This is a genomic window from Bacillus sp. AM1(2019) (assembly GCF_009906915.1).
GTDB classification, from domain to species: domain Bacteria; phylum Bacillota; class Bacilli; order Bacillales; family Bacillaceae; genus Bacillus; species Bacillus velezensis.
In genome coordinates this window covers 858,616-916,286 of record NZ_CP047644.1, presented here as the reverse complement: position 1 = coordinate 916,286, position 57,671 = coordinate 858,616, and the positions used below count along the sequence as shown (strand labels likewise).

The window sequence follows — 57,671 nt, the reverse complement described above, 5'->3', positions numbered from 1 at the left end:
GCAGAGAACGTCCGCCGTCAATAATGATGGTCTGGCCGCGGATCATATCCGCTTTTGAAGAAACTAAAAACTCCACCGTATCGATCATATCTTTAATTTCGACCATTCTGCCGGCCGGCGTATTTTGGCGGGCATCTTCCAGCAGTTCATCTCTGTTAGGGAAATGCTTCAGCGCGTCCGTATCAATCGCTCCGCCTGACACCGCGTTTACGATGATATTATTCGGAGACAGCTCAACCGCCAGATAACGGGTTAACGATTCTAAAGCGGCTTTTGAGACACCGACCGTCGTATAGTTTTCAAGATAGCGGATGCTGCCGAGCGAGCTGATGCTGACGATGTGGCCGCCTCCGTTTTTCTCCATCATCTTTGCTGCTTCCTGGGCGCAGAAAAGCAATGCTTTCGCATTGATATTCATCGTCCAGTCCCAGTGTGTTTCTTCGAGTTCCATGACCGGTCTCAGCACGCCTGAAGCCGCATTATTGACGAACACGTCCAGTCTGCCGAATGTTTCGTCAATCTGGCGGAACATGTCTTTGATTTTTGCCGGCTGGCCGACATTGGCTTTAATGACGAGCGTTTTAACGCCGAGTTTTTCAATTTCTTCGGCGGTTTCTAATGCCGCTTTTTTACTGCGGGCGTAATTGATGACGATGTTGTATCCTTTTTCCGCGAGTCTGATGGCGGCTGCTTTCCCGACGCCGCGGCTGCTTCCCGTGATCAGTGCGCATTTATTTTGTTCCATTTTTCCTCAGCTCCTTGCTGTGTATAGTTCTTTTCATTCAACAAACAATAAAAGCAATATGTGTTGAAAGGGGTCTTTTATATGTATGTCGGACGTGATATGGGCGAATTGGCCATGATGCCCAAAAAAGATTGGAGAGATTCAGAGCTCGCCTATTTCCATCATGCCTTCCAGCAAATTATGCCGTATTTAAACGAAGAAGGCCAGTCCAAATACCGGGAACTGATTCAGGAAATCGAAGCCCGCGGCGGACTGAAACGGAATGAAGCGGATTACGGCCACGGCACTCGCGTCAGCTATGACTGACGCTTTTTACAGGCGGCCGCTTTCTTCCGCCATTTTCCATATCTTTTGATGGGAAACGGGAAATGCGTATTCCTCGAGCTCCTCTTTTGTAACCCGTATGAATTCCGTTGTATCCGACACTTGTTTTACTTTACCGAAAAAGACCGAAATATTCCAGACGAGATGGGTGAAAACATGTTCTACGATGCCTTCCAGCTCCCCGATTTCAGCGGTTGTTCCCATCTCTTTTTCTAAATAGGCTTCAAGCTGCTCTCTTTCGGTTTTGATTCCTTTCTGGGTTTCGGTATTCGGAAACTCCCACAAGTTGGCGAGCAAGCCTTTTGGCGGCCGTTTATGAATATAGACATCGCCTTGATCGTCTGTCAGCACAACGGCTGCCATTGTTTTTATTCCGGGCTTTTTCTTTTTGCTTTTAACGGGCAGCTCCCGCTCTGTCCCTTCCGCAAATGCCGAACAGTGCTTTTGTACGGGGCAAAGCAGGCAGGACGGCGATTTCGGGGTGCAGATGATCGCGCCGAGCTCCATTAAACCCTGATTGAATTCAGATGGTTTTTCATGAGAAATGAAAGCGGATACCGCCTGTTCGAAAATGGTTCTGGTTTTAGGTTTTGCGATATCGTCCCATATGGAAAGAATTCTCGACATGACACGCATCACATTGCCGTCTACGGCGGGAATCGGTTTGTTGTATGCGATGCTGAGCACGGCGCCTTTTGTATAAGGGCCGACGCCTTTCAGTCCGCCAAATTCCTTTTCCTCGGCAGGGACGACTCCCCCGTACCGCTCATGCACTTCTTTTACGGCGCTTTGCAGATTTCTTACACGGGAGTAATAACCTAGCCCTTCCCAGGCTTTGAGCACTTTTTCCTCATCGGCTTCAGCGAGCGCCGAAACGGTCGGAAATTGCTCAACAAACCGCCGGAAATAAGGAATGACGGTTTCTACGCGCGTCTGCTGCAGCATCACCTCTGATACCCACACCCGATACGGGTCCTGATTTTCTCTCCACGGCAGAATTCTCTGTTCTCTTTCGAACCATGTAATTAAGTCCTCGCGAAATTTGTCTATATCTTTTTGTTTCATTTTTTCTTCAAGTGCGTTCATATCTTCTCCTCAGATGTTTCGGGTTCCGCTTTTCTTGACACCGTATTTTGGTGTAAACTTAGGGCACGTTACGATAATATGTTACATTAAATAGTGATAAAGAAAAAGCGGAAACATATGAGAACGGCGGATAAACGCCATGATTGGGCAAACAGAAAATGGGGAATATCTTATAATGCGAAATATGCGGGCGACTGATTTTTAACGCCTGCTAGGAGGTCAACAATGGATACTGGCACTCACGTTGTCATGGGTATCGCGCTTGGCGGAATCGCAACTCTTGATCCTGCCGTCGGCATGCACACCCCCATGTCTCAGGCAGTTATGATCGCCGCTCTTGCCGGCTCTCAGGCACCTGATATTGATACCATATTGAAGCTGAAAAATAATGCCGTTTATATTCGAAATCATAGAGGGTTCACGCACTCCATTCCCGCCGTTTTATTTTGGTCCGTTCTGATTCCGGGTATTTTGTTTATGTTTTATCCGGAAGCGAACTTTTTGCACCTGTGGCTGTGGACGCTTCTCGCTGTCGTTTTGCATGTGTTTGTTGACATTTTTAACGCGTACGGCACGCAGGCCATCCGCCCGTTTTCTAGAAAATGGATCGCTCTCGGTTTAATCAATACCTTTGATCCGTTTATTTTCGTCAGCCATTTGGCCGCGATTGCCGTGTGGTATATCGGAGGTCATCCGGGTGTGACATTTCTGATGCTTTATATCATCCTCGCAGGATATTACGCCGTCCGGTTTTTGATGCAGCTGCGGATAAAGCGAAGGCTGCGCGAAATGATTGAAGAGGAGATTGAAACCATCATTATTTCGCCGACGATGAAATTCAGGCAGTGGCGTATCGCCGTGACGACGGCGCATGCCTTTTATGTCGGCAGAAGCCTTGACGGCCATGTCGTGATATTGGATACATTCAACCGCGTGCCCGTTCCGGAAACCGATGTGATGAAGGCCGCGAAACAGGACGAAAATATTGCAGCCTTTCTTTCCTTTTCCCCCGTTTACAGGTGGGAGGTCGATACCTTTAAAGATCATTATGAGGTGCGCTTTATTGATTTGCGCTACCGGAGCAAAGGCCACTATCCTTTTGTCGCCATCGTCCACCTCAGTCATGATTTAGAGCTTCTCTCTTCTTACACGGGCTGGATTTTCAGCGAGGAAAAATTGCAGAAAAAATTAAAGCTCGGCTCTATTTAAGAGCCGGGCTTTTTTTGTCTTCTCACATATATAGCCGCAAACACGAGGCTGATCACCGATAGAGCGGCCGCGGGTTTAAAAAACGGCGGGTAATACGTTAATTGAATATCGTTTTTTCCTTTTTGTGCTTTAAATCCGATAAAGGAATAATCCGCTTTTTCAATCTGCTCTTTTCTGCCGTTTATCTTCAGCTCCCAGCCTTTTTCATATGGAATCGGAAGCATGATATACGGCGCGCGGGTTTTGTTATCATACGAGATATGAAGCGTATTTCCGCGCCAGCTGAGATCGGCCCGCGGTTCTTTTTCCGCTTTTCGGTATGCGCTTTTCAGCGTATCGTACCGTTCTTCATAAAGCGCCAGTCTGTCAAGCTGATACGATCCTTTCGGCAGACGGATTTGGATGTTTTTTGTTTTCGGCACTCTCACAGTAAGATCGTTGACACCTGTTTTGTAAATGGATTGATTCGATTTTCTCGTTGTCGTGTAATCGTTCACTTTTAATGTAAAGCCCTGGTCCTTCGCTTTATTCTTCAAATAAAAGCTGACGTAATAATCGCCGCCGTCCATCTTAGCGGCTTGCGGCGTAATGATCAGGCCGCCGCCGTCTTCGTTTACCGTCAGGATGCCGTTATGATAATCGCCCTGTTCGGCCGCTACCTCTGCATGGCAGATCATATTTTTCGCCTCAGGCGCTTTTTTCGTGTTGGTTGTGCTTGATTCCATGACGATCCCGTCAAGCATTGCCCGCTCCCTGGCAAGGGCGGGCGCTTTTTTCAGGCCGCCCTCGTTATATACGCGATCGGCTGTCCGTACGAACGGAAGCATATATTGATTTTGATAAACCGCATAATGGGATGATTCCATGATTTTTTTGAACCCGTACGGCACGCCGACCTCGTTTGTTTTTTCCGTCATATAATATTTTCCGTAAAGCAGGCTGTATAAATTAGCCCTGTTTCCTAATGTCGCATAGCGGCTGACGCTTTCTCTGCCCATGTCAATCTGGAGGTCGTTCCAGTAAAAGGACAGCAGATTGCGGTTCAGTATGCTTGAGTATACGCTGAATCCGTTGAACCCGTATATGATCGGGGTGTTATTGAAAACACCGTTCATCCAATCTAAACGGGCAAACGGATCAGGGTCTTTTTCTTTCAGACGCTGAATGAGCTCTGATTGTTCTTTGCCTTTATAGTGAGCACCCGTCATAAATGTATGCGATACCGTATAAATCTTCCCGCCTTCTGATAAAGCATATTTTTCATATGTATTAGCCGTAAGCACAGCCGTAAGCAAAATGACGGCATAGACGGCGGGCACCGCGCCTTTCAGTCTTGTCTTTGCTGCAAAGAAAGCGGCTATGCTCAGCACCAGAAGAAGGATGACGGGCAGGTTGGCGCGATCAGAAATATCCAGACTGTACCGCCTCACCTGGCTCCAATAGAGCAGAACGACGAGTACGGCGGACATCAGCATACTCTTCATGCTGATGTCTGAAAGCTTAGAAAGCCCGGCTGAAACCGTTCCGGCAATCGTGAAGCACAGGACGTATTCAAACCTGTTCTGCGGAGCTGAAAAACCGTTAAAGGCACTTGCCGCGAACGGACTGAAGTGAAACAGAATATACAGCAGACTGATTCCCGCAAACAGCCGGAACAAGCGGTTTTTGTATAAAGTAAATGTAAATAGAAAAAGCAAAAAAGCCGCCGGCAGGATGATTATCCGGCTAGAAAATAAAATGTTGTCGGAAACATCAAGCCATGCAATATGCTCTGAATACGGCGGCCGCAGATTATGAAGGTATCCGTATACGACAGGAATAAAGGAAACTGCGCTTATGCCGAACCCGAGAAGGCCCGACAGAATAAATATCCGGCATTGAGTGAGCCTTTTCGCCTCATTGCCTTCAAGGGGGATCACCCACCTGAATAAGATATAAACGCCGATGAAAATCAGATTAATATACGCAAAATAAAAGTTGTTGATCAATGTCAGCGCACAGGCGAAGATAAACCACGCCGGCTTTTTTTCCCGGATGATTTTTTCCGCGCCCAACACAAGCAACGGCAGCCACACCATACTGTCAGTGAAAAAGTCCCAATATACCTCATGCCGGAAGTAGATAATCGAGACCCCGTACAACACGGCGCCGGTAAAAGCAGGCACCGTCCGTTTGACGAAATAACGGAACACACACGCCGCCGTGAATATGATCAAACTCTGCTTGGCGATGCTGATAAAAACGGAGGCCTGCGCCCAAAACAGCGCATCAGCCTCACCCGTCAGCTGAATAAGCTGCAAAAAGCGGACAGCGGCGGAGATAAACAGGAATAGAAAAGAAGTAGAGAAATAATAGCCGAGCTGACTGTACACGCCCCCGCCCAGTCCGAACGAATAGCTGTAAAACAGCCTGCCGTTCATATATTGATCAAACAGCAGCTTTTTGAAGACCGCCATTTGGGCGATCCCGTCTCCAGACCCCGTCATATAGCGGCCTTGCGACCACTCTTTTAAGAAAAAAATATGAGCGGCTGCCGCAGCCAGCACACAGGCTGCCGGCAAGATCCATTTATTTTTTTTCATACAACGTCCCCAGACCCTGCGCACAGCGGCGGCTGTTTAATGGTTCCACTTGCGCTTTTTTGTATAATTCGTTTCATTTTGTTCTCCGTACGTTATATTCGCTTCTTTAATTAAATAGTGCGGCCGTTTTTTTGTTTCATAGTAAATCCGGCCGATGTATTCTCCGATGATGCCGAGACTCAAAAGCTGGATGCCCCCTAAAAACAGCACGGCGGAAATAATGGTGAAGTATCCGGGTACGGACACGCCGTGTGTCAGAATATGAACAAAGGTCGTTACAATATAAACCATCGACAGAAGCAATATCAGAATACCGGTGAAAAAGCATACCCTAAGGGGCTTGTTGTTGAAGGAGACGACACCGTCCATTCCGTAGTTGAACAGATTGCTGAATGACCATTTGGACGTGCCGTTCTTCCTTTCGACATTTTCATAAAATACGATTTTCTGGTCAAACCCGATCCAGCAGAACAGCCCTTTCGAGAAACGGTTTCCTTCACTCAGCTTCAAAAGGGCATCAACGGCCTGCCGGCTCAGCAGGCGGAAATCTCCGACCCCGTCACGCAGGTCCACTTCGACGGCTTTGTTGATAAATTTATAATACAGGGAAGAAAGCACGGAACGCACGGGGCTGTCCCCTTTTCGGTTGCGCTGCGCGATGACTTGGTCATACCCTTCTTCATAACCTTGAATGAAGTCTTTCAGCAGATGGGTCGGATGCTGCAGATCGGCGTCCATCACGATTACCGCTTCGCCCTGCACGTGTTCAAATCCTGCCAAAATGGCCGCTTCTTTCCCGAAGTTGCGGGAAAAAGATATGTATTTGACGCGATGGTTTCTGGCGGCCAGTTCTTTAATCTGCTGAAGGGTGTCATCCGCGCTTCCGTCATTGATGTAGAAAATTTCATAGTCATAATGAATCGTCTGAAACTCTTTTTTTAAAGATTCATGAATGAGCTTGACGTTGTTCCCTTCATTGTAAGACGGAATAATAATTGAGATTAACCTTTGTTTCATGAAGGCACCTTCTTTGTATTATTCTTTTTTTAGGACGGCCTTAAAGGAATGTCCGCAAAACTTCAGTAAGGCTTTTCCTTTTTTTAATGACGTTTAAACCATTTTTTTGTTACAGGGAAAGAAAATTTTTTCTGCATATGGTTTATATTTTGTCATGTTTTTCGGCAGATATGAGAAAAAAAAGAAAAAGTCTGTACGCGGGACAGACTTTATTGCTGAAGGTATTCATGAATCAAATGGCTGACGATGCGCGGTTTTTCGTGAATGACCCAATGTGAGGCATCATCTATGAAGATTAAGTCGCCGTTTGGAATCATCCGTTTTGTTTCCTTGGCGAGCTTTTTGCTCAGCGCTCGGTCATTGACGCCCCATATTAATCGGTACGGAACGGGCATTTTAAGCGGAACGGCAGGGACTAAACCGCCGGCTCTGATCGCCCGGTACCAGTTCAGCATCGCCGTGAGCGCTCCTTTTCTGCCCCATGCTTCTTTGTAGCTGCCGATATCTTCCCGTGAAAAAAGCGCCGGGCGTTCGGATAAGCCGATCGCGTGATCCAATACGCGGTAATTGTCTTCAGACAATCTCCGTTCCGGCTTTTCCGGAAGCTGAAAGAACGCGATATAAGAGCTTTTCTTCCACTGCGGCGGGTAGAACGGTGTGACCTTCCGCATAACCGCCGGATGCGGGATATTGACCGTGATCAATTTTTCTACGTATTGCGGCCGCGTGGATGCCAAATGCCAGGCCACGGCTCCTCCCCAATCGTGTCCGATGACGACGGCCTTGTCATCTGTAAAATGAGTGATCAGCCCGATAATGTCGTCTCTGAGCGTATCAATGGTATAGTTTTCAATGCCCTCCGGTTTGTCACTGAGATTATAGCCGCGCTGATCAGGCACGACAACATGGTATCCGGCATCCGCCAGCGGTTTGATCTGACTCTTCCAGCCGTACCAGAATTCCGGAAATCCGTGCAGCAGCACCGCCAAAGGACCGTCTTTCGGACCGGCTGAAGCCGTGTGCAGCGTCACTCCGTTTGTTTCGATCATGTGAAACGTAATGTCATTCATCGATTCTCCTCCCCGTTTGTTTCAATCTTCTTTCTGTTAAGACGATGATCAGTACGCTGATCGCAATCAACAATACGGCCTGAACGATCAGGGCGAACGGCTGAGTCAGCCGGATAAGCAGGCTGCCCGCAAATCCAGCTGCCGCCGAAATAAGGCCGAACAAAATCATGAGGAGCGCACTGAATCGATTTCCTTCTCTCCACTGCGACTCATCCGCCATAGAGCGCTTCGTCCGATATCCGTACAGGCTGTTGATCGACTTCGGCGGAAAAAATGTGACTAAAATGCCGGCCGCAGCCATCAGAAGGCCGCCGATCACCATTATCATATCCCTCACTCTCCTTTTCATCTTTTACGAAAGGAAAGGCGGAAAGTTTCAGAAAAAAAGCAGGCTCATTCGCCTGCCTGAATCTTTATTTTTGAGTTAAGTCGGCCGTTTTCACATAACCTGCTTTCCCGCCGTATGTGACGTACGCCCATTTACGGTCACACCCTCCGTCATGGCTGAACCCCCAGCCGAGCACATTGACGGTTTCACCCGCTTTAACGGACCCTTTTTTGCCGGTTTCCAAAGTCGGCGTATAAAAAGCGGTTTGTTTCGCCGTCACCGCCTTCACCGGCTGCTTCATCAGAAAATGCGTGGAAATATAGGCTTTGTGACCTTTGTAGTCAATCTCAGCCCAATCTGCTCCTTGAAGCCGTTTAACCTTTACGGAATCCTCTGAACGAAGCGTGCCGATAATCGACCCTTGTTTATTTGGTTCTTTGCGGACGTTAAGTTCTCCTGCTTTCACGATATATGTATCTGCTGCGGTGTCTATTTTTGTCTGGTGAACTGCTGCGGCATTCGCTGCCGGATCGAAAAAAACGGTGCCTGCGGCTAAAAATAAGCAAAGTCCTGCGGCCGGAATAAATGCGGTTAACCCCTTTTTCATGTTCATTGTGGTTCCTCCCCGCTATTTTATAAGTTATTACACATTTCCACATTCCGCGGGTCGTCAAACATGATTTTCCCATTTCTTTTATAAAAAGAAAAAACCGCCGGAATATATCCGGCGGGCGCACTGCTATGTTAATGCAGGAGGCCCCTGCTTTGATCCAAATAATGAGAAACGTCTTCCCGAACGCTCTGGAACATATGGAGCTTGCTGCCGTATGATTCGATCCATTCCTTGACGACGCGTTCCGTCATTTGCTCTCCTTGATACGGGCGGCCGGCTTTTGCGTAAGTCGCTTCGAAATCTCCCCATAAAAGCTCAACCCAAGTTCGCGCTTGCAAATAGCTGAGCATGTCATTTTTCTCAAGCAGCAAATTCGTCAGTTTGTCGATATATGTATTCATGTCTCTGTCTCCTTTCCTTGGGAAAACCTGCTGCTTTTACGCAGCTTGTCACAGGCATATACTAACTTTACGTCTTCAGTCCAGAAGGCGCAACCTTTTGATATTGGCCGAGGGGGAAAACAAATGGTCCGGAACAAGGCAAAAGGATTTCCTAATCAGAACAATAATAAGTTTGAAGGCGAACCGCGTGCAAAGGATGACTACGCTTCTAAACGGGCGGACGGTTCAATTAATTCGCACCCGCAAGAGCGCATGAGAGCTTCAGGCAGACGATAACACACACCGTAAGAGACCGGGAATGATCCGGTCTCTTTTTTGCGGAGAAAAACATTCTTTTGAGGTCATAACGCTAAATAAATTCCATAATATGTTAAATGTTCAACCGAAAGCCGGTAGACAAAAAAGGAGGGGTTTTATAAAATGAAGACAGTTTCAAAACGATTGCTGAGCCTTACCGCATTCTTACTGTCAGTTTCATTATTTGCTGTTTCAGCAGAAGCAGAGGGCAGTCCGCAGACATCTGTATCAAACAGCGGTGAGGAGTTTGACGCACATCTGAATCAGCCTGTACAAACAACACAGACATCCCCCGCTTATGAAGGAACGGGCCTCACCAAAAGACAGCTTGCACAAAACAGCAAAGCTGACATCAAGTCATTAAAGCCTTCCAGTATTATTGGGACAGACGAACGAATCAGAATTTCTCCTACAACATCATTTCCATATCGCGCGACAGCACAGCTGACCGTTACATACAGCGGCAGCACAAGCACTTACGGATGCACCGGTTTTTTTGTCAATGCCGACACGATCGTTACGGCGGGACATTGCGTGTATGATCAGAAAAACGGCTGGGCATCGAAAATTACGGCAGCTCCCGGCCGCAACGGGTCATCGTACCCGTACGGCTCTTATTCAGGCAAGACATTCTACAGCGTCAAAGGGTGGACAGAAAACGGTGACACAAACTACGACTACGGCGCAATCAAAGTAAACGGGTCGCCCGGGAATACTGTCGGCTGGTACGGCTACCGGACGACCAACAGTTCCAGTCCGGCCGGGCTTTCCTCAACCGTGACAGGGTATCCGTGCGACAAAGTGTCCGGTTCCATGTGGTCGGACAGCAAGCCGATACGTTCTGCCGAGACATATAAACTCACCTACACGACAGATACGTTCGGCTGCCAGAGCGGATCGCCCGTTTACCGCAATTACAGCGACACCGGCCAGACCGCCATTGCCATTCATACAAACGGCGGGTCGTCTTATAATCTGGGAACAAGGGTGACAAACAGTGTATTCGACAACATTCAATATTGGTCAAATCAATAAAGCTTTTGTTTTCTTGCTCGCCGCGGCCGTTTTATGCGGATGCGGCAAAGCGGATGATTCCGCCGACAAAAAAGCACTGCCCGTTACGCTCCATGTTGAGGATGCAGACGGTTCACCGGCGGCCGGTGTGACGGTCACCGTGATGAAAGCGGCGGAGTCAGATCATCAGCCGAATATAGACCGCGGAGAGATAATAGGCAAGACTGATCACCACGGCGATATTGCATGGAAAAGCGGCGCGAAAGGAACCTATGCCGTCGTTTTTGAAAAAGACGGGGTACCGGAAACCCGGAATATTTCCTTAGCTGAGAGTGATAAACATACGGTGATCAGCATTACATTGAAACACTGAAAAAAGCTTGCAGGCGGAATATCCCCTGCAAGCTTTTTGTTATCCTTTATGCACTTGGTATTCATAGACATCTTTCTTCTCAGACAGATGAGCGAACGTGGAAAGCACAAGGCCGAGAGCCGTCATCAGCGCACCGCCGGCAAACAGCCATGAGTAAGATCCCGTTCCCCCGAGAATCAACCCGCCGATCCAGGCGCCGAGCGCGTTTGCCAGGTTAAAGGCGGAAACGCTCACCGCAGCGGCGATTGTCGTGCCGTTTTCAGAGGAAGAAATAACCTTGGTCTGCAAAAGCGGCGGCGTGCCGAACGCACATGCGCCGAATAAAAATGTCGCTGAAACGGCGGCGGCTGGAAAAACGGCGATATAAGGGAAAATCGCCAAGACGCCGATCAAGCCGATCATCACACCGATCATCGTGCGCGTCAGCAGTTTGAGCGGCACTTTGCCCGCGAAAAAATTCCCCGCCACTCCGCCGAGACCGTAGGCAAATAATGCGCCTGTAATGCCGACTGTGCCGAACCCCGCTGAATCTCTTAAAATCGGCTCAATAAACGTGTAAGCGATAAATACGCCTGAGTAGCCGAGAATGGTGATCGCAAAGGAAAAAATCACTTGTTTATGCTTAAAGACACTCCATTCATTCATCAGCATCGGAATCACTTTCGGTTTCCGGTTCGGCACGACCAGCATCAGTCCGATCAGCCCGATCATGCCTAAAACGGAAATAATGAAAAAGACGGCCCGCCAGTTAAGGGCATCCCCTAAATAAGAGCCGAACGGGACACCTAGCATCAGCGCCACGGTTAATCCGCCGTTCATGGAAGCCGCGGCGGCGGAACGTTTTTCAGGCGGCACCATTTCACTCGCAAACACCATGGCGATCGCAAAAAAAGCTCCGTGGATGGATGCGGATAAAATTCTGGAAATCGCCAGCACGGCGAAGTTTGGCGCAAAGACGCTCATCAGGTTGGCAAGGACGAAGATGCCCATCAACCCTAGCAGCACCGGCTTTCTCGGCAGCTTAACCGCGATAATGGTTACGATCGGGCCCGTCAGGCAGACGCTTGCCGCGTACGCCGTAACAAGCATGCCCGCTGAAGATACATGTATATGAAAGTCATCGGCAATCGACGTCAGAATACCCATGACAGCATATTCCGTATACCCGATGGAAAATGTGCAAATCATTAAAACAAAAATCATTAATTTCACAGATGGCTGTTTCATTTTGATATTCAACGCAAATCGCCTCCTTTTTATTTAAAAAACAACGAATTCCATCTTAAAAGATATCAAAAATGAATTCAATCATTTTTTACTGAAAGGTTGAAACGAATGTGCCGAAAAGAAAAAGAGGCCGGAACCGGCCTCTTTTGTTATTTTTTTTCTTTTAAAACGGAAATCGGCAGTGCTTCTTCCCCGTCAGACGGGGAAGATCTGTGTCCCCAGGCGAATACGCCGTTGATGTAATCAATGCGGAAAGTGTCATCAGAACCTTCTATCTGATACACCCCGCCGGGCCGAAAGTCTTCCGGGTTCAGCATGTAAGCTTTGGCCATCGTAATTTTCCGTTCAAGCACGGCCAGTTCATTTACAATGCCCATCTGTTCCGCTTTTCGCGCTTTTTCCGTCAGTCCCGCAATTTCGGTCTGTAGTTCATGAGGCGTCATTTGACTGTATCGTTTGTCCATTTCAGTTTACTCCTCTTCCTGCAAGAATTGATCAATATCGTCAATCGAGAATCCTTTTCTGAATAAGTACTGTTTGACCTTCATTCCGCTTTCATAACTGCCGTCATAGCGGTATTTCCTGATCGCTTTTTCCGCATGAGCCTTCAGAGCTTCCATCTCGGCTTCATCATCATTTTCATACTCCGTCTGCTCCAGAGCGGCATTGATGACGTCGAAAGGGAAACCTTTTCGCTGAAGCTGCATCTGCGCCCGCTGTCTGATCTCTTTTGTGGACAGCTTTTTGTCTTTTTTCAGGATTTTGCCGATATGTTTCAGCGCTTCTTGTATCTGCTCATCAAATGTAAACGCACTGAGCGTCTCCTTGATGGTATCGTCGTCTATTCCTTTCGCTTTCAGCTCGCGGAACAGGACGTCAGGGCCTTTGCCGTTTGTTTTTTTGTGGGTGCTCGCATAGGCTTCGGCAAATTCTTTGTCATTTAAGTAGCGGTAATCGTACAGTTTATGGATGACTTCAGAAATGACCATGTCCGGTGTTTCTTTTTTCTTCAGATGATCCCGGACTTCTTTTTCAGAGCGCATCCGGTATGATAAAAATTCTACGGCGCGGTTAAAGGCTTTTTTCACGTCATCGCCGTGCTGGATTTCAAGAATGTCAAGCTCGTCCAGTTCTTTCCCTTTTTTCAGGTCAAAACGCACAAGCACGTCGGCGTCGACGCTGAATGCATATTTCTCATCAAGAAAGATGTTGAAGCGCTCGGTATTTTTCTTTTGGGTCGATATTTTTGTAATAAACGGCATCCCGGTCTCCTTTCCCGCCCCGATGTTCAGGCGTTTTTCTTTTTGGCAAATGAGGTACAGTATATGTATCAACGTGTAAGGAGAGATGGATATGAATATCGCGATGACAGGCGGCACCGGTTTTCTGGGCCGGCATCTGACAGATGTGTTGACCCGCCGGGGACATCATGTCTATATTTTATCAAGAAAACAGAGAGAAACCGAACAAAAAAATGTGACATATGTTCAATGGCTGGCCGAAAACGCGGCGCCTGAGCGCGAGCTTCCCCCTATTGATGTATGGGTGAACCTCGCCGGCAAATCCATCTTTGACCGCTGGACGGACACAACGAAGGAACAAATCATCTCAAGCAGAATAGAAGCGACGAGAGAAGTCAGACGGATTATGAAGCAGCAGCCGAAAAAACCCCGGGCTTTGATTCAGGCAAGCGCCGTCGGCATTTACGGCACAAGCACAGAAAAAACGTTCACCGAACAGTCAGATACGTCAAATGAAGATTTTCTCAGTCATACGGCTCATATGTGGGAACGTGAAGGCCAGAAAATTGAAGCGCTCGGCATCCGGACGGTATATGCCAGATTCGGGGTGATGCTCGGTGAAAAAGGCGCCCTGCCGCTCATGGTTCTCCCTTATAAACTGTTAGCCGGCGGCACCATCGGCTCTGGACGGCAGTGGCTGTCATGGGTTCATGTCGATGACGCCGCGGAACTTATCGCTTATGCGGCGGAGCATGATGACTTGTCCGGTCCCATGAATGTAACATCGCCGAACCCCGTAGAAATGAAGCAATTTGGAAAGACGATTGCAGGCGTCCTGCACCGCCCCCATTGGATTCCCGTACCGGAACTTTTTCTGGAGAAGGCCTTGGGAGAAATGAGCCTGTTGATCGTAAAAGGCCAGCGCGCCCTGCCTAAGCAGGCGCTGACATCCGGTTTTCAATTTACGTATGAAGAACTTGATTTGGCTTTAAAGGATCTCTTATCTGCATAAAAACGGAAATAAAAGCCAATCCTATTGGTATTCTGTTTTAAAGGAGGGTCTTCTTTTATGGAAAAGAAGCGCGAAAAACATCAACAGGGAGCCAATCTGAAAAAAATGCAGGAAGTCCTTTATTCCGGTGAATTCAAAAAAGCGGAAAGAGCAGCCAAACGGAAATAAACTGAATAAAGTCCGGAACCGGGCAGATACTATGTTTGTTTGATATCACTTTTTTCAGGGGGCGATTGATATGGGCAGAAATCATACTCACAAAAACCGTGATAAAAACAAACAAAAACTTCCTCAAGTTCCGGATGCTTTGAAACGCGAAACAGACGGCACATATGAGGAATATTCAAGCGAGCTTGCTGATTCCGCTGACCGTGAAGCGCAGGCGCGGATGAAAGCCGCTGACAACAGAGCTAAAAGCAAAACCCGCTAATACGAAATCCCCGCCTCTGTGTAGAGACGGGGATTTTTTTACAGTTCGGTAAACAGGCTTTTTGCCGGCGTCCGTTCTTTCGCCTTAGGCTGTTCATCCGGATAGCCCGTTTGAATGATGGCGGCAAAGCGCTCATTGTCAGCAAGGCCGAAGTCTTGGTGCACCTGTTTGTCATACATAATGCGGCCGCTTTTCCAGACCATGCCGATGCCGTTTTCATGCGCGAGAAGCTGAAGGTTTTGAATCATGCCGCTCAGCGCCGCGAAATCATCGTTTCTCGTAAATTCATTTTCATCTTCTTTTAAGACGACCAGCAAAAATCCCGGAACGGCGCTGAGATTTTTTCTCATGTTCCGCTCTTTTTCCTCGTTGAAATCATCTTTTATCTTTTTGAAAAATGAGACGTAGCTGTCCGCAAGCTTTGCTTTTCCCGCTTCGCTTGCTGCGTAGATAAAACGCCATGGCTCCGTCAGTCTGTGGTTCGGTGCGTAAACGGCCGTTTCAAGCATATCTAATATGACTTCAGAAGGTACGGTTTCCGGTTTAAACGACCGGATGGATCTTCTGTTTCTGATTGTATGTGCAAGACTTTCGTTTTGCTGTAATTGTTCGGTTTTCGGCATGCCGATTCACCTTCCTATCCAAATGAAAATGATTATCATTTATAATATAACGGATACGACCGGCTTTTGTAAACCGTTACGGAAGCTGAAAATTGATTGTTTCGGCATACACGGCCGTTCCCGTCATCTTGATGTTCATCTTTTCGTTATCTTCTGTGATCCTGATTTCCACTTTTCCGTCTTTCCCGATTTCCTGGCCTTGTTCAATCGTGAGGCATTCGGCTTCGGAGCCTCCGTATTGCCGCATATAGGCTGCCATGACGCCTGAAGCGGTTCCCGTGACAGGATCTTCGGTCGTTCCGGAGAAAGGGGAAGAAAAATGGCGTCCGTGCAGATCACTTTCCGGATGAACGGTTTCCAGAGAAAACGGATGAACGCTCGCTTTCGGAAGATCGCGCAAAATAGCGGGGAATTGTGCGTTGTCCGGCACCATATTCCGTGATGCTTTAAGTGATCTCAGCGGAACAATCAGTGTCCAGATCCCCGTTGATCCGTAGACAATCGGCAGCTCGCTGTGAAAATCCTCAGCCGTAATCCCGAGCGAGGCGGCAAGCTTTTCTTTGTCGCCCGTAAACGGCAGAAATTGCGGGGGAGCCTGTTCGAGTGTGATGTATACCCGGCCGTTTCGTTCAGCGGCTTTTGCGGGAAGAATGCCGGCTTTTGTTTCAATTTGATATGTCTGATCAGCCTGAAGCCTTCCCTTTTCAATTAATGCGTAAAGAGAGGCGACGGTAGCATGTCCGCATAAATTCATTTCGTGGCCGGGTGTAAAATAGCGGATGCGCAGATCGGCTTCTCCGCTTTTACAGAGAAATGAGGTTTCATTGTACCCTGCCATTTCGGCGATCATCTGCATCTCTTCATCTGAATAATCATCTCCGTTAAAGACGATTCCCGCGGGATTTCCCAAATCCGGAATATTGGAAAACGCTTCATATTTAAACACGGTTGCCTGTTTCATTCTTCAGCCTTCCTTTCACCTTATGATCATGTTATTCAGTATAACAGAGTGAAATTAGAATTTTTAGTCAATTATTCAAAAAAAAAAAGACGCCTTTTAACGGCGTCTTTTTTTGGTTTTTCCGATCAGGCGGGTGACGAGGATCATCGTGACGGACAGCGATCTGTTTTTGCGGTACGCCAAGTATTTCCCGCGCCACTCCGGTTTGTATTTTTCTTTAAAGGCCCGCAGCCCGCTGAAGCTGTACATATACCGGACGTTGTTGAAGATGACGGCCGCGATTCTTTCCGACCAGAAAGATGTAAAAGCCGTACCTACGTTTGACAAAGGCGCCATGCCCATATTGAAGGTGGTATAGCCTTTTTCCTGCGCCCAGAGAAACAGACGGATGAAAAGCGCGTCCATAATACCGTTCGGCGCGCTTTTCCGATAACGCATCAAGTCGACGGATATCTCGCCTTCCTGATACATCGGCATCAGGTTGGCAAAAGCGATGATCTCCCCTTCCGCGTCTTTCACGTAAGCAATCGGCGCCTGTTCCAAATAATCCCGGTCGAAGAAACCGAGGGAAAAGCCTTTCTCTCTTTTCGGTCCGAGCCATTCGTCCGAAATGTCTTTCAGCTTGGCGATAAACTCGGAGGAAAACGGCGGTTCCCCGACATGGAACGTGTAGCCTTCGCGGTCAAATTTGTTGTTAATCGCCCGCAGCCCCGCTTTTTTCTTACCTGACAGCGTAAATGCCTCCATATCCACGAACGCTTCTTCTCCAAGCTTGAAGAAGTTATAGCCGAAGTCATGGTACAGCGCCAGATCTTCACGTTCGATCTGATAAAACATGACACTCAGCCCCTGCTTATGCGCTTCATTCAGAAATTCCTCAATCACAAGCGGAAAAGAGTCTCTCTGTCCTGACGGATCACCGAGCACGACAAGCCTTCTGGAAATCTGGCTGAACAATAAAAGCGCTTTGCCGTCGCTTGAGAAATAAAACCGCTTATCCCCGAGAAAGCCGAGATGGCTGAGGGCATTTCCTCCTTCTTCCGCCAAAAAGGACTTCAGCCGTTCAGGATCGGCCTCTTCTCCGATCGGCTTCGATCTTTTATGATAAAAGAACGTAAACACAAGGAAAAACAGCGGCACAACAATAATGGCCGTCATCGTGGCATATGTAATGTGCGAATTGTTATGGACGAAATAGTCGTGGCGCAGCAGCCGATTCATTTTATCCCAAATAAAGCCGGCAATGAGATTGTAGTTAAACAAGGCGATAATAAACAGAGCGGCCGCAAAAATCATCTGGCCGAGCGTATACGATGCCTGCTCTCTGATAAACTGCCGCTTTAACAGCACAAGCAATACGATGACGACAGGCAGAATAAAGATCGCGCTGATGTTCATTCCTTTTAAGAAACTGAACACAAAGCCGCCGACCAGCGCGGCAACCGCCATTGAATAAGAACGTTTCGTCCGTTTGTATAATTCAATCGGCAAAATTAATAGAATCAAAGCCGCGCTTAGCGATAACCCGTTAAACGCAAGGAGCGCCGGGCGCGGAATGTGCGGAATGACCGTCTCCCTGTCGATCGGCAGGGCGACGGACGCAAGCACGACGACTCCCGACACGAAAACCAAAAGCGACAGCGAACCGTAAAGCACCCTGATCAAGATAGCGCGCTGGAATACGAGAAGCACGTTCGTCGTTTCCACGGCAGACGCCATCTTCGGATTTGATTCCAGCCGTTTAAGCGTATTTTCCGTTAAGTCCCCGGCCGCAAAGAACAGACCGAACACAAACGGGATAAATGAATACACAATCCGGTAGATGACGATGGATGTCACGACCGCCTCCTGCGGAAAGCCCATATTCTGCATGCCGAGCAGAAACAGAAGGTCAAACGAACCGAATCCTCCCGGCACAAGGCTGATGATTCCCCCGATGGCGGCAATGGCAAATACACCGAATACATGGCGGACATCCGCGTGAATTCCCATGACATACAGAGAATAATACATGACGACAGCCGCCGCAAACCATTCGGCAAACGATGCCCCGATGTAAGAAAAAACCGGATGCCTCGGTTTTGTTTCACCGTCTTCTGTGCCAGCTTTTTTATTGTTGATCCAAGCGGCGATTAAGGCCACCGGCACAATAAGCGCCACGCCGGCGATGACAGCCCACAGCCACGGTTTCTCACCTGTAATCTCTCCAACCGGCAGAACCCGGGCGATGGTCAGGATACTGAACACGGACAGCCCGAGCAGCGCTGAGGACGTAAGCCAGGCGATGCCTGCGACGAGGCGTTTTACGTCATTCGTATGTTCTTTGTAAAGCATCGTCCGCAGCCCGACGCCCGCCAGACCGCCGAATCCAAGGACATTGTTAAAGGAATTGGCGATAAAGGAGACCCTGAATACTTTCCAATTCGGAATGTTGAGGCGAAGCGTCCGTTTCAGCACAAAGTCATAAAAGGACATCGCGCTGACGGCAAGGAGGCCGAGCAGAACGAGAATAAATAAATCGTAACGCTCAATCCCGTTAATAATGTACAGCGTTCGTTTAAAAGAAAGGTCTGTCAATTCCTTTTTGGACTGATAAATGACTAAAAGCAAAACTGCAATAGGAAATAATACTTTTAATATCGATAAGGCATTCTTTTTAGTCAGCAATGTTCTCTCCAATCATCATAAAATAGCTTATTTATTATAATTCCCCCAATAATCTCCAACATATTATACACTACCACCTCACATTCAAACAAAACTCGTCTGCAACTTTCTTTCTCTGATTAAAATCAGTAATATGGTATGCAGGAGTATGAATGAGGAAGTGAGACGATGGATTATAATCTGCATGATACAACAGTATTAGGCGGCGATATTTTTTCTCCTGAGGAACGGGATATTTGGGTGCTGTACATGAAAGTGATGACATCGGCGGGGCTTGGCGATGTGTCGGAGTGGATGAAGCTTGATATGAGCATGCCGCAAATGAAGGTGCTGATGCTTCTGAACAACCACGGGACGCTTAAGGTGAGTGACATAGCGGAGAAAATGGGCGCTTCTCTTTCAAATACGACGGGGCTGCTCGACCGTTTAGAAAAATCATGTTTCATTACACGCGCTCCGTCAGAAGAAGACCGCCGTTCAGTCGTCGTTCAATTAACGGAAAACGCGAAAGATATTTTCCGCAGCCTTTATCAAAAAGGGCATGTAAAATTGAAGCGTTCATTGGAAACACTGACCGCTGAAGAAAAACAAACGGTCAATCAAGGGCTTGTCATTTTGGCAAGAGCGCTTGATTCTTCCAAACAGGGATAGAGATGAAAAAGGCCTGCCGGTATCGGCGGCCTTTTTTTGTTTGACATTTAATTCACTTGAAGTGAATAATATATTCGAAGTGAATTAAAAAACGGAAGGATTGATCAGTATGCCGGAGCCATTGCAAACAGAAAAAAACCAGAGCCGGGCCATCACTCTCTTTACGATCGGTGTGTTCATGGCGGCGCTGGACAACGGAATTATTTCCGCTGCTCTGACGACGATTAACAGCTCTTTTGATGTTTCTCCTTCATGGGGATCGTGGGGAGTGACCCTTTACACATTGGGACTCAGTGTCAGTGTGCCGATTGTCGGCAAGCTGTCGGACCGATACGGGCGGAAAAAGCTGTTTATGATTGAAGTCGGGCTGTTCGGACTCGGCTCTTTGCTTGTCGCACTCAGTCAGAGCTTCCCGATGTTTTTGGCGGCACGGCTCATTCAGGCGCTTGGCGGCGGCGGAATTTTTATAATCGGGAGTTCGCATGTGCTGGCCGTGCTTCCGAAGGAGAAACAGGGGAAAGCTCTCGGGCTTTTAGGGGCGATGAACGGTATGGCGGCCGTCCTCGGACCGAATATCGGGAGCTTTTTGCTTGATGTAACCGGGTCGTGGCATTGGCTGTTCTTAATTAACCTGCCGATTGCCGCCGCTTTGGTTGTGTGCGGCGGTTTGTTTATCGCTGAAACGAAAGAGCCTGGGGCGAAACGGCTTGACCTCGCCGGCACAATGCTGCTGTCTCTTGCGATCTTATCTTGCATGATCGGTATCACGAATCTCAATGGGGCGAAGCTGTCAGAAAGCATAATGGACGTAAAGGTGTACGGGTATCTTTTGGGATCGGCACTTCTCTTTCTGGTGCTGCTTAAGGTCGAAAAGCGGGTTGAAAACCGAGGGGGCGATCCGATTCTCGCCTACTCGCTGCTGCAAAATAAAGTGTTTCAATGGACGCTCGTCATCGGATTTTTATCGGGAGGGCTGCTCGCTGCGGTCATTTTTATTCCTTCTTATGCAGAGCAATATTTGCACGTATCGGCGGAGAAAGCGGGTTATTGGATGACGCCGCTCGCTTTGGCGTCAGGCATCGGAGCGTGGCTCGGCGGGGCGATCACGGATAAAAAAGGGCCGGTCTTCTCCGCGGTTGTATCAGGCGCCATCGCATTTGCAGGCTTCAGCCTGTTTCCGTTATGGGTGACGGATAAATGGGAATTTGTCACAGCGAGTGTCATTGCGGGGATCGGTTTCGGATTTCTGCTCGGGGCTCCGCTGAATGTGCTTGTATCAGAAACGGCGGGCCAAAACAAAGGAACAGCGCTCGGCACGCTGTCACTCGTAAGGCAGGTCGGGCTGACGCTCGCTCCGGCTTTATATGCCGGCTTCATTACAGCGGGCTTTGACCGGATCGGAGATGACATCAAAAACCGTTTAGCGAAAAGCGGCATTCCCGCTGATCAGGCGCAAACGCCCGATATCGGCGGCGGACTTTCTTCGTTGCAGGAGCAAGTGAGCCGAATCCCCGTTCCCGCCGTCAAAAAAGCGGTTTCTGATGCGATTGAAGCGGGCATTGCCAGCGGCTACCACCATCTTTATACGGCAGCCGCCGTCATTTCATTATGCACGATTGTATCTGCGGTTGTTTTGGCGTTTTTCCGAAAGCCGGCACACTCTAAGACAGATGCCAGCCCATCCGCCGGGAAAGCTCAGTAATATGGGCGATGTGATGTTCAGAGTGCCAGACATATAGTCCGAGCGCTTGTTCCAGCGTAATCGACTCTTTAGATACAGGATGGAAGTATGTCCGTTTGAATTGGTCTTCCGTCATGGAGCGCAAAAGAGCGGCCCATCTTCTGTGCAGAAGCGCTAACAGCTCAAGCGCATCCCCGCAAGCGGCGGTTTTGGAATCATGAAGATCGGCCCAGCCTTTTTCATCATAAGGGCGGATTTCCGGTTCATTCTCCGTTAAGCTCAATTTAAACCGGGTATAGCCGTTCATGTGGCTGTCCGCCAGATGGTGAACCACTTGGCGGACAGTCCATCCCCCTTCGCGGTACGGCGTATCAAGCTGACTGTCCGACATCGCTCTGACAGCTTGTTTCAGTTTGGCCGGAGCGTGTTCCAGCGCATTGATCCATTCTTGTTTCTGTCCGGCCGAAATCGATTCGGCCGGCTGATATTCTCCAATCGGATAGCTGAGGGTTTGTTTTTCCATTTTTGTCTCTCTCCCGTTGATCGTATTATGAAAGTATGATGGTGATGTCGCAGCCTTCCGCTTTCGCTTCACGAAAGACCTGAAGCACACTCTCGGCGCCATTTTCTGTAAGCTGCTTGCTTTGTTCAAACTGTCTCCATTCTAAAACGAGGGGGTATTCCACCCATCCGGTCAGACAATCCCATAAAGCGTCAAGGTTTTCACCGTAGTATTCAGGAAGGGCAAGTTCCTTTTTCAATGTCTGGTGCAGGTCGCTCATACTTCTGATTTGCTCCCCGTTAATAACTGCTTTATTCATGCGCGGCTCCTTTCTCATGATTTTATTCTATCAGTTTACCATTTTCCTCTTCAGAAGTAACCGGAGTCTGCCGCGGTTCCAGCTGGACGATGCCTTGCCCGCCGTCAACGGCCACCCTGTCCCCCGTTTTCAGTTTTGACGTTGCATTTCCGCACCCGACAACGGCAGGAATCCCCAGTTCCCGGGCAACGATCGCCGCGTGGGACAAAGGGGCGCCGACGTCCGTTATGATAGCAGCCGCTCTTGGAAAAAGCGGGGTCCAGCCTACATTGGTTGTCGAAGTCACTAAAATTTCCCCCGCCGCAAAAGAATCCCCGTCTTCCGGGACATCAAGGACACGGACAATGCCCTCCACTCTCCCGGCCGCTCCCGCGAAACCTTTTAAAGTATGCGCATCATCAGTTTCCGCAGGCATAAAAGCATCGTAATAATCCGCTCTTCTGTCAGGATCCTCAGCCCATTTAAACGGATTGAATCTTCCGTTAATAACGGATGGGAACGGCGGCAGTTTTTTATAGGTTTCATAGTTTTGCTTTCTCGCTTGAATCGACGCAACCGCCGGCTCTTTCCCCGCGAGCAGATCGGTTATTTCATGCAGATACAAGAAGAAAATATCGTCCTTCATGCCGGTCATTTCCGCCGCTCTGAGCGCGAATGCTCTGGCTGTCCGGTACACCCTGACAAATTCGGATCTGGTTGTTTCTCTAATATTCGCGTATTCTGACGCTTTTTCCATTTTGGCTTTGAGCCATTTGACCTTATGAGGAAACTTTTCTTCAAATCTTCGGAAGGCCTGTTCATGCGCCCGCTGCTGTTTCAAAAGCAGTTGTTCGGCATCAATACCCGACTCCTTGTGTTCTTTGATCTGCTTCGTCAGCCAATCCCGGTTTTCTCCCGGATGCGGTATGGAAAGTTCGTATTCATGCGGGCCACGGTGGCCTTGGTTCCTGAGATATTCTTCCTCGCTCATACGGCCTTTCATGACTTGATCAATGCCGATAATCGGCTCCAGGCTGGCCAGTCCGCCTTTTCCCCTCAGATTGGACAGCAGGAGATTCGCATCTTCTATCCCTGCGAGTTTTGTTAATTGAGAGGTTAACGACGAAGAGGATTGCGCAGAATCACGCCCGCCGGATATTAACGCAAACCACGCGTTGCATAAATACGGATAGATCTCATTGTTCCATATCGCTAATAATGTCCGCTCCGTTTCGGCCCGTTTCAGCTTTTCCTCAATATTCCGGCACCACTCCGGCGATTCGTCCAAGTAGGAGGACATGTTTTTTTTCGCGTACTTCATTTTCGACAGATACGGTTTCAGTTTTTTCGAGATGATCTTCAAAAGTTCATACTTTGAGAACGGATATAAAGGAATTTTCATTTCCGCCGGGATTTCTCCCAATGTATCGCTCATCATTTTTCCTATTTTTCCGCCTTTCGGATTCAGACCGAAAGCGGCGAGAACGGAAAGAGGCTGGCTCATATTGTTATAGGCTCTTCCGCAAATATTGCCGGACCAGACATAATAACCCGGAATGATGCCCGACTCTTCATCCAGATTCCGGAGGAGCGACCATGTCAGCGGCGTCATCACATCGGGAATCGCTTCTCCTATATTTGTGTTTGTCCATAAAAAATCCCCGCTGAAAGAATCATTCCATTCATAGGTTTCCAGATTTCCGGCTTGTAAGGTCGTAATCGGGCGGGATTGTAGAATATACAATGTCCCGCCCGCGGCGGCCCATTCAATATCCTGCGGCCCTCCAAGATCTTTTTCCAGCTTTTTCGCCAGTTTATAGAGCTTTGACGCATATTTGCGAAATTCCCCGGGGCCGTCATATTTTTTCTTGGGCCGTGCCAGTTTAAAAGAATAGGCATCGGCTTCCCCGGAAACGAGCTGCTCCCCGAGACCGTAGACGTAATTGCCTGTCATCTCCCTCCTGCTCCCCGTAATCGGATCTGCGGTAAACAGCACTCCGGATATCTCACACGGTATCATCAGCTGGATGACGATTGCGATTTCATGCTCATCTTCCATTCCCTGAACGGCGCTGTACGCTTTTACCCTTTCTGACTGTGCCGATCGGCGGACTTCATCAATCGCCCTGGACATGTCTTGATCTGTTTTGACATTCAACACCGTATCGAATTCTCCGGCAAAGGAAGCCTGAGCGGAATCCTCTCTCAGCGCGGATGAGCGTACGGCAAACAACGCAGAAGCATGGCGGCTGCGGATGGAATTCACATATTGATCAATAGCCTCTCTCGCCTGATGGCGGAGCTGTCCGTCCTGAAAGGCTGACGGCAAAATCACAAACCCTTCAGGCACAGGATACCCGCTTTGATACATTTTAGAGAGAATGCTTCCTTTTCCTCCCGCAAAGGAATAAAGTTCGTCCGGAAGTTCTCCGAATGTTTTGACACAGTCATTCATAATGTCCCCGCTCCTTTTTAGTCGTTCATCCAAGCTCATAGTTTTTCTCTTTTTCACTTTTTTTGAAAGTATTTCCTATAAGTATACAATATATCGGTCTTCACAAGGGAGAAAATCGATGGCGTTATGTTGTCATAAATGCATCCGTCAAAACGGCCGCAGCGGGGTCTTCAGCCTTACAATGAAAGCGCTATTAAAATTAGAGATAGGCTGCCCGATACTGCTTGCCTGGCATTCGCTTCCGGCTTGCCGCGGGGGGTTTCGTTTGCAGGTTATGTACAACTTCCGTATCAAAAAAGGCGGCTGAAACGCCGCCTTTTTTTCAGACTGTGCGGCCTTGATGCGCCGCCGTATTTCTTTTGGTCTGCTTCGGCTGATACACTTTCCCGACAAACAGGTATCCGTATCTGAAATGGTTGCACACCCAAGATACGAAAATGGGACCGAGCGTGCAGATCAAAAATAAAAGAAGGATGGCAGCCGGCAAAGGCATTGATCGCAAATAGCCTTCCAGAAGATATCCGCTGATTAAAAAGTAGGAGTGCAGCAGATAGATTGAAAACGAATAGTTGCTGATCATCATCACAATCGCGGGCACTTTTTTGAGCTTTGAAAACAGATGAAAACACAGAAAGATCATACTGACCGCGTAAATCATAATATCCGGACGCTTAGAGGAAATGGAGCCGCCGCTGATATATGAAACGGCCACAATCAATATTGCCGATACGGCCGCACTCAAGTAAACCGCATAACGGTACTGATTGATTAGCGATAAAAAACGCGGATATTCCTTTCCGCAATAAAATGCCAGACAGAAATAAAACACCCAGCCCGGAAACGGAACCCAAAAGAACGGAAAAATAGAATCAAGCCCCGATGATGCCGGCGGATGAAAGATCGAAAAGTAAGCCAGATAGACGGCGTTGATGATAAACGACACAGACAGCACCCACATGGGAGATTTGTTGTTCAGCCAGCGGTGCAGCAGCATATGGAGAATGTAAAATTGAAAGATCACAAGAATGAAGTAGCCGATGAAGTTTCCTAAAAACACATTTTCTAAAAATTTACCGATCACTGAAACGAAGCCGGCTCCTTCTTCCGCCACGCTTTTCATTAAAATGGCATCCACCGCGGCAATAAACAGAAACGGCACGAAAATGACTTTGCCCCTTTTCTTTAAAAAACCAGCGGGAACGCCTCCCGGGTATGACCTGGCAAGCAGAAATTCCGAAATAAAGATAAACGCCGGCGTGCTGAACATCAGCAGGGTCCGAAAAGCATCAACCGTATGGGCGGCACTGGCTAAGGACTCTTCCTGAATCATCAGCACCATTGAAACTGCGTGAAGCAGAACGACGCTTAAACAGGACAGGCAGCGAATCACGAAAATTTCTTTTATCTGCATGCGGCCGCTCCTTTTTCACAAGCGCGCCGGACTTTAGCGTATGCTTGGCGCAGCCATTTTTCCCGCAGCTCGGGTGTGCTCGTTTTGACGACAGAAAAAAGGTTCCGCTCGGCTTTTTGAATGCCGCAAAATTGCAGAATGCCTTTTTTCAGCGTAATCCAGTCCGAGTTTTTCCGGAACCACTTTAAGTACCAGCCCGGGGAATCCGCCGTATAAAAGACCTGTGCCGTCTCTGCCCGGAGCAGTCCTTTTACGCGGCCGTTTTCATATGTGTAGGCTTCTCCGGCGACAAACACTCTGTCAAAAAAGCCTTTCATAATCGCCGGAACGCCTCCCCACCACAGCGGGTAGATGAAAATGAGATGATCCGCTTCTTTCATCAGTTTCCGGTATTTCTTCGTTTCAGCGTCCCGGTTCATGTCAGAGCGCTTTTTTTCGCCGCCGTACTTCAGCACGGGATCAAATTGGTCGGCGTATAAGTCAATGACCGTATAGCTTTGGCCGCTGTCCTTTAAAGCCATGACGACGTATTTTACGAGAGCCGCATTGAAACTGTTCTCATCCGGGTTTGCATACACAATCACCGTCTTCATATGTCCCTCCCATTATTTCTTAATTTTTACAATGATTATATCATGTTGTCATATGAATGAGGCAAAGACATGAGAAAGGCTTTTTCCAGTTCCGCTGCCGTTTCGATAACCCCTTTCTGCATATTTTCGCTGATTTTGCCGCCGCAGATTCAATTACAAGCATCCGGCACTTCTGCGTTTTTGAGCGGCCGTATGGTATACTAGCTGTCAAATGAATGGCTTGGAGGACAACATGAGAATTTTAAAGTACGCGATTTTAGGGCTTTTGCGAAAAGGCGAATTGAGCGGATATGATATATCGAGCTATTTTAAAGAAGAGCTCGGCCAGTTTTGGAGCGCAAAGCACAGCCAGATTTATCCGGAATTAAAAAAACTGACGGCTGAGGGATTTATTACGTTTCGCACTGCGATTCAAGGAACGAAGCTTGAGAAAAAAATGTACACGCTGACTGACAAGGGAGATCTGGAGCTTGCTGCCTGGCTGACGAAAAAAGACCCGATTCCGGAAACGGTCAAGGATGAATTTATGCTGAAGGCTTATTTCATCTCAGCTTTGACGCAGGAAGAAGCGGATGAGCTATTCACCGATCAGCTCGTAAAGCGGAAGGAGAAATTGTCCGATCTGGAAAACAGTTATCAAGAACTGATGACATCGTCCGCGGAGGCGGATTCATTTTCTTCCCCTGATTTCGGCCATTATCTCGTGCTGACAAAAGCGCTTGAGCGGGAACGGAATTATATTTCCTGGCTTGAAGATATTTTGGCTCTCATCAAAAAAGCATAAACAAAACGGGGCGGCTCTGTATCTGCAAGCCGCCTGTTTACGTTCTGAGAACCGCATTGATAAACGAATCAGCCATTAAAATAAGAAAAAGCAGACTGAAATACACAATCGAATAAAAAAACATCCCCTTCGACCATTGCGTGTCATCCGCCGCCTGAAAGCCTTTGACGCTCCGGTAAAGCCAGATGGCCCCGAGCAGGAGAGCGGACGCGGTATAAAACGGGCTGACGTCTATATAAAGAGGAACGAGCAGCGAAACCGCAGTCAGAACGGCAATATAGCGCAGCATTTTTATTTTTGTGGCGCGGTTGCCTTTTATGATCGGCAAAAGCGGAATGCCGGCGGCACGATACTCTTCCTTTCGCCTGATTCCGATCGCCCAGAAATGCGGCGGCTGCCACAAAAACATAATCGCGTATAACAAAATCGCGGGCATATCAATGTACCCGGTCAGCGCGCAATAACCGATTAAAGGCGGAGCCGCCCCGGGAAAGCTGCCGACAAATGTGCTCCAGACGGATTGTCTTTTAAACCAAAGCGTATAAACGACGGCATACAGCAAAAATGCAAGCAGGCCAAGAACGGCGGTCAGTACATTAAGCGAAGCAAGCATGATGAATCCGCATGCGCCGAGACATGTGCCGTACAGGATCATGACCGGCGGCGGTATTTTTCCCGTGACGCTGGCGCGGGTGCGGGTTCGCGCCATTTTTGCGTCCATGCCGCGGTCAAAAAAGTTATTAAAAACAGTGCTTGATGCCATGACCAACGCCGTTCCGATCATGGCAACCGCCATGGCGGCAAATATCCCGGGCCCTCCGCCCGTCCTTTCTGACTGAATCCATGCGATCCAAAATCCGCCCAATGCGGCGAGTGAATTTGAGATGATAATCCCCGGTTTGGCAAGAATGATAAAGTCCTTGACCGTCATCCGGTTTCCGTTATGTTTCATCGGCTGTTCCGTCTGTGCTGCATTTGAGTTCATTTGTTCAGGTTCTCCTTTTTCGGCTTATCATATCAGGAAGAATCAGGAAGCACAATTTATTTTGAGCATTTTTCACACAATTGTAAATTGTATATGAAAAGCCGCATCTTGTGACCGGATGCGGCTCATTCCTTTACTATTCAAAGTCTACCCATACAGCTCCCCGATCCGCTGAACGGACACAGTTTTCAATCCAGCGGATGCCGTCGGTTCCCGCCTTGATATCAGGGTAAATTAACGTGTCCAGCATGTCATTGTCACCGCGGTTTTTCGCATCCATTGCGATGGCGAATTTCAAATAAATATTAGACCACGCCTCTGAAAGCCCTTCTGCATGAAGAGCGCCAAGCCTCTCCTCGGCAAGGCAGAGCTCGTCTAAATAAGGCATGCCCCGGATGAGCTTTTGCACTGGTTTCCCCTGCACTTCATACACCAATTCATCCGGTCTGCTGTCGCGCCATTCCAAACTCGCTTTTGACCCGACGATGCGGATTCTATGGCCGTCCATACAGCCCGCGTTTACGGATGATGTCCACATCGTTCCGACGGCGCCGTTTTCATAATGCATCAGCACATAAGCATTGTCTTCCAAGGGTGCACGGCTTCCGACGAAGCTTTGGCGGTCGCACAAAAGCCTTTCAATTTCCATCTCAGGCATAATGAGCTGGGACATATAATACGTGTGTGTGGAAAGATCGCCTAATACAAAGCTCGGACCGGCGACGGCAGGGTCCACACGCCATTTTTGCGCGTCACTGTGCTTTTCGCTTTCTTCGCTCGCACAGAAGCCGTGTGTATATTGCAAATCGACGATACGGATATCGCCTATTTTCCCTTGGGCAATCATAGCCCGCATTTGCAGCAGCATGGGAGCGCCGGAAAACCCGTACGTCACGCCGACGATTTTCCCTTTTTCTTCAGCGAGGGTTTTTATCAATTCTCCTTCTTCAGAAGTAAAGAACAGCGGCTTCTCACAGATGACATGGAGGCCGGCTTCCAGCGCCGCCTTGCAGATGGCAAAGTGAGTGCCGTTCGGGGTCGCGATCGATACGGCTTCGATGCCGTCTTCCCGCCCGGCTTCCTCTGCAAACATCGTCTTGTAATCCGCGTAGCACCTGTCTTCCTCCACACCGAGATTCATTCCGAAGCTCTTTCCTCTTTCCGGATCAATGTCAAATGCGCCCGCGGTTAACTGAAAAGCGGTATTGTCCCGAAGCGCCCCGATTCTGTGTTTATAACCGACCTGGCTGAGCCGTCCCCCTCCGACCATGGCCCACCTGAGCGGTCTTTCAATCTGCTTTTCTCCATTATGCATGCTGAAAACACCCCTTTTTGTATTATCGGCTGATAGATTGCTGTAATGCGTGAATTGACGTTTCGATTCCCGCTTCCGGAGACATCGTCAAATCTTCCATTTCCAGTGAGACTTCCCCGTCATATCCCATCATCCTTACGACAGAGAAAAATTCCTTCCACCACTGCAAGTCCTTCCCGCAGCCGACGGCCACGTAATTCCAGGCCCTGTTGGCCGGTTCCGACACTTCTTTCGTTTCTAAAAGACCGTTCACGGCAGCCAAGTGCCGTTCTATTCTTACATCTTTTCCATGTACGTGATGAATGGCTTCGCCAAGCTCTCTTGCAGCCACAATGGGATCAGCGCCCATCCAAATGAGGTGGCTCGGATCAAGATTCAGGCCGACCATCGGGCCTGCGGCGTTTCTTAAACGAAAGAGCGTTTCTGGATTATAGACCAATTGGGCGCTGAAATTTTCCAGGGCGATCTTTTCGACCCCGCATGATTCCGCTTTTTTCACAAGTTCCCGCCAGTAAGGAATGGCGACCTCTTCCCATTGGTAGTCTAAAATGTCCTTCAGCTGCGGAGGCCAGCTTACGGTGTACGTGATCCAGTTCGGAATTTTATCGTCCGGGCTTGCAGCAGGCAATCCGCTCATCATAATAACTTTTTTCACATTCAGCAAAGCTGCAAGCTCCAGCGTTTTTTCGGTTACTTCTTTGTGGGAAGTCCCAAGGTCACCGGGGTCTAACGGATTTCCAGAACAGTTTAAGGCGCAAAGGGCGATATTTCTTTTTTCCAAAGCCTCTTTGAACGCGTTTCGTTTTTCACTGCTTTCCAAAAGCTCATCCAGGTTGAGGTGCGGCGCGGAAGACCACCCCCCTGTCGTCATTTCAATCGTATCTATGCCCATGCCGGAAATAATGTCGAGCATCTCTTCAAACGGCCGGTGCCCCAAACTGTCTGTTACATAGGATAATTTCATTTGGTATCCCCCTTGTATTATGAAAATAGGTCTGTTGTGTGATCTGTCTTGCGATGATTGCCGCCGTACCGGCGGAAAGATTGCTCCAGCTCCTCCAGCGAGCGGTCTTTCGTTTCCGGCACGAACGTTTTGACGAACCAAATCGCGCCGATATTCAGCAGGACAAATATGAAAAACACGGCGGACATTCCGATTCGGCTGAGCAGCACCGGAAAAGCAAGCCCGATCAGAAAGTTCGCCCCCCACAGGCTGAACGTGCTGATCCCCATGCCGAGGCCCCGGATATGGAGCGGGAAAATTTCTGAAAGCATCAGCCAGGTCACTGTCGAAATGGCGGCTTGCTGGAATGCGAGAAACATGACGATCAAACCGAGCACGGCAAACGGCAAAGCGGGTGTGTCTTTCAAAATGATCGTTAAAAGGCCGATGAAAAAAAGCGATGTCATCGTGCCAAGCTGGCCGATTAAGAGCATCGGACGGCGGCGGACCCTGCCGAGGAGCCATATCCCAAAGCACACGGCGATGACTGAGATGAGCCCGTTGGCGATATTGCCGATCAGCGCGGCTTCCGTTTGAAAGCCGGCGTTTTTTAAAATTTCGGTTCCGTAATACATAATGGAATTCACGCCGGTGATTTGCTGGACGACGGCGATTCCGATGCCGATGAACAAAAGGCGGCGTATCCAGGGAAGGCGCAGGTCTTTCAATGACGCTTTATTCACCTGCTTCTCGGCAGCGGCCGATGCTTGTATGCTCTTGATCTCGTATTCGGCCCGTTTTTGCTCTCTTATGGTTTGAAGAACACGAAGGGCGTCGCCGATTCTTCCTTTGGACGCGAGCCAGCGGGGGCTTTCCGGCACAATCAGCATGCCCAGCCATAACATGACGGCCGGAAGTGTCGCGATGACGATCATATACCGCCACACATGTGAGCTGTCCCCGAGTGTATTGCCTAAAACGGCGTTGCAGGAGTAAGCCAGCAGCTGGCCGATGACGATCATTAATTCATTTTGAGTGACAATCCGGCCTCTTCTTTCTGAGGGTGAGATTTCCGCCAAAAATGTGGGAACCGCCACTGAAGCACACCCGACCGCAATTCCTAAAAGAAAGCGGAAGCCGATCATGACACCGGCGCTGGGCGAAAATGTACAGCCGAGCGTAGCGATGAAAAACAGGATGGCCAAATACAGGATCGTCTTCCGGCGGCCGTATCTGTCAGCCAGCCTGCCGCCGGAAATGGCGCCGAATGCGGCACCCAATAAAAGCGAGCTTGCGACAAGGCCTTCTGTATACGGGGTGAGATTCAGCTGTTCTTTACTTGACATATAAGGCAAAGCGCCATTGATGACGCCTGTGTCATATCCGAAAAGAAGCCCTCCGAACGTTGACACAAGTGTAATGGTCCTCAAAACATGCTGTTCGCCGTTTCTTTTCTTCAACGCGGAACACACCCTTTTCCCATAGCATTTTCCTTTCTCATGCATGTTTTTTGGAAGCGCTTTCTGTCGATGCTTACGAGAATTATAATGGAAGCGCTCCCGTTCCGTCTTTATATTATGAAGACATATTTTTGCCTTTAGGAGACACATCTGTCGGCACCTGTTTTTTTGGATAGACAGCATTTGCTTTTTTATAAAGTGAACGGAATTCTCCCGGAGAGCTGCCCATCTGTGATTTAAAAACTCTCGTAAAATAATGAATGGTCAGTCCGACCTCTTCGGCAATTTGTTTAATGGATAATTCGGTTGATTTCAGAAGAGAAGCCGATTGCCTCACTCTTTCATTCCGGACAAATTCGGAATAGCTGACGCCCGTTTCCGATACAAACAGCCGGGACAGATGGCGGCCGGAAATATGAAAATGTCGGGATACGTCCGCGAGCTGAAGCGGCTGTGACAAGTTGTCTTTAATATGCAGCTTGACCTGCGTCAGCAATGCCGGTGAAGGTCTGCCGACTTCCTGGTGCGGAAGGAATTGCGAAAGGGGCGCCGCCGTTTGCAGCAACGCCAGAATAAGAGAAGACGCCATATGAGTCAGGATTTCTTTCATAAATACCTGTCCCGGCCCGGCGGCCTGTACCATCAAGGTTTTCCAAAGCAAAGCGGCCGGCTCGTGTTCTTTCACTTGAATGATGACGTCAGCCGACCGTTCGACTTCTTTCATCAGACTGTTCCACTCCGGGCTTGAAGCGGGGCCGAGCAATTCAAACGCGACATAAAGAAGGGTTAATCCCGTATCGCTCTTGATCTGATGAAGTACGCCGGGACGGGATACAAACATCGTATTTTCCATCAGAGGGTACGTGCGGCCTTCTTCGAGATATCGGCCTTCGCCGCTGAGAACGAAGCAGAATTCAAAGAAGGAATGTTTATGGACAAGTGTATTGTAGTGCTTAGGCATCGCGCCCCAATAATGAATATGAAAATGCGCTCCGTTTTCTTTCGCATGGTGCACGTATTGGTTTAATGCGATTTTGCCTGACATCAGCTGGTTCCGGTTCAAATGATAAGCCCCCTTACGCCATGATTTTTTATCTCAGAGTATCTTCTTTCCCGAGCCTTTTCAAGAAAACTTCAGAAAAATAAAAAACCTTGCCGATTAGACGGCAAGGTTTGTTTCTTACAGTGTAAATGCGATATCCGCCCCTGATACAGGGTCTTTGACGAATACGCCCTCTTCTTTTTCTTCGATCTCAAAGCCGGCATCGGTCAGCGCTTTTGTCACACGTGACAGCTCTTTTTGATGCGGCAGCGCGATGGTGTAATAATCCAGCCCGCTTGCATTTCCCGGTTTCGGCGGCGCATGTTTTCCGGCCCATATATTCAGACCGATGTGATGGTGATACCCTCCCGCTGAAACAAACAGAGCGGACATGGCGGCGTAATTGCCGACAATGTCAAAACCGAGGATATCGGTGTAAAACGCTTTGGCTTCCTGTAAGTCCGTCACATGAAGATGGATGTGGCCGATAACAGTTCCTTCTGGGAGACGGCTTTTCCGTTCAGCTCCGGCTTCTTCCAAAAGCCCGTCCACATCGACGGGCGCCGTTTGCATGACATAATTGCCCTCTGCATCGCGGCGCCACGTGCTGCGGGGACGATCGGCGTATATTTCAATACCGTTGCCGTCCGGATCAGACAGGTAAAGAGCCTCACTGACCGCGTGATCCCCCTGACCGAGCGCGATGCCGTTTTCAATCAGCCTGGCCAATGCGATGCCGAGTTCTTTCCGGTCAGGCAGAAGTATCGCGAAATGGTAAAGGCCGGTGACAGACCGCTCCGGCAGAACGACGGCGCCTGGATTTTCTTCAAGCACCAGCAGGACGCGTTTTCCGTCTGCTGACAGTCTTGCTGAACGATCTGTCTGCGAGATGACTTGAAGGCCGATTACATTCCGGTAAAAGCCGAGCGAGCGTTCCATATTTTTAATGGTCAATTTGACATAACCGATTGCCGTATCTTGATGAATGCCGGTCATTTGAACGCCTTCTTTCTTATGCTGAAAAAGTTTCTCCCTTTTTTGATTTGAAAAGGAGCTGATCCAATGAAAGCAGACGGCTTCCTGAAAGCGCTAAGTGAATTGACGCAACCAGTAAGATGAAATCAAATTCCGATCCGCCCATAAATGGTGAGGAAAGCTTCGCCGTGAAGATGGCGCCGACTAATGTGACGGCAAACAGAACGCCGATAATGCGCGTTGCTAAACCAAAAAAGATCAGAACCCCGCCGACAAGCTCAATCGTCGCGATGACATAGACCATAAAGGCCGGAATCCCGATGCTCTGGAAAAATTGCGTAGTTCCTTCCAACCCTTGAAACTTGGATAAACCGTGAACAAAAAAGATAATACCTGTTACAACCCTTAAAAGCAGTGTTCCTGTTTCGAATGATTTATTCATAAAATCCTCCTTGAAAATTATTATCACTTACTTTATGTAAGCTAGTATATATACATAACTTATTTACGTCAAGTAATTTTGTTACATTTAACGAAAATAACTTAAAAGTACTATTTGCCTTCGCGAAAAAAAGACCTCCGCACTCTGTCGGAGGTCTTTTTCCCTATCTATGATTCCCGGAACTGGCTTTCATATAATTCCCGGTAAAACCCGTTCTGGCTGAGAAGTTCGGCATGGGTTCCTTTTTCAGCCATTTCGCCGTCTTTCAGCACAAGAATCTGATCGGCTTTTTGAATCGTGTTCAGCCTGTGAGCGATGATGACGCTTGTTCTGCCCGCCATTAAACGGCCGAGCGCTTCTTGTATTTTCACTTCCGTCACTGTATCAATGTTGCTCGTCGCTTCATCCAAAATGAGCAGCACAGGGTCCGCCAGCACAGCTCTCGCGATGGAAATGAGCTGTTTTTGTCCTTGGCTGATGCCCGCGCCGTTTTGGGTAAGGACGGTATCGTAGCCTTTCGGGAGCCGTACGATGAATCCGTGGGCATTGGCGGCTTTTGCGGCTGCCTCCACCTCTTTGTCAGAAGCATCCAGCCGGCCGTAACGAATATTTTCCCTGATGGTGCCCTGAAAGAGAAAGGAATCCTGCAGGACAAACCCCATGTTTTTTCTCAGACTGGATCTCGTCAGTTTTTTGATATCCGTTCCGTCAATGAGGATTTTTCCGTTATTCGGCTCGTAAAAACGGGCGATCAGGCTCGTAACGGTTGTTTTACCCGCTCCGGTCGGTCCGACGAAGGCGATTGACTGTCCTTTCGGAACGCTGAAGGACAGGTGTTTTAAGATCAGGCTGTCTTCCTGATAGCCGAAGGAGACATCTCGGAATTCAATCTCTCCCGTTTTGATCGGCTGGTACAGCGCATGCTCTTCATCTTCCCGCTCCTCTTTTTCATCAAGCACGTCAAACACCCGTTCAGCCCCGGCGATGGCCGATAACATCGTATTGAACTGATTGGCTAAATCATTTAAAGGACGCGTGAACTGCCGCGAATATTCGGCGAATACGACGATGGAACCGATTGAAATCCATCCCTTCAGCGCAAACAGCCCGCCGACCGCCGCTATAATCGTAAAGCTTAAATTGTTTAAAGAGTTCATGACTTTCGGAATGAATCCCGAAATTGTCTGCGCCCAAAACCCCGATGATTGTAACGCCGCGTTTTTTTCTAAAAATTGTTCCATGACGCGGTCTTCCCTCGAATAGGCTTTAATGACCTTCGCCCCTGATATCGACTCTTCAATAAAACCGTTCAGCTCGCCGAGGTTTTTCTGCTGCTGTTTAAAAAGCAATCCCGTCCGGTTGGTGATCCATTTAATGCTCAAAAGCATGATCGGAATAATCAAAAGCGTGATCAATGTTAAAAGCGGACTCATGTACAGCATGACGGAGATTGTGCCGACGAATGTAATGACGCTCGACAGCACTTGAATGACGGATGTATTTAAAGTGGAGCTGACATTTTCGATATCATTGGTGACCCGGCTCATTAAGTCCCCGAGCCGCTGTTTATCAAAAAACGGAATCGGCAGCTCATGCAGATGGGTAAACAGCTCGCTCCGCATTTTAAACACGGTGCTTTGCGAGATATTGATCATCCAATAGTTTTGAAACCATAAGGACAATGATTGCACGAGGTAAATCCCAAACAGGATGAACAGCACCCCCGCCAATCCGTCTGTCGTCTGTCCGACGATAAAATGATCAATCGCTTTCCCGATGACGAACGGTCCGAGCAGGCCGAATATGGCGCTTATGACTACCATGATGATCACAAGGGTTAAAAGCCCTTTTTTCTCGGCTACATAAGACCAGATTCTGCGCAGCGTGCCTTTTGTATCTTTTGCTTTCGCGCGTTTTCTGCCGCCTTCATTTGATTTGAGCGGTATTTTCGGATATCGGAAAGGTTTACGAATGTCTTTTTGCATTGTCAGCTCCCTCCTTTCCGAATTGTGATTCATAAATCTGCCGGTACAGATGAGACTGTGCCATCAGCTCTTTGTGCGTGCCTTTGGCCAGCAGTTCGCCGTCTTCAAGCAATAAGATGGTGTCAGCCTTCATCGCAGTCGTTATTTTCTGCGTAATAATCAGTGTCGTGCATTCATAGGATCTGATCGCTTGTAAAAGCTTCGCTTCCGTTTGAAGATCAAGCGCGCTCGTACTGTCATCTAACAGCAGGAGGGACGGCTTTCTGATAAAAGCGCGCGCGATGGAAATCCGCTGCTTCTGCCCGCCTGACAAATTGACGCCCCGCTGTCCCAGCACCGTGTCGTATCCGTTTGACAGCTTCATAATCGTGTCATGGATTTGCGCGTCTTTGGCCGCTTCCATTACTTCATCTAGTGAAGCATCCTCCCGCCCCCAGGCGATATTTTCACGGATGGTGCCCGAAAACAGAAGCACTTCCTGCGGAACATAGCCGATTTCCCTGCGCAGCCCGCAAGCGGAGAATTCACCGATCGGTTTGCCGTCTATGAAAATACTGCCCGAATCAGCCGTGTACAGGCGCGGAATCAGCTGAAAAAGCGTTGATTTTCCTGAACCTGTCGCGCCCATAATGGCAACCGTTTCTTTCGGGCTGGCAGAAAAGGACACGTGATGCAGCGCGTCTTTTTCCATGCCCGGATAGCGGAAGGACACTTCGCGAAACTCAATCCCGCCTGCAAGCGCCCGTGCCGGGTCCTGCCCCGTTCCCTCGCCGCCTTCTGTTTCCAGCACCTCGCCGATTCTTTCTCCGGAAGCCTTCGCCCGGGAAAATACCATGATGAGAAAAGGAAGAACGGACAGCGCGCCTGTAATCCGCGTCGCATAGTTAATGACGGAAACGACATCGCCGACCTGCGCTCCGCCCTGAGCAATGCTTTTGGCGCCGAACCATAAGATAAACAAAATGCAAATGTTCATCAGCAGCATTAAAATCGGCATCGCCGCTTCCACGAGACGAAAAGCGGAGACCGTTTTTTCCATCAGCTTCGTATTCGATTTCAAAAAACGTTTCACTTCGTGGTTTGCACGGAGGAGCGCTTTAATCAGTTTGATCGCCGTCAGGTTTTCCTGCATGATCGTGTTGACCTGATCAAGCCGCTTTTGCACAGACCGAAACAGCGCGCCGCCTCTTTTCAGCTCCCACAGCAAAAACAAAAGCAAAATCGGCACCGTGATCAGCAGAAAAAACCCGAGTTTCGCATTGACGGTCAGCGAGAGAATAATGCCCCCCGCGATCATTAACGGCGCACGAAGCATAAACCGGAGACTCATGAAAAGCATATTCTGAACCTGTGTCACATCGTTTGTCAGCCGGGTGATAAACGATGTGGATGAGAATTGCGCAAACGTCGAATAGGAGAAGGATTGAATCTTTTGAAAAAGCCCTTTTCGCGTATCATACGCATAGCTCTGGCTGATGTGGGCGGAGTAGAATGAATTTAAAATACCCGATGCGAATGAAACAGCGGTCAGTCCGATCATCACGCCGCCCCACAGCCAAACCGTACCGAGATCCTGCTTTAAAATTCCTTCGTCAATGATTTTCCCGATCAGCAGGGGCTGTATCAGCTCTACCGCAAGCTCGATGAGCATGAAAAACAGAGCGATTCCCGCCAAAAGAGAATACGGTTTTACATATGATAAAGCCTTTGACATGTGTAAGCCTCCAAATCCTTTGTTCAATATTATTATTTTATGCCTTTCCGGCAAATGAATAAAGAAATTTGGTGTGCCGTTTTTTCAATAATCTGCGAAAAAGATAAAACCTTCCCGGGAAGGGAAGGTTTTGACCTTATTGATCCAATTGCTGTTCAATACGCTCCCGCATTTGCGGAACGCCTAATCCGACAATGACCTGAAGCGCCCTGCCTTTTCTGACGACGCCGTGGGCTCCCAGCTCTCTGAAATCGGCGTCACTTTTGACCTTTGATTCATCAGCGACAGTGACGCGGAGACGGGTGGCGCAGTTGGTGACCTCCGTAATATTGTCCTTTCCGCCCAACGCTTCAATATACAAAGCGGCTGTATCCCGCTGTGTTTCGTCTGCCGCCGCTGTTTCTTTTGAAGCCTGCTTCCGTTCTCTGTACTCCTTTTTCGAATAGAGCTTTGTTTCCTGCCCTTCCTCTATTTCTCTGCCCGGTGTGGCGATGTTGAATTTGAGAATGAGGAAGCGGAAGACGAAAAAGTAAACAGCGGTAAAACACAACCCGATAATGATCTGGTATACATACGTCAAGCCGTGGCTTGACGCCAGCGGGATCCAGTTCAAGGTCGCAGCTTCGATCAAACCGCCCCCCATATTTCCGACGACGCCGGCCATATACATGACAGTTGCCATGGAAGCGGCAAGCAAAGCATGAACCGCAAATAAAAACGGCGAGATAAAAAGGAATGTAAATTCAATCGGCTCTGTAATTCCCGCGACAATGGACGTCAAGGTGACCGGGATCAATAGGCCGGCGACGATTTTTTTCTTTTCCTTTGAAGCCGTGGCGTAAAAAGCGAGCGCGATTCCCGGAATGCCGAAGATTTTCGAGTTGCCGTGAAGCGCGAAGCCCCCCTGCGGGAACAATTCTTTCAGCGGTTTGACGCTTTGAGAGTATTCCCCGAGATGCTGGGCCCAATAGGTGACGATACCGCCTTCAGCCACAGCCGGACCGTAAATAAACGGCGAGTAAATAAAATGATGCAGGCCGGTCGGAATTAAAATCCGCTCCAGGAACGTGTAAATCCACACGCCGATCGCCCCGGAAGAAACGAGAAAGCTTTGCAGCGAGCCTATTCCGGACTGAACCATCGGCCACACGTATGCCACCGCAAGTGAAATCGGTATCATAATGAAGAAAGAAATGATAACGATGTAGGAAGATCCTTGAAAAATCCCCAGGAAATCCGGCAGTTTTTTATCAAAATAACGATTGTGCAAATACACGACAATAGATGAAATAAAGATGGCGCCGATAATATTCGTATCAAGCGTTTTGATCCCGGCGATCATCGTCAGCCCGCTCGTTCCGCCCGCTTCCTGAGTCATATCGACATGAAAAGCCCCGCCCCAAACCGTCAGAATCGCATTGATAAAGTAATTGAATGTCAGATAAACTGTAAGCGCTTCCAAACAGGCCCGCGCCTGCGCTTTTTTCGCTAAGGCGACAGGTATGCCGATCGCAAACAGGAGCGGCATTTGATTAAAGACGGTCCAGCCGCCCTGTTCAATGACGTACCAGCATTGATACCAAAGCCCGTCAGGATCAGCCAGCGGCCCCATCAGCGTTTTATTTTTAAACAGCGTACTCAGACCGACAATAATACCGGAAAATGCAAATAATAAAACAGGCACAAACATCGCGCTGCCGAAGCGCTGGACTTTTTGCATCATTTCACGTGACCTCCCGCTATTTATCAAAATTTTCGAGCTCTTTATAATCAACATATGCGCGGAATAACGCTTCGCCCACCAGAAAAAACGGGGCAAATGCGACGATTTCCGTTTTATCGCTTAACGTCACCGGCTTGCTGGTCGCATAAAGATTATACGGCGTCGTTTGCGCCAGTACGTTGTTTTTCAGATTGGTGATTGAAATAAACGGAACTCCCTTTGCGGACAGGGTCCTTACCTGCGGAATTAATTCGGGTGTTTCGCCTGATAAAGAAATAATGATGAATACGTCATCAACCGTAAAATCATCACACATGATATCAAACTCTGTGATGTCCTGAATTAAAATCAGATACTTCCGCCGGGATACAAACATCCGCTGCAGCTCACGGGCGCACACCCTCTGAGCCGTCCCCGATCCGTAAACGAAAATCCGTTTTGCTTCATCTATCAGCCGGCACATCTCCGTCATATCTTTTGACTTCACGTATTTTACATTGGCTTCAATATCATCCAGCAGCTTTTCAAACGTCATATTCTCGCCCTCTTCAGGCTGATCCTCCCATTTAAGAAAAACCCGGAATTCACTGTAGCCGCTGAAGCCCAGTTTTTGGGCGAGCCGCAGGATGGAAGACCGAGAGACATTGCAGGCTTTCGCCATGTCATTGATACCGAGATGGTAGCACGTATGCTTATGATTCAATATATATTTTAAAATATAAAAATCGTTGTCATTTAATTTCGCGTAATGCTGATTAACCAGTTCTTCAAGACTCATCCCAAAAATCCCCCCGTTTTCTTTCTATTATATAGAATAACAGATAAAGAAAACGGGGAAGATTGTCATCAGGAAATAGGAGACGGACTTACATCAAGCTCAGGCCAGTAGTCCTTGTTAGCCTCCATCAGATCTTCAAGAATCAGTCTTGCCACACGGGCGTTCGGCACTGTTTTTGACAGGATCAGCGCCTGCCACAGCTTTTGAAATGACCGCTCTTCCCACGCTTCAGCCGTCAGTTTTTCGACAGACACCTGCTGTTCCATCAGGCCTTTTTGAAATTGCGGTATGTTCCCGACTGAGAGCGGTTCCGGTCCGTTTGAGCCTACGAGACAAGGAATCTCAACCATGGCTGACGAATCAAAGTTTGCGATCGCGCCGTTATTTTCAACGATTAACAGCATCCTCTCCCCTGTGTTGTAAGCGATGGCCCGGGCAAGGTCGACGATATAGGAAGCATGATCATCAATTTTAATTTCACTGTTCTCCGATGATTGTTCGCGCGTAATCATATCGCATTGGCTGAAAATGAAAGCTTCCCGCCCTTCCATGACTTCGTTGGCTCTCGTATGGTTCGGATTTGATTTTTTCACCATATCATCCGGGAATAAGTAATATTGCAGATATGTGTTCGGAAGCGTATCCGGATCAGCCGCCTGTACGTCGCGCGCTTTTTTGAATGTGTCATTCCAGCTTGCTTCAGTCTGTTCGGCCTCCGTCTTCGAAACGTAGCCGTATTCACGGACATGCTCTTTCAGCTTCGGCATTAAATCATTGCCATGCCGGTCTGTGATGGACGTCCACCAGCCAAAGTGGTTCAAGCCGTAGTAACGGACGTTCATTTCTTTTCGTGAAGATAATCCGAGGATGTTCGCCATACGATCCTCAATTCCGACCGGCATGTCGCAGATGTTCAATATTTTTGAATTCGGTCTGAGGCGCCGTGTAGCTTCGGCCACAATCGCCGCCGGATTGGAGTAATTCAGCATCCATGCGTCGGGCGAGTACGTTTCCATATAATCAAGAATCTCCAAAACACCGCCGATAGAGCGCATGCCGTATGCGATTCCGCCCGGCCCGCATGTTTCCTGGCCGACCACGCCGTACTTCAGCGGGATTTGTTCATCGAGCGCGCGCATCGCATATTTTCCGACGCGGATATGCGCCATGACGAAGTCAACATCCGTAAAAGCCGTCTCTGGGTCATCAGTCGCCAGAAATTCAATGTCCGGCGCTTTTTCTTTTATAAATACCTCACACGCACCCGCAATCCGCTCCTGCCTTTCTTTATCATTGTCATAAAGTTTCAGCTTTCTGATCGGAAACTCTTCCAGGTGATTCAAAAGCATTAATACAATTCCGGGGGTAAATGTGCTGCCGCCGCCTGCAATAACGATTGAGAATGATTTGTCTGTCATGTGAAGCCCTCCTCTGATAACGTTTACATTTTATTTATATCATGAGAAGGTCCGATCTGTACCGGGTTTGGAGGAGTTAGATCATTTAATCATTTTTAGTTATTTTTCTCAAAAAGCGGGAAAGTTCCCACAGGTACGAAAAAGGCCTGCTGTCATCAGCAGACCCATTCTCAAAAATGCTCTTGTAAATCAGAAAGCAGTACTTCCTGCTCAAATTGCGGATTTCCGATCGGGAAAATTCTGGCTGTTTCCTTGTCTTCGTTGACATGCTGAATATAAATCGGAACTCCTTCGTACGTCACATACGCCATGGCGGCGGATTCTGAAATGTCTTTCGCACGCTGTGTATTCACGTCTCAAACCTCCTTTAGGCCTCACACATAACGTGTCCGGCAGCCAAGAGAAGTATGCTTGTTTCTTACAATTGTCCGGTGGTGAGTTTGAATTTTTTGAGGCGTTTGTAAAACGTGCTCCGCGGGATTCCGGCCATTTTGGCGGCCAGCGTGACATTCCCCTTCGCTGATTCAAGCGCGTTTACGATGATGTTTTTCTGAATGTGCTCCCGGATGGAGACAGGGGACGCTTCTTCCTGTTCATAAGACTCGGCCGCCTCTTTAAGACCTGACGCTTCAAGCAGGGCTGCGATGGGGTGTTCTGACAGCCGTCCGTCCGGGAACATGACGGAAAGACGTTCAAATACATTAAACAATTCCCTGATATTTCCCGGCCATTTCCGGCTCTTTAATAGGTCTAAAAAGTCATCAGGAAGCTCCCCCCGCCAGGCGCGATTTCGCTGAAATTCAAGGAAGAGGCCGGGAATGTCTTCGGTGCGTTCTCTTAATGGAGGGAGGTAGATCGGACAGACGTGAAGCCGGTAAAATAAATCTTCTCTCAGCTTTTTGCATTGGACAAGCTGTCTCAGATCAGTGTGGGTGGCAGTGATGATTCTGATGTCAACGGGAATCTCTTTTGTCCCGCCGACCGGGGTGACTTTCCGTTCCTGCAGCACCCGTAACAGAGCGACCTGCATGGAGTGTGATATTTCTCCGATTTCATCGAGGAAAAGCGTGCCTTTATCGGCTTTTTGCAAAGCGCCGTTATGTCCTTTCCGTTTGGCCCCGGTGAAGGCGCCTTCCGAGTAGCCGAACAGTTCGCTTTCAATCAGCTTTTCGGGGACCGCTCCGCAATTGACGGCGATAAACGGGCCGTTTTTCCTGGAGCTGTTGTTATGAATCGCCCGGGCGGCAACCTCCTTTCCCGTCCCGGTTTCTCCCGTAAGACAAACGGTTGCGTCCGTTCGGGCGACAAGCTCCAGCTGCTGAAGCATATGTCGGGATGACGGGCTTTTGCCTGCCGCACCATGGAATATAAAAGACGGCTTTTCTTCTCGTTTGGATAAATAAACGCATGTGTAGCCGTTCTCCTCCCGCTTCGCCTGCTTGATGTGATAGCCCTGTTCCTCAAGCTCGCGCAGCATATGTCCGGTAAAATGCTGAACGGGACGGCTTGCGGCGATAACCCGGCTCATTTCATTGCAAAGCACGATCGGATCGTGAGACCGGGTAAGCCCGGCGAACTTGCTGATCATGTCAAGTTCTGTCATTTTGATCTTTAGGGCAAGCTCCCGTTCCGCCGTATAAGCGATGGAGGAGGCAATTCCGAGCATAAACGGCTGAGCGCGGGCGGCGGGGCAGGAAATATCAATGACACCCGCCAGCCGCCCGTCTTCATAACGGATCGGCGCGGCGGAACAGCTCCATTGATGAGAAGCGAGAGAATAATGTTCGGAACCGTGTATCATGACCGGCTCATTTGTATAAAGAGCCGTCCCGATCGCATTCGTGCCGACGGCCGTTTCCGTCCAGCGGGCGCCTTTTAAGAAATTGATGCGGTTCGCTTCATGAATGGTGCGCGGGTGGCCGTCAACTGAATGGACAACGCCGTCAGAATCAATCAGGAGAACCATCATTTCCATTTCCCGCATCGCCGTTTTCATTCTTTCTGCATACGGCGTTGAGGCCGCTAAAAATAACGCATGCTTTTCGGCCTGCCTTTCTAAATGATCTGCCGGCATTACATTCGGCCCCTTTTCTAGATAAGGGTTGACGTCGGCTTTTTTGCAGCGGTGCCATGAGGCGGCCACCCGCTTCTGAATACGGGATTCATCGAGCACGCCTTCTTTCACAAAACGCTTCCAGGTTTTAAAATCATTCCGAATGACATTCATTGTATTCGCTCCCCCCTGTTCAGACCATCTTTTCATATATTGTAGGGTAAAAATAAAGCGCTTTCAACGAAAAATACCCCTTCTCATCTGAGAAAGGGTATTCCGGTTATACGGAATGCACCGCAAGTCCGGTGACATTCAGCAGGGCTTCCTGAAGCGTTTCTGACAGAGTCGGATGCGCCGCGATAAAGTGCTCCGACATATCCGCCGTCATTTCACCGTTCATCATCATGACCGCCTGACCGATCAATTCCGTCACGTCCGGCCCGATCATTGACACGCCGACGATTTCTCCGAATTCAGGTTCGGCAATGATTTTCATTTTGCCGCCATGCTGATGTTTAATTAACGCTTTTCCGTTAGCAGAGAATGAGCATTCTCCGATTTTCACATCTCCGTATGTCTCTCTCGCCTGTGTTTCCGTCAGCCCGACAGCGGCCATTTCCGGCGATGTATAAATACAGCGGGGCACCGCCCGCATATTGACTTTGCTGTCCTTTCCCGAGGCATGCGCGGCGGCTGTGATTCCTTCATGAATGGCGGCATGCGCGAGCTGCATTCCTCCGGCCGCATCGCCGCACGCGTATATATGAGGCACATTGGTCTGCATATGGTCATTGACTTCAATACCGCGCGGAGAATACCGGATGCCGGCCTGCTCCAGATTCAGGCCTTGCAAACGCGGTTTTCTCCCGATTGCAACCAAAATGTGATCAGCCTGAGCCTCAATTTCTTTGCCGTCTTTTGTCCACACGGCGGTTTTCCTTTCTTTGTCAATCCGCTGAAGGGCGGCTTTCGTCTGAATATCAGCCCCGCTGTCTCTTAAAGAGTCTTCGAAAACGGCGGCGATTTCTCCGTCTTCTGCCGGGAGCAGCCGGTCAGCCGATTCAATCACCGTCACTTTCGTTTTAAACCGGCTGAATAAAGAGGCAAATTCACAGCCGATCACACCTCCCCCGACAATAAGCAGAGAAGAAGGAATTTGCTGTAAAGAAAGCGCGTCTTTGCTGTCGATCACCCAATCGCCGTCAAATGGGGCAAACGGCAGCTCCGCCGGTTCAGATCCGGATGCAATCAATATCCGATCCGCTTCCAGAATGTCTTTTGCGCCTCCTTCTCCTTCAACAAGCAATGTCTGCTCTGTGAGAAATGAAGCTGTCCCGCTGATGACTTTAATCTGATTTGCTTTCATTAAGTATTGAATTCCCTGCACGAGCTGGCTGACGATTTGCCGTTTGCGCCCCTGCATGCGGGCCCAATTGAGTGTAATGTTTTGCGGCAGTTCGATGCCGAATGTATCTGCGTGCCTGATTTTATCGAGCACATTCGCGCTTTCCAAAAGCGACTTTGTCGGGATGCACCCCTCATTGAGACAAGTGCCTCCGAGCGGCCCTTTGTCGATCAGAACGACTTCTTCTCCCCTCCGCGCGGCAGTCACGGCAGCTGCATATCCGGCAGGCCCGCCGCCGATAATGGCTAGTGTCAATCTCTTCACCCTCTCTATAAAATCAATCCGGCCGGCTCTTCAAGCAGCGCTTTGACCGTTTTCAGGAAGTCCGCAGCCGGTGCGCCGTCACATACTCTGTGATCAAAGGTAAGGCTCAGCGGCAGCATGGTGCTTTTGACAAGTTCATCTCCTTTAAACGCAGGCGTTTCATAGCTTGCGCCCACTCCGAGAATACCGGCTTCAGGCGGATTAAGAATCGGGGTGAAATGCTCAATTCCGTAACCCCCGAGATTTGTAATAGAAAATGTCGATCCGTGCAGATCATCTCCGGAAGCATTGCCTTCCCGCGCCCGGCGTGCCGATGTGCTGATGTGATCCGCAAGCTCAAGGAATGAAAGCTTTTCCGCATCCCGAATCACCGGCACGACGAGACCGTTTTCAAGAGAAACCGCCATCCCGAGGTGGACATATGGATAGGTGATGATCCGCTCCTCTTGATAAGAGCTGTTCAGCTCAGGATGCTGTTTCAGCGCAAGCACCGCGGCCCGGGATACGAAATGTGTGACCGTCAGTTTAACACCGCTCCGCTTTTTCGCGCTGTCGGCGAGCTGCTGCTGCCATTTTACAAGCTCCGTAATGTCCGCTTTCATCGTCAGCGTCAGCTGGGCGCTGTTTTGCAGGCTTTTGTGCATTCGGTCTGCAATCACTTTTCTCATCGCTGAAGCCGGTTTTCCCTCCGGCTGTGCCGTCTGAACCGAAGACTGCGGTTCAGATTCCGTCTTCATGGCCTTGATGACGTCAGCTTTTACAATTCTGCCTCCGGGCCCCGTCCCGTTCAGCGTATCAACTTTCAACCCGGCTTTCTCCGCCATTTTTCGGGCAACGGGAGATATTTTCACGCGGTGTTTACGCTTTTGCACGGCTTTGGGAGCGGGAATATGTTCAGGTTCAGCTTGCGGTTTCCCTGCATTTTCAGGAGCCGGCGCCTCCTTCTCCCGCACTTCTTCGCCGTTTTCCCCGATATAACAGATGGGCGTTCCCGGCGGGACTCCTTCTCCCTCTTTGACTTTAATATGAAGAAGCGTGCCGCTTTCAGGCGCTTCTATTTCCATTTCTATTTTTTCCGAGTTGATGCTGGCGATGCTTTCTCCCTTTTCAACCGGGTCGCCGACTTTTTTATTCCAGACGGATACTTCACCTTTCTTCATCGCCATTCCCAGCTTCGGCATTACTACTTTTACAGCCATTCTATACCCCTCCTTTAATTCATTGCCGGCTCGCCAAGCAATTCAAGCGTGACGCTGACAATTTGGTCTGGTGTCGGCAAATATTGATCTTCAAGCACCGGCGAAAACGGCACTGGTGTATGCGGCGCTGTAATCCGTTTAATCGGCGCATCAAGCAAATCAAAGCCCTTATCGGCGACAATCGCAGCAATATCCGTGGCGATGCTGCAGCGCGGATTGGCTTCGTCAATGATGATCAGCCGGTTTGTTTTTTCTAACGATGTGAAAATCGCTTCCTCATCTAAAGGAGACAGACTCCGGGGATCAAGCACCTCGGCGTCGATGCCTTTCTCAGAAAGCTGCGCAGCCGCTTCAAGCGCAGTATTGACCTGCTTGCCGACCGCAAAGAGCGTGACATCATTGCCTTCGCGTTTGATATCCGCCTTTCCGAGCGGAATTGTATAATAATCTTCCGGCACCTCGCCCTTCATGTTGTAGGACGTTTTGTCTTCAAAGAAGAACACCGGATCATTGTCTTCTATTGCCGAAAGCAGCAAACCTTTGGCGTCATATGGATTGGACGGCACAACCGTCTTCAGACCCGGGATGCTCGTGAACAGGCCATACAGCGCCTGCGAATGCTGAGCTGCTGCCCGGAATCCGGCTCCGTATGTGGTGCGGACGGTGATCGGCACTTGCGCTTTACCGCCGAACATATAGCGGAATTTCGCCCCTTGGTTGATCACTTGGTCAAAGCACGTTCCGATAAAATCGTTAAACATCAGTTCCGCAATCGGTCTCAGCCCCGTGGATGCCGCAGTCATGGCCGCACCCATGTAGCCCGCCTCAGAAATTGGTGTGTCCAGCACCCTGCTTCTGCCGAATTCCTGTACGAGCCCCTTTGTGACCCCCAGTACACCGCCCCATGCTTCATCATCTTGCAAGTGATCGACCGCCGCTCCCCCGGCGACATCTTCACCGATCAAAAGCACATTTTCGTCTTTTCTCATCGCAAGCTTCATTGCTTCATTGAGCGCGTCCGACATGCTTATGACTCTCGCCATCTCACATTCCCCCTTTTTCATATGACACGTAGACGTCTGTCAACAGCTCTGACTCTTTCGGATATGGACTCTTTTCGCTGAACGAGACGGCTTTTTCAATCGATTCGCTGACACGCTGTTCGATGTCTGACAGTTTATTTGCATCTGTTTCTTTTAGAAGATAGTCTTTAAAGCCTTGAATGGCATCCTTTTCTTCAAGATGCTCAGTCTTTTCATCCTTTGTTTTATAAGTTTGGGCATCCCCTTCGAAATGGCCGTAGTTTCTGTAAGTCATACATTCAATCAAAGACGGGCCTCCGCCGTTTCTTGCTCTTTCTATCGCTTCCCCGGCTGCCTGATAAACTGCTAAAATATCTTTTCCGTCCACCGTGACCCCCGGCATGTTGTAGGCAGCCGCCCGATCGGCGATTGAATCACAGGCCGACGCGTACTCAAATGTCGTGGCTTCGCCGTAGCCGTTGTTTTCGGCGATGAACACGACAGGAAGGTTCCATACTGCCGCTAAGTTCAGCCCTTCATGGAAAGTGCCTTGGTTATTGGCTCCGTCCCCAAAAAAGCAAACGCTTACATTTTTAGTTTGTTTATATTTAGCCGTGAGCGCTGATCCGCATGCGAGCGTGAATCCGCCCCCGACGATTCCATTTGCGCCTAACATGCCTTTATCAAGATCCGCAATGTGCATAGAACCGCCTTTGCCTTTACACAGTCCGGTCGCTTTTCCGAATATTTCCGCCATCATGCCGTCCAGATCACAGCCTTTGGCGATACAATGGCCATGTCCCCTGTGTGTGCTTGTAATGCTGTCGCCATCATCTAAATGAGCGCACACCCCCGCAGCTACCGCTTCTTCACCGGCATACAAATGGACGAATCCGGGAAGCACTCCTTGCGCGAACAGTTCATGCACTTTGTCTTCAAAGCCCCTGATTTCCAGCATCTTTTGGTACATCCACAGCGCTTTCTCCTCAGTTAATGACAAGCCTTCTCGTTTTAACAATTCCATTTTGTGCGCCTCCTTCTATTTAGGGTTCACACTTATAAATGCAAGAAGCATGCCAGCCTTTGGAGCCCGTAAAATGAATGTTTTTATTTTTACAATGGAGACGGTTTGAGACAGGTGTCTCATTTTGTCTCGATCTGTTCCCTTTGTCTCGTTTTATGGCATACAAAAAAGACCGGGCATCACCCTGTCTTTGACAATGATCGACATATTTATTTCCTCGGAAATCTTTTAACTGCTTCATTCTTCTGCATACAGTCTATCGTGGCGATTGAGTGGTTACACTCTTTTTTTCATATCCACGTGCTGCAGTTCATACTTTTCTTCAACAGCCCGATTCAGCGCTTGAAGCATGTAGCCAATGCCTTTATACGATGACAGAGGCCAGGTGATATGCTGATGCTCTCCGATGACGGCGTTTAGGACGCTTCGGTATTTTTTCCCGCCAAGCATGACAAGCTCTTCGATGTCGGAAAAGCCTTTTTCATGAAATTGACGGCGCAGCTCGTCCGCTGCCATGATCTCCGGATGACCGGTTCCAAAAGTGACATCGTAATTTCCGGGAACCATATCATCCGGACGAAGGAATCCGTGCTTCCCCGACAAAATCACCCACTCATCGAAAAATGCTTTCGCATATCGCTCGCACGCCTGATGAAACGGGCTGAGATAAGCGTCTTCCGCCCTTACCGGACCTGTATCTGAATGGACATCCCAAATTTTTTTCTTGCCGCAGGGGATGATGCACAGTCGTTTCATTTTTCTCTCCCCTTTATGATGTATGTCCTATCAATGTACCATGATTCGTTTATTTCTGCATGACGAAACTGGCCATGGATCTGTCTGGGTAAAAACTGCACACAAAAAGACCCGGAATTCAAATCGAAATCCGGGCCGGATGAAGAGTTGTTTATGTCACTCTTGCTTCATCCCATCAAGATACTTTGTCTCAAAGTCATCGAGCAATGCACGCACTTCATCTGTTGACTTTGTATTCATGCATTGATTTCTTAATTCACTTGCTCCACGGAATCCGCGGAGATATATCTTGAAAAAGCGGGGGAGCGGTTTATATGCTCGAGCTTCTGCTTTTGAATATTCATCATGAAGATCCAGGTGCAATCTCAAAAGATCCAGCAACTCCTTACTGCTATGCTCTCTCGGTTCCTTTTCAAAGGCGAATGGATTAGTAAAAATGCCTCGTCCAATCATAATCCCGTCAACACCGTATTGTTCAGCGAGTTTCAAGCCGGTTTCACGGTCAGGAATATCCCCATTGATCGTCAATAGGGTATCCGGCGCTATCTCATCACGAAGTTTCTTGATTTCCGGGATGAGCTCCCAATGCGCATCTACTTTACTCATTTCCGCTCTTGTACGCAGATGAATGGAAAGATTCGCAATGTCTTGTTTCAGTATGTGTGTCAGCCAGCCGCGCCATTCTTCTATATCCGTGTAGCCAAGTCTGGTCTTCACACTTACCGGCAGACCTCCTGCTTTCGCCGCCTGTATTAATTCGGCTGCAACTTCAGGACGGCAAATCAGGCCGCTTCCCTTTCCATTCCCCGCCACATTAGGTACAGGACAGCCCATATTGATATCAAGGCCCTTAAACCCTAATTCCGCCATCCCAATACTCATTTGGCGAAAGTTTTCAGGCTTATCTCCCCATATGTGGGCAACCATCGGCTGTTCATCCTCCGTGAAAGTCAAACGGCCGCGCACACTATCCTTCCCATCCGGGTGACAATAGCTTTCTGAGTTTGTAAACTCTGTGAAAAACACATCAGGTCTGCCGGCTTCACTCACAACATGGCGAAAAACGACATCCGTCACATCTTCCATTGGTGCCAGTACAAAAAATGGCCGCGGTAATTCACGCCAGAAATTATCTGTCATAACAAATCCAAATCCTTTCATGATGGGATACAGCCAAACCTTGATCCCAAAATTAAAAACTGACCATGCTTCTTTTACACTTATAGCATGTGTCAGCACTTCTTATCAAACGATAGTAAATTTTGAACATTTCACTTTTTACACGTGAAAATGTGAAATGCAAACTGAAGCAGAACGCATTAATTGAGTTAACGTAATAGACTATCGCTATAGTTAACCCCATATCGCTCATTTCTGATCAACTCAGCCATAACCTTTAAAAGGGTTTGAGAGAGAAAAAAGTGTGATGATTATCTACACCTATTTTTTTATTTATATTGTGGTTTATTAATAGTAGCGCTGACCTTCATCTTTCTTAGCGGCCTTACTTTTGCTCTTTTTGGACAAAAGGATTCCAACCTAAATAGAATATCATATGAGTTCTCCCTATTACCAATGCAAAATAATTGTCCATATGTCAATATCTTTATAACGTTTTAGTTTTAAAGTTATTACTTATAAACAAAATATCTGCATAAAAAAATAAATAATTACATTTATAAGGTGCCACAGAAATCATCTATAAATGTTTGGATAAGGTTACGATTCGGTAATCCTGATCCAAAACCAATAAAATAGACTGCTGACTAAGTGCCGCAGTCTTCATTCCTAAGATTAATAAGAAAGTTTCTTTCATCATTAAATAAGGCATCAGAAGTTATTGCTTTCATTTCGAATATCCTTTGTTATACCTGTGATGATTTGTATAACAGTGAAAACCCCCAAGAAAACAGTGACAATATTAAACCATGGATTATCATAGAATGAAAGATATGTTTGAAAGAAATCCAGTTCAGCTATGTTTGCTGGGAATCCATTCATTTCTCTATAATTAGGACCCCATCCCGTTAATTCTGCAAAATTAAAATAAAGCTGTGAAACTAAAAATGCCAAAACCGTGAGAAACCAACTTTTTTTATATAACGGCCGTTTTTTAATTACTTTATCCATTTCATTATCCATTTCCTTTTCTGCAATACTTTTTAGCCAAGTGACAATCTAACATCATTATAGTATGAAGCATGATTGTCGCGATAATTACTTATTAAGGATATAACCATCGCAGGTATTACTGTAATAGTTGTTATCACTTGCGTTTCCGCCTCGGGTTTATTCCTTTTTTGGAAATAAGGAAAATAATCGGGGTCCTTTTTTCCTGTTTAGGCTTTCATATCATGTATAACGACCAAACATGCTTTTTTAGTGTGTTTGATCTATTATCCACAGTTGTTGCTAATAGTAGATGTGCCAACTGCCGTTGTGATTAGTGTAAGTAAGCAACCTTGCCTTTTACAGCTTCTGCTTCAGAACCTTCGTTCAGTTGTTGAGGTTCCAATATCTCTCATTCGGTTTCACCTCCTTTTTATCATTTATTACAACTATCGCCAATAGTAGATGTGCCGATGAGTGTCGGGACTTTATTCTTTAAGAAAGAAGTTTACAAAACATTAACTAAAATTACAATTATTAACGTAACTTGAACGACTTGTTATTGCTTCTGGTTCACAACAAGATCTTCATATTTTGTCTGTAATGCCGGTTCCAAACGGAAAAAAGAAAGTGTTAATAGAAAGCAGCCTACTTGGCTGTTTTTCACTTGCTTTTTCCATACGTTTTTTCAACTCTTTTTATCAGTTAAATAAAGACAAAAGATAGATAGGACAAGGGCAAAACATGAAAAAACCCGGAAATCGGAATTGTTTAATTTACCGAAATCCAGGTCTGATTACGAATTGTTTATTTTAGTTAGACGATTTTAATACAAGCTTCGCCACGGCTTCCACATGAGCCGTTTGCGGAAACATATCAACAGGCTGAATATATTCGACACGATAGTCCTTCGACAGCGTCTGCAAGTCTTTCGCCAGTGTGGAAGGATTGCAGGATACGTAGACGAAGCGTTTCGGTTTTACTTTTTTGATGGTATCTAAAAATGTTCTGTCACAGCCGGTTCTCGGCGGGTCGACGATGACCACGTCAGGGCGGAAGCCTTCTTTCGTCCATTTCGGGAGCCAGTGCTCGGCTGTTCCTGTGACATATGCCGCGTTTTTGATGCCGTGTTTTTTGGCGTTTTTCTTCGCATCATCAATTGATTCTTTAATGACGTCCATGCCGCGGATCTCTTTTGCACCGTTTGAAACCCACATGCCGATCGTACCGACGCCGCAATACGCGTCTACGACTTTTTCTTTTCCTGTCAGCTGAGCCGCTTGTTTCACTTCGTCATACAGCTTGACCGTCTGCTCAGGGTTGAGCTGGAAGAAGGCGCGGGCGCTCAGTTCAAATGACACGTCACCGAGCACTTCTTGAATGGCATGGCTTCCGGCCAGCGCTTTTGTTTTGTCACCGAAAATGACGGATGTGCGCGCGCCGTTGACGTTTTGAATAATCGATTTCACTTCCGGCAGACGGTTCTGAATGGCTTTGACGATCTCGTCTTTATTCGGCAGTGTCTCTTTCGCGGTGACAAGCACGACCTGCACTTCGCCTGTTTCAAAACCGACTCTCGTCACGATGGTGCGGACATCGCCTTTTTTGGTCCGTTCATTATAAACGGATACGTTGTGTTTTTCCAAAATACGGCGGACGATACCCGTTGTTTTGTTTGTCGCCGGGTGCTGGACAATGCATTCCTTAATCGGAACGATTTTATGGGAATCAAGTCCGTATAAGCCGGCAATGATGCTGCCGCTTTGCGAGCGTCCGACTTGGAACTGGCTTTTGTTCCGGTAATTCCAAGGGTTGTCCATTCCGATCGTATCTTTAATGTTTATTTCTTCGACATTGAATCTCGTATGACGTTCCAGAGACTGAATGACGATGTCGCGTTTTTCGCGAAGCTGCTGGGTGTATGCCAGATGCTGAAGCTGACAGCCGCCGCACTGGTCGTAGACCGGACATGGCGGCGTGACGCGGTGTTCAGACGGCTTGCGGATTTTTTTGACGCGTGCTTCTGAAAATTTCGGCTGCACATTTGTCGCTTCGGCAACGACTTCTTCACCGGGCAGAGCGCCGGGTACGAAGACAACTTTTTTCTTAAAATAGCCGACGCCCTCTCCGTTAATGCCGAGACGTTTGATGGTCAGCGGAAATGTCTGTCCGATTTTCAATTCGGCAGGCGCCTTTTTTTGATGTTGATTCACGTTTTTTTCTCTCCGTTTCTATATAAAGCCTTCCTCCTGGGAAAACGGCTGATTTGAAATATCACATCTTTTCAGTATAACATGCAGCCGGCGGTTCCTTCATGTTTTTCACTGGAAGTTTCCTTTTTTCATTCAATGCTTCTCCACAAGTACAAGGACGCATAGCTTAAATACGGCGCCCATTCGCTGCTTACCCGGAGCATCACGTCTTTTGACGGTTTATCCTCTAGGGCGAAGCGGCGTTTGACGGCGTTTTGCAGGCCGATGTCCGCCAAAGGAAACAGATTCGGGCGGCCGAGACCGAACATGAGCACGTTTTGAACGGTCCACGGGCCGATGCCTCTGATGGCGATCAGCTTTTTCATAATGTCTTCATCCGATAAATGAGAAAGTTCCGCCAGATTGAGCGCTCCTTCTGCAATCATCCGTGAAATGTCAATCGCATATTCCGCTTTTCTCATGCTGAACTGGAGCTCTCGCAAGTCCTGATAATCAAGCGCCGCGATCGTTTTCGGCTCGGGATAGCACCAGACGCCGTCTTTTTGTTCACCGAAGGCATGGACGAACCGTTCCGTTAAGGTAAAAGCGAAGGACAGGTTGAGCTGCTGGTGGATGATGCATTTCATGAGACAGTTGTAGACGTCATATTCCAAGACGAGCGGGGTTCCCGCATGCTCCTCAAAAAGCGCCGACAGATTTGTTTTTGAGAAATGATCAAGCACAGGCTGAAGCGGCTGCTCCCACTGAAAAATGTGTTTGATCCGTTCAATCATCTCCTCCCGGTCCGTTTCTCCGCTGACGAGGAAGACCGGGTCTGCGGCGGTGCCTTCCGCTTGAATCGTGATGACGGACAGTTTGCCGTCCCGTGTTCTGAGCGGCACTTTGATTGATCTTGCATGAAGATCGACCGCATTCAGCGGATCGAGCGACAGCCTTTCAAGGACTTTATCAAAATGATACGGCGGCGTGACCGAAACCGTTTCCTTCCACATATGCTCCACCCCTTTTTGTCCAAGTATATCATGAAGCGGCCGGGCGGCAATTCGTATACTTTTCTTCATAACGCCGCATGATATAATGGCAGGCGGAGGGTTGTTTATGATACATATAACCGCAATCACAACACATAATGAGATATTAGATAATATCCCCCTATCACGTACAGAACAACCGGACATCGCATGGTACTGGATTGATTTTTTCGGCGCTGAGATGCATGAAACCGAGCTGCTGCGTGATTATTTTCACTTTCATCCGCTTGCGATCGAGGATTGCTTTCAGCATATGCAGCGGCCGAAAATCGACCATTATGACGGCTACCGTTTTTATGTGCTCCACGCTTTGAACCCTGACACACTGGAAATGGAAGAGGTGGACATTTTTCAGTCCGACCGTTTCATCGTCAGCTTCCATTTGCACGAATCGCCCGGCGTCTCAAAGGTGAGAGAACGGTTTTTCGCTTCTCCGGGATTAGCCAAAAAAGGGCCCGGGCACATCACTTATATGATGATGGATCAGCTTGTCGATGAATATTTCCCCGTGCTGTACAAAATTGAAGACCGGCTGAATGAAATTGAAGACAGCAGAACCCATAAATCTTATGGCACTTTAATGAATGAAGTGTTTGAATTGCGGACTGATCTTTTGAACCTGAGGCGGACGATCATTCCGATGCGCGATTTAATGTACCGGATTTTGAGCCTTGACCATGTAAAAGAAAGCCGTGAAACGAAAGCGTATTTCAGCGATATTTATGACCACCTGTTAAAACTGGCTGAGCTGATCGAGTCAAACCGTGATATGACGTCAGATTTGCGGGACAGCTATGTGACGCTGAATTCAAACCGGATGAACGCCATTATGATGACATTAACCATCGTCTCGACCATTTTTATCCCGCTGACGTTCATCGCGGGGGTTTACGGCATGAATTTCGATAACATGCCTGAGCTTCATTGGAAATACGGGTATTTTATCGTTTTGGGCGTAATGGCCGTTCTTGTGGCCGCCATGCTGTTTTGGTTCGCCCGCAAAGGCTGGTTTAATATTTTCAAGTAAGAACGGCTGCCGGCTGTTCTTTTTTTTGAGAAAACATGATAGTCTGGAAAAAAAACGTAAAGAGGTGTGCGCCGTTACCATCCTTTCTCACAGAATCATTTCTTCTGTCCTCCTGGCTTTCAGTGTCATGTCCATTGCCCCGCTGTATAACGGCCGTACGGTGTCTGATTACATCTTTGAGTTACTCGGCTTTTCCTCTTGGCCGGAAGATGGAGCCCATATCTCCGTCATTCCCGGGGTCGTGCTTTACTTTGCGGCGTTAATCTGGTGTGCCGCCGCGTTCAGGCGGACGCTTCCCGCGGCGGGGCTGTTTCTGATCTTTCTCAGTATGGGGGCCGCTTCCGGTATCAGTCCTGCCACCGAATATGCCGCTTTTTCCTTAAAACAGTTCGCGCCCGAAAAAGAGGCTGTCGAATATTTGAAGCACCGCAGCGAATGCAGTCATCTGGTTGAGCGAAAAAGAGCGGGCATGAGCTGCACGCTTTATATCAATCATTACGGAAAAGGGGAACAAACCATTTCTGTCACCCCGGATTTATCAGAAAACATAAAGGACGTCACATTCAAATCAAAAACGTTCACTGTAAAACCCCGTTCAAAAACAATCATCAAAACCCGATTTACCGGATTTTATAAGGGGAAAGCCGCCTCAGACTCCGGATGGTCTTCAGAACCTGAACTGAAAGTGGCAATCCTGTACACAGCAGATTAACCATTTTGCATGTATAATGGTGGAAAACTTTATTGGAGGGACTGTCAAATGAAGATCGCCATCGTCGGACTCGGCAATATGGGCCGCCCCATCGCCGAAAATATCATGAAAGCCGGATACAGCCTGACTGTATATAACCGGACGAAAGAAAAAGCGGCTGACCTGCTGGATAAAGGGGCAGAATATGCCGAAACGCCCCGCCAGGCAGCTGAACATGCGGACATCGTGCTGTCCATGCTGTCAGACGATGACGCCGTAACAGACGTGACTTTCGGAGCTTGCGGCATTATTGCCGGGTTATCTGAAAACGGCATTCATATTTCAATGAGCACGATCAGTACGGCGCTGTCAGAACAGCTTTCCGCCGCACATTCGGGCAGAGGGCAGTCCTTTATTGCCGCTCCCGTCCTCGGCCGCCCCGATGCCGCCGAGAAGGCCGAGCTTCGCATCATCACAGCCGGACCGGCAGAAGCGAAGAAAA

At 48.4% G+C, this 57,671-nt stretch carries 56 protein-coding genes (2 of these 56 only partly in view); 14 read left to right on the top strand and 42 right to left on the bottom strand.

Annotated elements, in window-relative coordinates; all coding sequences use genetic code 11:
- A protein-coding gene (fabL, locus tag GNE05_RS04675) for an enoyl-[acyl-carrier-protein] reductase FabL (protein ID WP_160182513.1) crosses the window boundary here: on the bottom strand, positions 1–745 show its 5' portion. Its footprint begins 8 nt before the window's first position; only the first 745 of its 753 coding nucleotides appear in the window; it begins with the start codon at positions 743–745; its stop codon lies off the left edge, out of view.
- Between the two features lie 81 nt (positions 746–826).
- Between fabL and GNE05_RS04670 the strand changes: the two genes are divergently transcribed.
- Positions 827–1,051 (top strand): hypothetical protein, encoded by a 225-nt coding sequence (locus GNE05_RS04670; RefSeq protein ID WP_007408563.1) that lies wholly within the window; start codon positions 827–829, stop codon positions 1,049–1,051.
- A gap of 6 nt (positions 1,052–1,057) precedes the next feature.
- Here the strand turns inward: GNE05_RS04670 and mutY are convergent, their stop codons facing one another.
- On the bottom strand, positions 1,058–2,155 hold the full coding sequence (gene mutY / locus GNE05_RS04665) for an A/G-specific adenine glycosylase (RefSeq protein ID WP_012117124.1): 1,098 nt from the start codon (positions 2,153–2,155) through the stop codon (positions 1,058–1,060).
- Positions 2,156–2,380: 225 nt separating this feature from the next.
- On the opposite strand from mutY, the gene GNE05_RS04660 reads away from it, so the two are divergent.
- A complete protein-coding gene (locus tag GNE05_RS04660; RefSeq protein ID WP_114354946.1) occupies positions 2,381–3,364 on the top strand; it encodes a metal-dependent hydrolase in 984 nt (327 codons plus the stop codon).
- On the opposite strand, the gene GNE05_RS04655 is transcribed toward GNE05_RS04660, so the two are convergent.
- The 6 genes from GNE05_RS04655 to GNE05_RS04630 form a co-directional block, all read right to left on the bottom strand.
- Positions 3,361–5,946: a YfhO family protein gene (locus tag GNE05_RS04655; RefSeq protein ID WP_160182512.1), complete on the bottom strand. Its 2,586-nt coding sequence runs from the start codon at positions 5,944–5,946 to the stop codon at positions 3,361–3,363. The two genes, GNE05_RS04660 and GNE05_RS04655, sit on opposite strands and share 4 nt — an antisense overlap.
- Positions 5,947–5,982: 36 nt before the next feature.
- Positions 5,983–6,963 (bottom strand): glycosyltransferase family 2 protein, encoded by a 981-nt coding sequence (locus tag GNE05_RS04650; RefSeq protein ID WP_003155484.1) that lies wholly within the window; start codon positions 6,961–6,963, stop codon positions 5,983–5,985.
- 209 nt (positions 6,964–7,172) lie between these two features.
- A complete protein-coding gene (locus tag GNE05_RS04645; RefSeq protein ID WP_160182511.1) occupies positions 7,173–8,033 on the bottom strand; it encodes an alpha/beta fold hydrolase in 861 nt (286 codons plus the stop codon).
- Positions 8,026–8,361: an SdpI family protein gene (locus GNE05_RS04640; RefSeq protein WP_017419152.1), complete on the bottom strand. Its 336-nt coding sequence runs from the start codon at positions 8,359–8,361 to the stop codon at positions 8,026–8,028. The genes GNE05_RS04645 and GNE05_RS04640 overlap by 8 nt, the downstream gene beginning before the upstream one ends.
- A gap of 85 nt (positions 8,362–8,446) precedes the next feature.
- Positions 8,447–8,974, bottom strand: coding sequence for an SH3 domain-containing protein (locus tag GNE05_RS04635; RefSeq protein ID WP_160182510.1), 528 nt, complete (start codon positions 8,972–8,974; stop codon positions 8,447–8,449).
- Positions 8,975–9,105: 131 nt separating this feature from the next.
- Positions 9,106–9,375, bottom strand: coding sequence for a YfhJ family protein (locus GNE05_RS04630; RefSeq protein ID WP_003155492.1), 270 nt, complete (start codon positions 9,373–9,375; stop codon positions 9,106–9,108).
- Between the two features lie 123 nt (positions 9,376–9,498).
- On the opposite strand from GNE05_RS04630, the gene GNE05_RS04625 reads away from it, so the two are divergent.
- The 3 genes from GNE05_RS04625 to GNE05_RS04615 all read left to right on the top strand — a co-directional run bounded on the left by GNE05_RS04625 (position 9,499) and on the right by GNE05_RS04615 (position 11,059).
- Positions 9,499–9,651 (top strand): small, acid-soluble spore protein K, encoded by a 153-nt coding sequence (locus GNE05_RS04625; protein WP_003155495.1) that lies wholly within the window; start codon positions 9,499–9,501, stop codon positions 9,649–9,651.
- A 144-nt stretch (positions 9,652–9,795) separates the two neighbouring features.
- The gene (locus GNE05_RS04620) at positions 9,796–10,707 is read left to right on the top strand and encodes a trypsin-like serine peptidase (RefSeq protein WP_029973980.1); all 912 of its coding nucleotides are present in this window, start codon (positions 9,796–9,798) and stop codon (positions 10,705–10,707) included.
- Positions 10,670–11,059 carry a DUF2606 family protein gene (locus GNE05_RS04615; protein WP_061861286.1) on the top strand — a complete coding sequence of 130 codons (390 nt, stop codon included), beginning with the start codon at positions 10,670–10,672 and terminating at the stop codon, positions 11,057–11,059. The genes GNE05_RS04620 and GNE05_RS04615 overlap by 38 nt, the downstream gene beginning before the upstream one ends.
- A 39-nt stretch (positions 11,060–11,098) precedes the next feature.
- On the opposite strand, the gene GNE05_RS04610 is transcribed toward GNE05_RS04615, so the two are convergent.
- From GNE05_RS04610 to recX, 3 genes are all read right to left on the bottom strand, one after another.
- Positions 11,099–12,292, bottom strand: coding sequence for an MFS transporter (locus GNE05_RS04610; RefSeq protein WP_025284446.1), 1,194 nt, complete (start codon positions 12,290–12,292; stop codon positions 11,099–11,101).
- A gap of 143 nt (positions 12,293–12,435) precedes the next feature.
- On the bottom strand, positions 12,436–12,750 hold the full coding sequence (locus GNE05_RS04605) for a YfhH family protein (RefSeq protein ID WP_007408553.1): 315 nt from the start codon (positions 12,748–12,750) through the stop codon (positions 12,436–12,438).
- Between the two features lie 6 nt (positions 12,751–12,756).
- Positions 12,757–13,548 (bottom strand): recombination regulator RecX, encoded by a 792-nt coding sequence (recX, locus tag GNE05_RS04600; protein WP_003155502.1) that lies wholly within the window; start codon positions 13,546–13,548, stop codon positions 12,757–12,759.
- 91 nt (positions 13,549–13,639) lie between these two features.
- On the opposite strand from recX, the gene GNE05_RS04595 reads away from it, so the two are divergent.
- From GNE05_RS04595 to GNE05_RS04585, 3 genes are all read left to right on the top strand, one after another.
- On the top strand, positions 13,640–14,539 hold the full coding sequence (locus GNE05_RS04595; RefSeq protein WP_160182509.1) for a TIGR01777 family oxidoreductase: 900 nt from the start codon (positions 13,640–13,642) through the stop codon (positions 14,537–14,539).
- 57 nt (positions 14,540–14,596) lie between these two features.
- The gene (locus tag GNE05_RS04590) at positions 14,597–14,707 is read left to right on the top strand and encodes a YfhE family protein (RefSeq protein ID WP_003155504.1); all 111 of its coding nucleotides are present in this window, start codon (positions 14,597–14,599) and stop codon (positions 14,705–14,707) included.
- Between the two features lie 70 nt (positions 14,708–14,777).
- Positions 14,778–14,969 carry a YfhD family protein gene (locus tag GNE05_RS04585; RefSeq protein WP_003155508.1) on the top strand — a complete coding sequence of 64 codons (192 nt, stop codon included), beginning with the start codon at positions 14,778–14,780 and terminating at the stop codon, positions 14,967–14,969.
- Between the two features lie 38 nt (positions 14,970–15,007).
- Here GNE05_RS04585 and GNE05_RS04580 read toward each other — a convergent pair whose 3' ends face one another.
- From GNE05_RS04580 to mprF, 3 genes are all read right to left on the bottom strand, one after another.
- Positions 15,008–15,592 carry a nitroreductase family protein gene (locus GNE05_RS04580; protein WP_007408549.1) on the bottom strand — a complete coding sequence of 195 codons (585 nt, stop codon included), beginning with the start codon at positions 15,590–15,592 and terminating at the stop codon, positions 15,008–15,010.
- A 76-nt stretch (positions 15,593–15,668) separates the two neighbouring features.
- Positions 15,669–16,553 (bottom strand): PhzF family phenazine biosynthesis isomerase, encoded by an 885-nt coding sequence (locus tag GNE05_RS04575; RefSeq protein WP_160182508.1) that lies wholly within the window; start codon positions 16,551–16,553, stop codon positions 15,669–15,671.
- Between the two features lie 96 nt (positions 16,554–16,649).
- Positions 16,650–19,220, bottom strand: a complete 2,571-nt coding sequence (mprF, locus tag GNE05_RS04570) for a bifunctional lysylphosphatidylglycerol flippase/synthetase MprF (RefSeq protein ID WP_160182507.1) — start codon at positions 19,218–19,220, stop codon at positions 16,650–16,652.
- A gap of 168 nt (positions 19,221–19,388) precedes the next feature.
- Here mprF and GNE05_RS04565 point away from each other — a divergent pair, with 168 nt between their 5' ends.
- Positions 19,389–19,871, top strand: a complete 483-nt coding sequence (locus GNE05_RS04565; RefSeq protein WP_160182506.1) for a MarR family transcriptional regulator — start codon at positions 19,389–19,391, stop codon at positions 19,869–19,871.
- A 109-nt stretch (positions 19,872–19,980) separates the two neighbouring features.
- Positions 19,981–21,573, top strand: a complete 1,593-nt coding sequence (locus tag GNE05_RS04560) for an MFS transporter (protein WP_160182505.1) — start codon at positions 19,981–19,983, stop codon at positions 21,571–21,573.
- Here GNE05_RS04560 and bstA read toward each other — a convergent pair.
- The 5 genes from bstA to GNE05_RS04535 all read right to left on the bottom strand — a co-directional run bounded on the left by bstA (position 21,533) and on the right by GNE05_RS04535 (position 26,811).
- The gene (gene bstA, locus GNE05_RS04555) at positions 21,533–22,075 is read right to left on the bottom strand and encodes a bacillithiol transferase BstA (RefSeq protein WP_160182504.1); all 543 of its coding nucleotides are present in this window, start codon (positions 22,073–22,075) and stop codon (positions 21,533–21,535) included. The genes GNE05_RS04560 and bstA overlap by 41 nt on opposite strands.
- 25 nt (positions 22,076–22,100) lie before the next feature.
- Positions 22,101–22,373 (bottom strand): ribonuclease inhibitor Barstar, encoded by a 273-nt coding sequence (locus GNE05_RS04550; protein WP_007408543.1) that lies wholly within the window; start codon positions 22,371–22,373, stop codon positions 22,101–22,103.
- A 22-nt stretch (positions 22,374–22,395) separates the two neighbouring features.
- Positions 22,396–24,807 (bottom strand): PEP/pyruvate-binding domain-containing protein, encoded by a 2,412-nt coding sequence (locus GNE05_RS04545; protein ID WP_160182503.1) that lies wholly within the window; start codon positions 24,805–24,807, stop codon positions 22,396–22,398.
- A 322-nt stretch (positions 24,808–25,129) separates the two neighbouring features.
- Positions 25,130–26,218 (bottom strand): acyltransferase family protein, encoded by a 1,089-nt coding sequence (locus tag GNE05_RS04540; protein ID WP_160182502.1) that lies wholly within the window; start codon positions 26,216–26,218, stop codon positions 25,130–25,132.
- Complete coding sequence (locus GNE05_RS04535) at positions 26,209–26,811, bottom strand: NAD(P)H-dependent oxidoreductase (RefSeq protein WP_022552776.1); 603 nt, start codon at positions 26,809–26,811, stop codon at positions 26,209–26,211. Before GNE05_RS04535 ends, GNE05_RS04540 begins: the two co-directional genes overlap by 10 nt.
- A gap of 232 nt (positions 26,812–27,043) precedes the next feature.
- On the opposite strand from GNE05_RS04535, the gene GNE05_RS04530 reads away from it, so the two are divergent.
- Positions 27,044–27,595: a PadR family transcriptional regulator gene (locus tag GNE05_RS04530; RefSeq protein ID WP_015239418.1), complete on the top strand. Its 552-nt coding sequence runs from the start codon at positions 27,044–27,046 to the stop codon at positions 27,593–27,595.
- Positions 27,596–27,632: 37 nt separating this feature from the next.
- On the opposite strand, the gene cyoE is transcribed toward GNE05_RS04530, so the two are convergent.
- From cyoE to GNE05_RS04415, 23 genes are all read right to left on the bottom strand, one after another.
- Positions 27,633–28,580, bottom strand: coding sequence for a heme o synthase (gene cyoE, locus GNE05_RS04525; RefSeq protein ID WP_060562252.1), 948 nt, complete (start codon positions 28,578–28,580; stop codon positions 27,633–27,635).
- Positions 28,581–28,716: 136 nt separating this feature from the next.
- Positions 28,717–29,895, bottom strand: coding sequence for a Gfo/Idh/MocA family protein (locus GNE05_RS04520; RefSeq protein WP_160182501.1), 1,179 nt, complete (start codon positions 29,893–29,895; stop codon positions 28,717–28,719).
- A gap of 22 nt (positions 29,896–29,917) precedes the next feature.
- Positions 29,918–30,859, bottom strand: coding sequence for a sugar phosphate isomerase/epimerase family protein (locus tag GNE05_RS04515; RefSeq protein ID WP_039062782.1), 942 nt, complete (start codon positions 30,857–30,859; stop codon positions 29,918–29,920).
- A gap of 17 nt (positions 30,860–30,876) precedes the next feature.
- The gene (locus GNE05_RS04510) at positions 30,877–32,343 is read right to left on the bottom strand and encodes a sugar porter family MFS transporter (RefSeq protein WP_144664947.1); all 1,467 of its coding nucleotides are present in this window, start codon (positions 32,341–32,343) and stop codon (positions 30,877–30,879) included.
- 70 nt (positions 32,344–32,413) lie between these two features.
- Positions 32,414–33,361: an AraC family transcriptional regulator gene (locus tag GNE05_RS04505; RefSeq protein WP_160182500.1), complete on the bottom strand. Its 948-nt coding sequence runs from the start codon at positions 33,359–33,361 to the stop codon at positions 32,414–32,416.
- Positions 33,362–33,478: 117 nt separating this feature from the next.
- Complete coding sequence (locus tag GNE05_RS04500) at positions 33,479–34,336, bottom strand: catechol 2,3-dioxygenase (protein WP_160182499.1); 858 nt, start codon at positions 34,334–34,336, stop codon at positions 33,479–33,481.
- Between the two features lie 16 nt (positions 34,337–34,352).
- A complete protein-coding gene (locus GNE05_RS04495) occupies positions 34,353–34,757 on the bottom strand; it encodes a DoxX family oxidoreductase CatD (RefSeq protein WP_007408534.1) in 405 nt (134 codons plus the stop codon).
- A 167-nt stretch (positions 34,758–34,924) separates the two neighbouring features.
- Positions 34,925–36,742 (bottom strand): ABC transporter ATP-binding protein, encoded by a 1,818-nt coding sequence (locus tag GNE05_RS04490; protein WP_052827188.1) that lies wholly within the window; start codon positions 36,740–36,742, stop codon positions 34,925–34,927.
- Positions 36,723–38,456, bottom strand: coding sequence for an ABC transporter ATP-binding protein (locus GNE05_RS04485; RefSeq protein ID WP_160182498.1), 1,734 nt, complete (start codon positions 38,454–38,456; stop codon positions 36,723–36,725). Before GNE05_RS04485 ends, GNE05_RS04490 begins: the two co-directional genes overlap by 20 nt.
- A gap of 136 nt (positions 38,457–38,592) precedes the next feature.
- The gene (locus GNE05_RS04480) at positions 38,593–40,179 is read right to left on the bottom strand and encodes an alpha-glucoside-specific PTS transporter subunit IIBC (RefSeq protein ID WP_160182497.1); all 1,587 of its coding nucleotides are present in this window, start codon (positions 40,177–40,179) and stop codon (positions 38,593–38,595) included.
- A gap of 16 nt (positions 40,180–40,195) precedes the next feature.
- Positions 40,196–40,957 carry a MurR/RpiR family transcriptional regulator gene (locus GNE05_RS04475; RefSeq protein WP_033574995.1) on the bottom strand — a complete coding sequence of 254 codons (762 nt, stop codon included), beginning with the start codon at positions 40,955–40,957 and terminating at the stop codon, positions 40,196–40,198.
- A 68-nt stretch (positions 40,958–41,025) separates the two neighbouring features.
- Positions 41,026–42,375, bottom strand: a complete 1,350-nt coding sequence (gene glvA, locus GNE05_RS04470) for a maltose-6'-phosphate glucosidase (protein ID WP_160182496.1) — start codon at positions 42,373–42,375, stop codon at positions 41,026–41,028.
- 170 nt (positions 42,376–42,545) lie between these two features.
- Positions 42,546–42,728 carry an H-type small acid-soluble spore protein gene (locus GNE05_RS04465; protein WP_003155535.1) on the bottom strand — a complete coding sequence of 61 codons (183 nt, stop codon included), beginning with the start codon at positions 42,726–42,728 and terminating at the stop codon, positions 42,546–42,548.
- Between the two features lie 65 nt (positions 42,729–42,793).
- Complete coding sequence (locus GNE05_RS04460; protein WP_160182495.1) at positions 42,794–44,602, bottom strand: sigma-54-dependent Fis family transcriptional regulator; 1,809 nt, start codon at positions 44,600–44,602, stop codon at positions 42,794–42,796.
- Between the two features lie 106 nt (positions 44,603–44,708).
- A complete protein-coding gene (gene lpdA, locus GNE05_RS04455; protein ID WP_007408527.1) occupies positions 44,709–46,088 on the bottom strand; it encodes a dihydrolipoyl dehydrogenase in 1,380 nt (459 codons plus the stop codon).
- A 14-nt stretch (positions 46,089–46,102) separates the two neighbouring features.
- Entirely contained in the window at positions 46,103–47,296 is a 1,194-nt protein-coding gene (locus GNE05_RS04450) for a dihydrolipoamide acetyltransferase family protein (RefSeq protein ID WP_160182494.1), read from the bottom strand.
- A gap of 14 nt (positions 47,297–47,310) precedes the next feature.
- Positions 47,311–48,339, bottom strand: coding sequence for an acetoin:2,6-dichlorophenolindophenol oxidoreductase subunit beta (acoB, locus tag GNE05_RS04445; protein ID WP_160182493.1), 1,029 nt, complete (start codon positions 48,337–48,339; stop codon positions 47,311–47,313).
- Between the two features lies 1 nt (position 48,340).
- Positions 48,341–49,342: an acetoin:2,6-dichlorophenolindophenol oxidoreductase subunit alpha gene (gene acoA, locus GNE05_RS04440; protein WP_160182492.1), complete on the bottom strand. Its 1,002-nt coding sequence runs from the start codon at positions 49,340–49,342 to the stop codon at positions 48,341–48,343.
- A 276-nt stretch (positions 49,343–49,618) separates the two neighbouring features.
- Positions 49,619–50,098: a DUF6884 domain-containing protein gene (locus tag GNE05_RS04435; protein WP_160182491.1), complete on the bottom strand. Its 480-nt coding sequence runs from the start codon at positions 50,096–50,098 to the stop codon at positions 49,619–49,621.
- Positions 50,099–50,254: 156 nt separating this feature from the next.
- Positions 50,255–51,238 (bottom strand): tRNA dihydrouridine synthase, encoded by a 984-nt coding sequence (locus GNE05_RS04430; protein ID WP_160183190.1) that lies wholly within the window; start codon positions 51,236–51,238, stop codon positions 50,255–50,257.
- Between the two features lie 690 nt (positions 51,239–51,928).
- Positions 51,929–52,228 (bottom strand): YfzA family protein, encoded by a 300-nt coding sequence (locus GNE05_RS04425; RefSeq protein WP_160183189.1) that lies wholly within the window; start codon positions 52,226–52,228, stop codon positions 51,929–51,931.
- A 791-nt stretch (positions 52,229–53,019) separates the two neighbouring features.
- A complete protein-coding gene (rlmD, locus tag GNE05_RS04420; protein WP_160182490.1) occupies positions 53,020–54,420 on the bottom strand; it encodes a 23S rRNA (uracil(1939)-C(5))-methyltransferase RlmD in 1,401 nt (466 codons plus the stop codon).
- Positions 54,421–54,548: 128 nt separating this feature from the next.
- Complete coding sequence (locus GNE05_RS04415) at positions 54,549–55,412, bottom strand: DNA-3-methyladenine glycosylase family protein (protein WP_160182489.1); 864 nt, start codon at positions 55,410–55,412, stop codon at positions 54,549–54,551.
- 106 nt (positions 55,413–55,518) lie between these two features.
- Here GNE05_RS04415 and corA point away from each other — a divergent pair, with 106 nt between their 5' ends.
- From corA to GNE05_RS04400, 3 genes are all read left to right on the top strand, one after another.
- Positions 55,519–56,478, top strand: coding sequence for a magnesium/cobalt transporter CorA (corA, locus tag GNE05_RS04410; RefSeq protein WP_012117086.1), 960 nt, complete (start codon positions 55,519–55,521; stop codon positions 56,476–56,478).
- A 64-nt stretch (positions 56,479–56,542) separates the two neighbouring features.
- Positions 56,543–57,190, top strand: coding sequence for a hypothetical protein (locus tag GNE05_RS04405; protein ID WP_012117085.1), 648 nt, complete (start codon positions 56,543–56,545; stop codon positions 57,188–57,190).
- A gap of 48 nt (positions 57,191–57,238) precedes the next feature.
- Positions 57,239–57,671: the 5' portion of an NAD(P)-dependent oxidoreductase gene (locus GNE05_RS04400; protein WP_160182488.1), read on the top strand. The gene runs 428 nt beyond the window's last position; only the first 433 of its 861 coding nucleotides appear in the window; its start codon is at positions 57,239–57,241; its stop codon lies off the right edge, out of view.

Excerpts from the sequence above, each read along its gene's own strand:
- GNE05_RS04425 (WP_160183189.1), bottom strand. The coding sequence starts at position 52,228 with ATGGATAAAGTAATTAAAAAACGGCCGTTATATAAAAAAAGTTGGTTT.
- GNE05_RS04645 (WP_160182511.1), bottom strand. The coding sequence starts at position 8,033 with ATGAATGACATTACGTTTCACATGATCGAAACAAACGGAGTGACGCTG.
- GNE05_RS04510 (WP_144664947.1), bottom strand. The coding sequence starts at position 32,343 with ATGCATGAGAAAGGAAAATGCTATGGGAAAAGGGTGTGTTCCGCGTTG.
- GNE05_RS04545 (WP_160182503.1), bottom strand. The coding sequence starts at position 24,807 with ATGAATGACTGTGTCAAAACATTCGGAGAACTTCCGGACGAACTTTAT.
- GNE05_RS04490 (WP_052827188.1), bottom strand. The coding sequence starts at position 36,742 with ATGCAAAAAGACATTCGTAAACCTTTCCGATATCCGAAAATACCGCTC.
- GNE05_RS04495 (WP_007408534.1), bottom strand. The coding sequence starts at position 34,757 with ATGAATAAATCATTCGAAACAGGAACACTGCTTTTAAGGGTTGTAACA.
- GNE05_RS04575 (WP_160182508.1), bottom strand. The coding sequence starts at position 16,553 with ATGAAACAGGCAACCGTGTTTAAATATGAAGCGTTTTCCAATATTCCG.
- GNE05_RS04640 (WP_017419152.1), bottom strand. The coding sequence starts at position 8,361 with ATGATAATGGTGATCGGCGGCCTTCTGATGGCTGCGGCCGGCATTTTA.
- GNE05_RS04450 (WP_160182494.1), bottom strand. The coding sequence starts at position 47,296 with ATGGCTGTAAAAGTAGTAATGCCGAAGCTGGGAATGGCGATGAAGAAA.
- GNE05_RS04650 (WP_003155484.1), bottom strand. The coding sequence starts at position 6,963 with ATGAAACAAAGGTTAATCTCAATTATTATTCCGTCTTACAATGAAGGG.
- GNE05_RS04605 (WP_007408553.1), bottom strand. The coding sequence starts at position 12,750 with ATGGACAAACGATACAGTCAAATGACGCCTCATGAACTACAGACCGAA.
- GNE05_RS04560 (WP_160182505.1), top strand. The coding sequence starts at position 19,981 with ATGCCGGAGCCATTGCAAACAGAAAAAAACCAGAGCCGGGCCATCACT.
- acoB (WP_160182493.1), bottom strand. The coding sequence starts at position 48,339 with ATGGCGAGAGTCATAAGCATGTCGGACGCGCTCAATGAAGCAATGAAG.
- GNE05_RS04520 (WP_160182501.1), bottom strand. The coding sequence starts at position 29,895 with ATGCATAATGGAGAAAAGCAGATTGAAAGACCGCTCAGGTGGGCCATG.
- GNE05_RS04485 (WP_160182498.1), bottom strand. The coding sequence starts at position 38,456 with ATGTCAAAGGCTTTATCATATGTAAAACCGTATTCTCTTTTGGCGGGA.
- GNE05_RS04500 (WP_160182499.1), bottom strand. The coding sequence starts at position 34,336 with ATGACCGGCATTCATCAAGATACGGCAATCGGTTATGTCAAATTGACC.
- GNE05_RS04620 (WP_029973980.1), top strand. The coding sequence starts at position 9,796 with ATGAAGACAGTTTCAAAACGATTGCTGAGCCTTACCGCATTCTTACTG.
- GNE05_RS04655 (WP_160182512.1), bottom strand. The coding sequence starts at position 5,946 with ATGAAAAAAAATAAATGGATCTTGCCGGCAGCCTGTGTGCTGGCTGCG.
- GNE05_RS04515 (WP_039062782.1), bottom strand. The coding sequence starts at position 30,859 with ATGAAATTATCCTATGTAACAGACAGTTTGGGGCACCGGCCGTTTGAA.
- GNE05_RS04590 (WP_003155504.1), top strand. The coding sequence starts at position 14,597 with ATGGAAAAGAAGCGCGAAAAACATCAACAGGGAGCCAATCTGAAAAAA.
- GNE05_RS04540 (WP_160182502.1), bottom strand. The coding sequence starts at position 26,218 with ATGCAGATAAAAGAAATTTTCGTGATTCGCTGCCTGTCCTGTTTAAGC.
- GNE05_RS04475 (WP_033574995.1), bottom strand. The coding sequence starts at position 40,957 with ATGAGTCTTGAAGAACTGGTTAATCAGCATTACGCGAAATTAAATGAC.
- GNE05_RS04550 (WP_007408543.1), bottom strand. The coding sequence starts at position 22,373 with ATGAATAAAGCAGTTATTAACGGGGAGCAAATCAGAAGTATGAGCGAC.
- acoA (WP_160182492.1), bottom strand. The coding sequence starts at position 49,342 with ATGGAATTGTTAAAACGAGAAGGCTTGTCATTAACTGAGGAGAAAGCG.
- GNE05_RS04635 (WP_160182510.1), bottom strand. The coding sequence starts at position 8,974 with ATGAACATGAAAAAGGGGTTAACCGCATTTATTCCGGCCGCAGGACTT.
- GNE05_RS04435 (WP_160182491.1), bottom strand. The coding sequence starts at position 50,098 with ATGAAACGACTGTGCATCATCCCCTGCGGCAAGAAAAAAATTTGGGAT.
- GNE05_RS04415 (WP_160182489.1), bottom strand. The coding sequence starts at position 55,412 with ATGTGGAAGGAAACGGTTTCGGTCACGCCGCCGTATCATTTTGATAAA.
- GNE05_RS04430 (WP_160183190.1), bottom strand. The coding sequence starts at position 51,238 with ATGACAGATAATTTCTGGCGTGAATTACCGCGGCCATTTTTTGTACTG.
- GNE05_RS04565 (WP_160182506.1), top strand. The coding sequence starts at position 19,389 with ATGGATTATAATCTGCATGATACAACAGTATTAGGCGGCGATATTTTT.
- GNE05_RS04630 (WP_003155492.1), bottom strand. The coding sequence starts at position 9,375 with ATGAATACATATATCGACAAACTGACGAATTTGCTGCTTGAGAAAAAT.
- GNE05_RS04625 (WP_003155495.1), top strand. The coding sequence starts at position 9,499 with ATGGTCCGGAACAAGGCAAAAGGATTTCCTAATCAGAACAATAATAAG.
- corA (WP_012117086.1), top strand. The coding sequence starts at position 55,519 with ATGATACATATAACCGCAATCACAACACATAATGAGATATTAGATAAT.
- GNE05_RS04480 (WP_160182497.1), bottom strand. The coding sequence starts at position 40,179 with ATGATGCAAAAAGTCCAGCGCTTCGGCAGCGCGATGTTTGTGCCTGTT.
- GNE05_RS04580 (WP_007408549.1), bottom strand. The coding sequence starts at position 15,592 with ATGCCGAAAACCGAACAATTACAGCAAAACGAAAGTCTTGCACATACA.
- GNE05_RS04660 (WP_114354946.1), top strand. The coding sequence starts at position 2,381 with ATGGATACTGGCACTCACGTTGTCATGGGTATCGCGCTTGGCGGAATC.
- GNE05_RS04530 (WP_015239418.1), top strand. The coding sequence starts at position 27,044 with ATGAGAATTTTAAAGTACGCGATTTTAGGGCTTTTGCGAAAAGGCGAA.
- GNE05_RS04460 (WP_160182495.1), bottom strand. The coding sequence starts at position 44,602 with ATGAATGTCATTCGGAATGATTTTAAAACCTGGAAGCGTTTTGTGAAA.
- GNE05_RS04595 (WP_160182509.1), top strand. The coding sequence starts at position 13,640 with ATGAATATCGCGATGACAGGCGGCACCGGTTTTCTGGGCCGGCATCTG.
- glvA (WP_160182496.1), bottom strand. The coding sequence starts at position 42,375 with ATGACAGACAAATCATTCTCAATCGTTATTGCAGGCGGCGGCAGCACA.
- recX (WP_003155502.1), bottom strand. The coding sequence starts at position 13,548 with ATGCCGTTTATTACAAAAATATCGACCCAAAAGAAAAATACCGAGCGC.
- bstA (WP_160182504.1), bottom strand. The coding sequence starts at position 22,075 with ATGGAAAAACAAACCCTCAGCTATCCGATTGGAGAATATCAGCCGGCC.
- GNE05_RS04535 (WP_022552776.1), bottom strand. The coding sequence starts at position 26,811 with ATGAAGACGGTGATTGTGTATGCAAACCCGGATGAGAACAGTTTCAAT.
- mutY (WP_012117124.1), bottom strand. The coding sequence starts at position 2,155 with ATGAACGCACTTGAAGAAAAAATGAAACAAAAAGATATAGACAAATTT.
- GNE05_RS04670 (WP_007408563.1), top strand. The coding sequence starts at position 827 with ATGTATGTCGGACGTGATATGGGCGAATTGGCCATGATGCCCAAAAAA.
- GNE05_RS04585 (WP_003155508.1), top strand. The coding sequence starts at position 14,778 with ATGGGCAGAAATCATACTCACAAAAACCGTGATAAAAACAAACAAAAA.
- cyoE (WP_060562252.1), bottom strand. The coding sequence starts at position 28,580 with ATGAACTCAAATGCAGCACAGACGGAACAGCCGATGAAACATAACGGA.